Raw genomic sequence first — 57,671 nt, 5'->3', positions numbered from 1 at the left:
GTAAAGCTGTGCCGCCAGTGTTTTATTATGGGCAAGTACCAGAGTTGGCTTGTTTAACTGGGCAATGACATTCGCCATGGTGAAGGTCTTACCGGAGCCGGTGACACCAAGCAAAGTCTCAAACTGGTTGCCTTCTTTAAATCCCCTGACCAGTTTCTCGATTGCCTGAGGCTGGTCGCCGGTGGGTTGGTATTCGGAGTGTAATTTGAAATGATCCATGTGATTTCTCCTGTTTTAATCAAATTTCATTTATCCAAAATTAAGGTAGTTTTCTTTTAGTATGGTTATATTTTCAGTATATCATCCTATATAAAAAAAGTACAGGGTAAACCGAATGTTTGTTCTGCGCTTTCATATTTTTTTGAGAGTTGCTGTGCATACTATGAGTTTCTCATTTCACAAACAATCCATGCGCTTTATTTACACTCCCTATGTGATATAGTACAATAGATTTCATGGAATCTTAAGAATTTACCCCTTTCGTCTTAATTTCCGGCTGCTATTCTAAGAACATCAGGGAGGTACAAAAAAGTGGCTAACATACTTGTTTGCGATGATGACAAAGACATCGTGGAGGCAATTGAAATCTATCTTACACAGGAGGGATATCACATTCTGAAAGCTTATGACGGGCAGGAAGCCCTGGATATCCTCCATACAGAAAAAGTGGATCTTCTTATCATTGATGTAATGATGCCCCGTCTTGACGGGATCCGGGCAACCGTGAAGATCCGGGAAAGCAATCCGCTGCCTATTATTATCCTGTCCGCAAAATCTGAGGACACGGACAAAATCCTCGGACTTAACATCGGTGCGGATGACTACATCACCAAACCTTTCAATCCGCTGGAACTGATCGCAAGAGTGAAATCTCAGATGCGTCGATACACACAGCTTGGTTCAGCCGCATCTGCCACATCAGAACATATCTATACAACTGGCGGACTTACTGTAAATGACGATAAAAAAGAAGTTCTGATAGACGGCGAGCCTGTACGTATGACACCTATTGAATATAACATTCTCCTTCTTCTCATGAAAAATCCCGGACGTGTTTTTTCCACAACACAGATTTATGAAAGTATCTGGAATGAAGACGCTCTGGCAGCAGACAACACAGTAGCTGTCCACGTCCGCCATATCCGTGAAAAGATCGAGATCAATCCCAGAGAACCCCGTTATCTGAAAGTTGTCTGGGGACTGGGTTACAAAATCGAAAAACTGAGCCGGTAAACCATCCGGTACATGAAGTCTTCGCACTTCAGAAAGGGGTATTATGAATACAAACAAACCTGTAGGAAAAAGCAGATCGCTCATGGGAATTCCTGCTCTTGTCCTTGCTCTGATCCTGCCTCTGATCATGTTCTTTTCAGCGACACTGGTGATTCGGGCGGGTATCCAGATGGACTCTGTGGATGATCTGAAAACAAAAGATTATTTCCAGACTTCTGCTTTTGCTGACAACTTCTACTCAAAAGCTTCTGCGATCCTGACCGGAATCTCTGCCAGGGAAATCCTGGATAAAACAGCCGAAAGCGCATACATTGATCTCGGAGAACTTTATAACGGAGATTCTCTCTCCTTTAAAAACACTTCCGGACTTGCCTACTCCTTCAACGATCTTAAGGAATGGAGCTCGCAGAGTATCACTTCCAATGATGACTGGATCGTCCTGGGGCTCACCACCCCGGAAGGCGAAACAAAATATATGTACTATTCTGATTTCAAAAAAGCTCTGGAAAATGGAACCCTGCAGTTAAACGCCACTCCAGGTGCTCTGAAATCCGAAGGAATTTCCCACAATGACTGGACAAAACGGATTCTTTCTTCTTTGAAAGCTGAATATACAGACGAAGGAATTCAGTCACAGGAACCTCTGAAAAACATTACCGGCAAAAATGGAAATGTAGTTTACACCGATGTGGCAGATATGCTCACTCCAAGCCTTGAAATTCCCTGTGCACCGGAAGGATATGACAGTCTTCTGGATTATATGAATTCCACTTCATCAAAAAACAGAAGATTCAAAGGAACTCTGACCGATGCCTTTGAGCAGCTTGCTAATGCCCGGGAGCTTTTTTCCAACTGGACTGTGGCCTCTCAGGCACTGGATGAATACAACAGTGCGCAATCCAATATCCGTTATGCCTATACGGATAATATATCAAAAAAAATCTTCACAAACACAGATGCCAGCTATACTTCCGATCTGACTCATATTTCCGGTTTTTCAATCAAAAAGCCTTATGTGCTCCTTAATGTCAATGACACTGCCAGAGATGAAAAAGATACTCAGGGCGGTCTTACAAATCTGAACCTTTCCGCAGCTGCAAGCCCCTCTGTGGGGAACTGGATCGATTGCCTTCGAAACTCCACATATGATGAAAACTGCAGCTTCCTTGCCTGGATTGATGACACCAGCCTTCCTGCATATGATTCCATCCGGACTGCGAAACAGTATTTTCAGACTTACCGTACTTTATTTATTCCGGCTGCTGTAATCTCCGTGATCAGCTTTCTTCTCTTTATCGCAGATTTTATCTGGCTTACTGTCCATACAGGAAGAAGGAATTCCGATAACTCCAATACAGGCAATACGCAACCGGATCTGAACTTTTTTGACCGGATCTATACCGAAATAGCGACAGTACTTGTATGTATCCCGGCACTTGGCATATTAACCACAGGGCTAAATCTGCAGTATAACACCAGTAACCATATCGCTTCCATGATCATCATTGGAATAATCATCTTTCTGATTTCCTGCCTGTTCTGGACCGGTTACTTAAGCCTGATCCGCAGAGTCAAGGCACACACCCTCTGGAAAAACAGCCTGCTTCGCAAATGCCTGCATTTTCTCTTTCTGTGCCTTCAGAAAGCCGGTAAACTGATCGAATTTTTCTCCAGAAACACCATCAGCCGGATCCGTATGCTGCTAGCACTTGGCATATTTCTTTTTCTTGAATTTTTCCTCAGTATCCTGGTTTCTGCATCTGATGGCTGGTTTGTGATATTTCTGCTTCTCTTTCTTCTGGATCTTGGTGCACTTTTCTTCGTCTACAAAACAGCCCTTGGCCGGGAACTTCTCCTTGATGGTCTGAAGCGGATCACGGATGGAGAACTCTCTTACAAGATCCCGAAAGAAAAGCTTCATGGAGATCAGAAAACAATGGCCCAGTATATCAACCGTATCGGTGACGGCCTGGATGCTGCCGTAGAAAAAAGTCTGAAAGATGAGCGCTTAAAAACAGAACTTATTACCAATGTTTCTCATGATCTGAAAACACCACTGACTTCCATCATCAATTACGTGGATCTTCTGAAACGAAAAAATTTTACAGATCCGGAAGTCCTGAAATATCTGGAAGTCCTGGACGCAAAAGCTCACCGACTGAAAAGTCTTACAGAAGATGTGGTGGAAGCTTCCAAAGCAAGCACCGGAAATCTGACTCTGGAGATGACTGATATCAATTTTGTGGAAATGCTCTATCAGGTGATGGGAGAATTTGAAGAACGTCTGGCAGACCGGCATCTGACGTTAATGACGCATTTCCCGGATACTCCGGCCATGATCTCTGCCGACGGCAGACGTATGTGGCGTATTCTTGAAAATCTTTTCGGCAATATCCTGAAATATGCCATGGAAAATACAAGAGTCTATGCCGAAGTACTTCTGAAACATGATCAGGTTATCTTTACTCTGAAAAATATTTCTGCACAGCCTCTGAATATCCCTGCCGAAGAACTGACCGAACGTTTTATCCGCGGCGATGTTGCCAGAAATACAGAGGGCAGCGGACTTGGATTGTCCATTGCCCAGAGCCTGACTCAGCTTCAGGGTGGAACTTTTGAGCTTTATCTGGACGGTGATCTCTTTAAAGTATGCCTGAAGTTTCCGCAGAAAATATCTCCCGCAGATTTATCCGGGTCAGATGATCCGCTCTTCTAAATACACATAAAAACAGCAGCTGAAACCCTGATGATATATACATCCGGTGTCCAGCTGCTATTTTTTTCTTATTTCTGTTATTTTTTACACCTTGATCGTAATCTCCCGATCTGTCCGGTTATATTTATAATACCGTACGCCTGCCGCATCCAGCATTTTTTTTGATGCGATCACTGAAGGTGTATCTGCGTATTTGTCGCAGTCATACACGATTGTTTTGATTCCTGCCTGGATAATGGCTTTGGCACATTCATTACACGGGAACAGTGATACATAAAGCTTTGCTCCCTCCAGGCTTCCGCCTCTGTAATTCAAGATGGCATTCAGCTCACTGTGAGTCACATAAAGATATTTGGTATCCAGTGGCTCCCCTTCTCTTCCCCACGGGAATTCATCATCGGAACATCCCTTGGGAAAGCCATTATATCCCATTGACAGGATCTTATTGTCTTCACTTACAATACAGGCACCAACCTGTGAATGAGGATCTTTGGAGCGCATGCCGGAAAGCATGGCAACACCCATAAAATATTCATCCCAGGAAAGATATCCCTGCCGTTTCTGTCCTTTGTTATCCATAAGCTTAGTCCTCGATCATATTGATCCTTCTGATATGACGCTCATCGCCGGAAAACGGGGTATCCAGAAATGTATCCACAATCTTCAGAGCAAGTCCAGGACCTACCACGCGTCCTCCCATAGCAAGGATATTGGCATCATTATGAAGTCTGGTAGCCTCGGCTGTAAAGCAGTCCGTACAAAGTGCTGCACGGATTCCCTTAAACTTGTTTGCCGTGATGGAAATTCCGATTCCTGTACCACAGATCAGAATACCATTCTCACATTCACCGTTTACAATAGCCTCGGCAACTTTTTTTCCGTAAACCGGATAATCTACAGATTCAGGGCCATTACATCCGAAATCTTTATACTCCAGTCCTCTCTCTTCCAGATGTTTTTTGACCTCCTGCATCAGCTCGTATCCGCCGTGATCACATCCCAGTGCTATCATTTTGTTTCCTCCTCAACATTAATAATTTTATGACCAGCCGCCTTCAGTAAGCGGTTCATGATCGCCTGTCCCATTTTGGGTGTAAAAAATGCCTCAGAATAAATGGCACTTACATTACAGCTGTCAAAATCACGCAACACCTCATAAAGATGATGTGCGATGGTTTCTTCCTGTTCTCTGCTTCCAATACTTTTTATGATTCCATGGGAATATCTGTCTTTTGTTTCATCGGTTGCGATAATTCCCACTGTATCTCCATTTTTCTCCGCTTCCAGCGCTCTCTTTTCAATCTCTGCGATCACTCTCTCGTCCGGGCCTTCCACGATCGCAAGATCTGCTTTTGGGGCATAATGACGGTATTTCATTCCCGGAGCCTTCGGATGTACCTTACTGTCCGGCTTGATCAGACCCTTATCCATCCGGACATCTCCCAGCGTTTCACGCAGCATTTCGAGCGAAATATATCCCGGACGCAGGACAACCGGCACTTCCTCTGTAAAATCCACGATCGTAGATTCCAGTCCGATATTTACCTGTCCACCATCAATGATCATATCAATGGCATTTCCCAGGTCCTCCACTACATGTCCTGCTGTGGTGGGACTTGGTCTTCCGGAAGTATTGGCGCTTGGCGCTGCCACATATCCTCCTGCCGCCAGAATCAGTTCCTGTGCGATACGGTCACTTGGAAAACGTACCGCTACACTGTCGAGCCCGCCTGTCGTTTCTTTTGGTACGATATCTGCTTTCGGCAGAATCATAGTCAGCGGACCGGGCCAGTATTTCTCTGCAAGGATCCTTGCTTTTTCGGGAACCTCTGTAACAATCCTATCCAGATCATGAATATCCGCAATATGTACGATCAGAGGATTATCAGAAGGCCTACCCTTTGCCGCATATATTTTCATGGATGCCTTCGGGTCCAACGCATTTCCTCCAAGGCCGTATACCGTCTCTGTCGGAAATGCCACGAGACCTCCTTTTTTCAGGATCTCGCCACCTCTGGCTATCGCATCCCTGTCTATATTTTCCGCTGTCATAACTGCTATTTCTGCTTTCATCTTACACTCCATTACTGTCTGATATAAATCCCCTGTTCTTCAATAAAATCCTCCAGATCCTGCAGCGCGTCCTGTGCCCAGGTCTCTGATTTCTGAAAAGCTTCCGGGAAAAACATCTCTTTTACAATTTTTTTACCGGTTTCTGTCTTAAATATCTTTTCTGCACTTTTTTTAATGTGCTCTTTATCAAGTCCGTTCTCAAAGTAATTTACAAGAAAATCCGCTTCTACAAGGATCTGATAATCCAGCCCGTCAATGTCTTTATAGGTGTGATGATGTCCCACCAGATATTCCACTCTACGGATCACCTGCTCCTTAAATCCAAGGTGTGTAAGCATCTCCCTGGCTGCTGCCGGTCCCTCTGCTTCCTGCGTCTTTCCGTCAGACCGTCCATATTTCTCCATTCCAACCTTGATTCCAATATCATGAACAAGGGCTGCAGCTTCCAGTATATACATTGTATCTTCGTCCAGTCCCTCTCCCTGTCCGATCAGCCTTGAAAAGCTGTGAACCTTTACAAAGTGCTGAATATGCTTCGGGTCACCCTGATAGTAACGTATCATTTCCATATAAAGCCTGTCAATTCTGTTCATAATATCCTCCTCTCGCTGCCATACATATAGTTACTTTATTATAGCGTTGTTATGGAAAAATTGTCAATCCTGCTCCACTTTCACAATATAAGTTCCTGATGTATCATCTTCAAAGACAATACTGCCAAGACTCTGGAGGAGACTGTCATTCAGCTCTGTGCCATATTTTTCTTTTTCCTGTCCGCCTACAAAGATATACGAAATATCATATCGCTGTATCAGTTCCTTCACCTTTTCTTCATCTGTGGAAGTATAAATTGTCTGAATATCAGCACTCTTCTCATTAAGATCCGGCACATTATTTCTCCAAAGCCATTCGTGAACATACCAGCCAAGCACTGTCGGAAGTCCTGTGGTGGCCGAAACTCTCTCATATCCTGTGTAACTGTCTCCATTAGCTTCCAGCACCACAGGCGATCCCTCAATGTTATCTTTCAGCCAGCGGATTGCCGCCGCATCCTGCGGAAAATCTGTTTCCAGAAATGTAGTAGCATTCAATCCCTGATAATTTGAAGGATTCCATACCTCCCCGAACCAGGAGTGCACAGCATTTCCAAAATATCCTACCGTCCAGATCAGCACAAAAAGGCCAATACCGGAAAAGATCCGGATGATTTTCTGCTTCGATACTACAAGCATCCGGTAAATCCCATATCCCATAGTCATCCCAAACAGAATATATGCCTGATAGGTAAGTTTGAACATGGTGTTGGCTCGCGCATTACCATTCTCATAAATATCCCTTACATAAACAATTTCCGGAATAAGGATCAATCCAATCGCACAAAGTCCCATGATCACAGCAAACAGATCCGGAACCGAAACTGCCTCCAGAAGTCTGTACAGGCTCTTGTGCTTCATTCCTTTCATTTTTTCTGTAAGAACAGAGATGATCAGAAGCACAGTAAGAAACACTGGAAGTCCCCAGAGGATCAGAAGCTGGTACCACAGAGAATGATGCTGTGCAAGAGCCACTCCCTGAACCATGGTTTCAAATTTCAGAGTAAACGGTAAGATCACAAGATAGGAAACCGCAATGATCTCCACTGCCTGAGCAATTGTTACTGCCAGAATCCTGGTTACTTTCCCCTCAAATCGAATAATATTTGCGATCAGAACGACACCGCCTGTCACAACAAAATAAATCACAAAATCCCAGTAGTTTGTCCACTGGAACATTCCCAGAAGAACTGTGGCCAGAAGGATATGCGGCATCAGAAGCTGCTTCAGCCAGAAATCCCTGACATCCTGTTTTTCCGGTTCCGGACCTGCACTTCGGATTTTTTTCATCCATGCATAAAGCATCCCTACAAGAAAGGTAACAAACATTACATTGACCACATGAGCGTGAAGATCCCCCAGTACAAAGGAATAACATGGAAATTCATGAATGGTCTTGTCACTTTCATTCACCGGATTATAACCGATATATCGAGTTGCATCCGGGAACCAGTAGCTGGCAGTTTCTGCCACTCCCTGAATTTTATGGATCAGAGGCAGCACGCAGCGATATACAATGTAATGCACATTTCCTGCAATGGAAACCGCAATTCCACCTGTCACTCCAGCCAGTGACGGAAGATATTTTTTTATCCCAGACATGCGTCCGTACAATCTGTCCTTTGCCATCTGTCTTACCAGGGAAAACGGATATACAAATGCAAAAGCGGCTACAAAAGTACGCATCAGATTGTAGGTTACTTCTACTCTGCTTCCTGTAAGCTTCGTGAGAAATACCGCAAAATACTGCCCTCCGTAATAATAATTAATGGTTCCCTGAGAATACCACAGATCACGGGCAGGAAGTGTTTTGCTGCGCATCATCGCCTCCATAAATCCATAATCCATAAATTTCTCTGTTCCATATGCCTGTGGACGGAATCCCGCCAGATAAGTCCAGAGAAGAAAAATTCCGAAGAAAAGAAGTTCTTCACGAACAATCAGCTGGATTTTTCCGGATGGGTAACATTCTATCCCCTTTTTCAGCTGTACATGAAAAAGAATGGCGCAGAAGATCCCGCAGATCACAGATACTCCTATGCAGGTTGCAGCTGTAAACGGAAGAAGTTTTACTGCCACCAGAAACCAGGTTAAAAATCCGGTTACTGCAATCGCCAGTGCTTTTGAAAACAGCCATCCTTTATCTTCAAATCCCTCAAAAAGTCTTCCCGTCACTGGCATGGCAACCATTCCCATAAACAGTGCAAGGAGCCACCAGGTCCAGAATGTCCACACATCTCCTCCGAGGAGATATGCGGAAAGTGCGATCAGAATTACCGCCGCAATGGATTCCGGAAGTATTTTTCTGATTTGTATTTTCATCGTTCTTCCTCCTGTATCAGATTCTGTGGCGAAGGCGGATAAAATCTCCAAATGCCTGTCTGCCGATCTTTATGATGCGTTTCATATTAATAGAATTTTTACCTGCCTGACGCGGACGGAATGTAATCGGTATATACTCCACATGCAGATGATGCTTCTCATAAATTACCGTCATCAGAACATTGGAAAGAAAAAATCCGTCCGGGATCTTTTTCAGCACTTTCGACAACTGTTTCGCATTCATCAGACGATACGGTGTATTCGCATCTTTTACCCATGTCCCAAAGGTCAGAAACAGTACCAGTCTCAGCACTCTTGTCACAAAAAGCCTGGAAAAACCATCTTCCCTTTTTTTTCTGTAACCGATCAGTAACCCGCATGTTTTACGCTTTTTCCAGAACTGCCAGAATTCATCAGGAAGTGTCTGGCCATCGGAATCGGTCTGAAATATATAATCCGCTCCGGCATCCACTGCATAATGATATCCTCGGAGGATAGTTCCCCCGTGTCCTTCATTTGGTTTGTCGATCCCGATAAGACGCTCGTATTTTTTCTGATATTTCCGAATCATTTCATAAGTGCCATCTCCTGCTTCCATCATTAAGGATCACCAGGCGGCTTTCTCCTCCGATCCTCTCCACGACCGGATACCACTGTTCGATCACTGTCCCGATATTTTTTTCTTCATTGTATGCCGGCATAATGATATATAAGCTGTCATGTTTCATAGATTCTTATTCTCCCATCTTCCGAGGTATACACCAGCGGATATGTCTCCCTGATGACATCCTCTCGACACTCCTGCTGCTCAAATTCCATGTTGTCCTCAAACAGAATATACGTGATCTTCTCCTGTTTCACAGTCGCTTTCAGTATCTCCGGATCATCTGTCGTATAGATGAGCACAGCCTGTCCGGCGCGGTAATTGGTATCATATCCTGCCGACCAGGCGTAATACGGCCATCCGCAGTACATCATCACACCAGACATTGTAACCTCGTTCATCGTATATTCCGGGATCAGAAGAAGATCATTTTTCCTAAGATTTTCAGAAAGCCAGTCTGTAAGACTGCTTTCCATGTTTACTGTCATTCTGTGTCCGGAATCATTATCCCTCAAAATGATCACATAATCGTAAACTCCGGTTGCAGTCAGACAGATGCTCATAATAATACAGACGGCCGCGCCTGCCCATTTTATTCTTTTCTTTCTGAACTCGAAAAATATGCTTCGGAGTATCCCTCCCCACAGCACTGCCGCAAATGCATAGGAGATCATGATATATTTGTGGTTCACATTGATATCCGGAGTCAGAGACACCACAAACGCAAATACTGCCGGAAGCAAAAAGCCCCCCAGTACCACTCTCTCATTTCTTTTAAAAAATACAGATGCCACGACCAGTCCTACAAAGAAAAATCCACTGATCTCCACCAGATACCAGAGTACCCCTGAAATGCTCTTGTTCTCTGCCAGAAATCCCCAGTAAAAGGAAGGGGACATCACACTTCCTGACACAAAAATCTTCGACTGCAGTTCCGAAAAGAATACCGCCAGCGCCGCACACACCGCATAATCCAGCTTTCCATCAGAAAATACAGCAAAACCAGCCAGGATCAAAAGTCCCCCGATCAGTGCAGCTCCATTCCAGAAAGCGGTCAGACCCAGGAACAGTCCCAGCAAAATTGCAATTTCCACATTCCGGAATGCCCATGCTTCTTTTGAGAAAATACGTTTTCTGATCCACAGCCAGCCATGCTCTTTGTGTCCGCAGCCAGCCTCTACCCAGTCCATGAAGATCCATACAGCCACTGCAACGATCAGAAGCCCGAATGCCAGATGTCTCTGATTGAGATATACGTTAAAATTCCATAATCCCCAGTTTTCATTTGTGGTATAACCAATGAACTCTGTGTTCTCTTTCAGTGCCTGGATAAGATTCCCTGCTTTCGCATTTTCCCACAGATACTGCCAGAACGCAGTTCCGCTGCGAAAGAAAAAGAAAACCATAGCAGCAGCACCGGCCCAGAAACTCCGGAACATCCGATAACTGATTCCATAAAGGACCATAAGAAAACCGGAAAGAGACATGATACTTACCAGATTATATCCCAGATCCAGCCGAAGCCCCAGATATTCCAGATTTCCTACCAGAAACTGAAACATAAAATGATACTTTACGTCCTGCCCTCCATAATGCGGATACTGCGTAGGAAAATTATTTCCTCTGGAAAAAGATCTCATCATTGCGGTATGAGGTGCATAATCACCATACACGGAAAATCCCGAATACAGAAGACCGTCTTTCATATGGAAGACATAAAACATCATTACTGTTACAAACGCCGTCAGAACCACAAAAAGTAAAATTTCTTTTCGCAGGATCCATTTTCTACTGATCATCTTCTCCGATACCGGAAACATTTTTTCTGTTCTTTTTCGCTTCCGGATGAAAATTCCAAGAAGACACAGCACAGTCACCGACATCACAATAATATTTCCATAAAAAAGAGGATGTTCTGCTCCCGCACATACACTGAACATCCAGGAAACCACATATACTGCCCAAGTCAGCATCAGAACTCCCGTTCCAAAAGCCGCCGGAAGGATCACCCATATCCGATTTCCTTTTTCAGTTATCTGCTGCGGAAACAGACACCCCGCCATTTCCATTCCTGTTAACACGCATAATATAAGATAAAAGATTCCAAACATAAGATTCTCCTCAATTCACGTAAAGTATAGCAGAATAGCCTTCCTGTGAAAAGGCTATTCACATTTTTTTCAATTTTTTTCGTGTTCTTCCTGGCTGGCAAGATATGTATCAATACCGTCTGCCACAGACATGGCAATCTTCGTCTGATACTCTTCTTTTTTTAACAGCTGTGCTTCTTCCGGATTTGTCAGAAATCCACACTCTACAATATTGATCACACTGGGGCTTCTTTTCAGCAGATAATAGGTCCTGTTTCCTTTCGCTTCACGTGGACGTGCAACTGAAAGCTGTCGATTCAGTTCTTCCTGGATTGCCAGAGCCAGATTTCTTCCGTTTTCAGAATCCGCATAATAAAATACCTGTGGTCCCTTTACCTGGGGATCACTGTAGCTGTTCTGATGGATGCTCACAGAAAGCACCGGTGCATATTCCTTTATCATTGCAATCCGATTTTGCAGATCCTGCGCTTTCATATTTTGTGTATTATCTTTATAAAGGCCTTTATCTTCCTCCCGGGTCATCATAACCGTAAAGCCCCTTTTCTCAAGAACTGCTTTCAGTTTTATTGCTATTTCCAGATTGATTCCCTTCTCTTTAAGTCCCTCTATTCCTACCATCCCGGAGTCAATTCCTCCATGCCCGGCATCTACCAGAATCATCTGTCCGGCCTGTATATTCCCTGATACATCTTTCAGTTTCTCCGTTGCCTCTGCTGCCTCCCTTGACAGAATATAAAAGCAGACCAGCATGAGAACTGCCATTCCGATTTCTATCCCTCGCTTTTTCAACGCAAAACACCCCCGGCGTATTTAGTTTAATATATGTCGCCAGGAGTGCTTTCATTGCATAAAATATATTGTTTTCTTTTGTCAGGACAGATTTTCTGTAATGACGCTCCAGATTCCACTGTTCTCAAATCCCAGTTTCCATTCCGCCACGCCTGCCAGTTTATATTTGGGGATAAGTTTTACTTTTTCCGCAATCGACTTGGAATCCTCAAGCCAGATCTGGTATGTAGTGCCGTCTCCTTCATAGGTTCCGTAATTCTGGCTGGTTGTCTTATCCCAGTAAGTCTCCGCTCCATTATCACTGATTGCCTGCTGTGCCTGATCCATTCCGATTGCTTCACTGGTCAGAGCTCCTCCATCTGTTGTTTTCCAGAGTCTTGTATAAAACGGAATTGCAAGAATAGTTCTCTTGGCCGGGACTTCCGCAAGTGTATCCTTGACTCCCTGTTCCACCCATGGAAGAGAAGCCACGGATCCTGCATCGGATCCTACATAATGCTCATCATATCCCATAATAATCACATAATCCACAACTTTTCCCTGTTCCGCTCTGTCATAATGACTTGTAAAATCCTCCGGAACCGGATTATCTACAGAAAGTACCAGATTATTCTCATGACACTGAATGGAAAGTTCTCTCAGAAACTGTAGAAAATGGATTCCCACATCCTCACTCAGGGATTCAAAATCAACATTAATTCCATCCAGACCTGCCTTCAGTGCATATGTAACCAGCTGGTTCTCCAGATTCTGCCTTGCGGCTGTATTGGAAAGAACCGTTGTTGTGCTCATATTCTCACTGAAATTATCCACCAGGCCCCATACTTTCAGGCCTTTCTCATGTGCCTGCATCACATATTCCCCTGATGCAAGGCTGCTCACATTTCCATCATTATCCGAAACAGAGAACCAGGTCGGTGAGATCACATTCACCCCTGTCATATTCTGGGTAGTATCCGCGAAATAGTTGTTGGCGTCTGTACTCGTAACCTGATGCCATGCAAGATTTACAGGCTCATCCATCGTGAAATAAGAATAAGCTTCCGCTTTAAAACTCCGCTTATAGTCGGTTGTATCCGCTGCACTTACTTTCTTTTTCTGGATGTATCCAATATATCCGTCATCTGTGGCTACCTGATCCCAGTCTTCTCCTTCGTTCATCAGCCTGAGAACTGTATCTTTTGCTGTTTTTGTCAGGATCTTGGATTTAATCCCGCCCCGGTACCGGATCACGGTATCCTTCTTTACAGTTACCGTCTGCACATTGCTGAATTTATACTGAATTGCTATTCTCGCAGGGTCTTTATATATATATGAATCGATATCTGTATATTTCTTCACATAATCCAGTTTCAGATAAACAGTACTCTCCTTCAGCCATACGTTTCCGCCAGGCTGATCCGATGCTGCCTCCTCTGTAAGACTGGTTGGTGTCGCATACAGGATCTTTTTATTTGCACTGTCCCAATAATATCTCTGATTCAGATATCCATTTACCACATCCAGCGGAATATAAACCTCATCTCCTGAGATCAGAGCTTTCTGTTCGAGTTTCTGTGTTCCTGCTACCAGTGAAGCCTCTCCATCTGCATTCTGACCGTAATACTCTGTCAGATCCATCTGCTTACTGGTCGGAATCAGTTTGTTAATTCCATAAACGGCTCCTCCTATAAGAGAAACCAGAACGATCAGCAGACATACCACCAGGACCGGCATATGTTTTTTTATCATTGTTTTTTTCCTTTCGGTATAAATGTCATAATTTTTTTCATTATAACATATTTCTTCTGCGTTTCGTTACAAAAATCGACTTTTAATAAATTTTCACAGTTTCTTTATAATTTCGGTTCCCCACATGGTATGTATGAGTTCCGGGGAACTTCTGCGTCCGGGGAACCGCTTTCTCTTAAGTTGTATTACATTTTTCGAATTAAATCAAAGCTTACACAGGCAATATGGCCTTCTTCATCTTCCGTATAATCCCGCATGTAAACTCCATCTTCCGCAATCTGACAGGCTTTTGCGATTTTTTTCGGAGTACTGGGCTCACCGTTGAGATAAAGGGAAACTCCGTTTTCACGGTAAAGCTTTAGTTCCCTGCGAAGGGTTTTTGCGGATTTCTTTTTTACCTGTGATATATTTTCCGTATCCCGACCTCCTTTCCTGGTTTGATTTTCAGAAAACACCAGCAACGGTTCTTGAAAAGCTGTCCTGATCCAATTTATATTGCATAAACATAAATAAAAAGGGGGAAAAATTTATTCTGTGCTGCGGCAGAAACGCCGATGAAATCTGCACAGAGATCTTATCTTCAGAAAAAGTATGACTTTAAGCTATCTTTACTGTCTTCCTGTTTCTATGGATCGGACAGCTCTTCTGTTTTTATTATACCGTTTTTCTTTTCAGATGCAAGTCTTTTATCCGATTATAAAAAAAAATTTATTTTTATCCGGAAATTTTATTTTTTCATCAGATTCTGCATCTTTACATCTTGTATATAACTGTTATATAATACAGTATGTAAAAGATTAAATTTATTGACCATAGGATGTGATTATATGAAAATAGAAAAGATCAACGACAATCAGATCCGTTGCACACTGACGAAGGAAGATCTGGACAGTCACCAGATCCGTATCAGTGAACTTGCTTACGGAACAGAGAAGGCCAAACGTCTCTTCCGTGATATGATGCAGCAGGCTCAGATACAGTTTGGTTTTGAAGCTGATAACATTCCACTGATGATCGAAGCAATTCCCGTAAGTGCGGAAAGTATCATTCTTATCATCACCAAGGTGGAAGATCCTGAAGAACTGGATACCCGTTTTTCCAAATTTGCTCCATTTAAAGGAAATAAGCCTTCGGATACCGTTGAGATTGACGGAGCCGATAATATCATTGATATCTTCCAGAAACTCTGTGAATCCAAACTTAAGAATCTTCCCCAGAAGCCGGAAGAAAAGAAATCCGAACCCGCAGCATCACCGAATCCGGAAAATCCGGATGCTTCACAGGCTTCCGAGAATTCTGTACGGCTTATCCGTCTGTACTCTTTCCCAGGACTTGACGATGTTATCGCTGCTTCTCATGGTATGAACGGTTTCTTTACCGGAAACAATACCCTTTATCGCGAAGGCGAGGATGGAGTATACCAGCTTGTTCTCCATCAGTCTGACTGCACTCCGGAAGAGTTTAATAAAGTATGCAACATTCTTTCTGAGTACGGAGTTGGTCGTGCATTTACTCCTGCCGGGGAGGCTTATCTTCGTGAACATGGTACACTGATCGCAGATGATGCCCTTCAGAAACTTCTTAAACTTTAAATTTTCAAAAAATAAACCGCTGTCAGAAATACGATCATCCCTGATATGGCTGATCCATATTTCCAACAGCGGTCTTTTTTCAGTAAAACAGCAGATACTGCTTACTCTCCGAGAAAATCATTGATCTGTGCTACAAGAACATCTGCGTCCAGTCCATGAACCATAGCTGCCTCTTCCAGAGATTCCATCTGAGAAGACGGGCATCCAAGGCAATGCATTCCTGCCCGCATCAGGATTGGTGCAATATTAGGGTCTACTGTAAGAAGTTCTCCGATCAGCATACTCTTTGTAACCTTTGCCATGTGCGTACTCTCCTTTACTGATTTATCGAAATGTTTCCACTTCGTTCTGCTATTATAATACGAAATCCCAGGGGAATCAACGCCTTATCGCTTCCTTTATTTACCGGCGCTTCTCTGGTTCTCTGATTTTTATTTTGTATATAAATTTATACTTGTATTCTTTGTACATATATATTAGAATGGGAATAGAATCCCTGGTAGGGGATACATACAATACACCATTTTAAAGGAGGATATCAATTATGGCATATGTAATTTCTGACGAGTGCGTTAGCTGTGGAACATGCGAGGGTGAGTGCCCGAACGAAGCTATTTCTCAGGGAGATGAGCATTATGTAATCGACGCAGACGCTTGTGTTGACTGCGGAACATGCGCTGAGGCCTGTCCAGTTGGTGCTATCTCTGCTGAGTAATGCACCATTTGCTTGATAAGCTACCGTAACGAATGAGGCTGCCGGTTTACCGGCAGCCTTTTCTGTTTCTTTTATTCTTTTTTCCATCACAGGCAGCTGCCGCCTCTCTTCTTGCCTGCTGTTTCTTTCGGATGGCTTCATCCAAAGAACGACACCTGTATTCTCCTTCTTTTTTCCGTTGCATTTCCTCATGGATCAGCCGTTCCAGGATTTCCTGAAATTCGAGGATCTTTTTGTCATCCTCTCTATGCTCCTTTGATGTTTTCTGCTTCTCCATAAACATGTCTTCTGCTGCTTCTTCTGGTGTTCCTACCGGAATATCTTCAATCTCAACCGCTTCTCCCTCCAGGATTTCACTGCCGGTTTTTGCAAGGTCTGACGGATAAGTATTTCTTGCTTCCTGCGGAATCAGCGTTCGGATTGCTTTCAGCTGAAGACCTCTGTTTTTCAACTCGTTTATTTTAAGAAAAAGCTGGATATCAAAAGGTGTATAATAGCGGTGTCCCAGTTCATTGCGCCCAATCCGAAGATCCAGTTCTTCCTCCCAGTACCGCAGAACATAAGATTTCACGCCTGTCATTGTTACAGCCTGTCTCACCGTATATCTTTTTTCCATCGTGAACGCCCCCTTGTGTAGAGATTCACTGTTACTGTCTATAGTATAACCCCTGGATTCAGGAAATGGCAAGAAAAATCGGTTGACATAATTTTACCGGATGTGACTTATCAGCAGAGCCGTGCAGCCGGAAAAACAAAATGCTGTCAGGCTAAATACAAGTGTTCATCCTGACAGCATTTCATTTTTCCGTCTGCACGGCTCTACTTTTTCATATTTACAAACTGCGTATACCTTGGCAGCCATACCAGTTCTACGGTTCCAATGGGGCCGTTTCTCTGCTTGGCTATGATGATCTCTGCAATGTCTTTTTTCTCGGTATCTTTATGGTAATAATCGTCTCGATAGATGAACATGACCACATCCGCATCCTGCTCAATAGCTCCGGACTCTCGAAGATCCGAAAGCATCGGCCTGTGATCTGGTCTCTGTTCTACCGCACGGCTCAGCTGAGACAATGCGATCACCGGCACATCGATCTCTCTTGCCAGCGCTTTCAGAGATCTGGAAATATCGGAAATCTCCTGCTGTCTGGAATCGGATTTTCCGCTTCCGCTCATCAGCTGCAGGTAATCGATCATGATAATTCCAAGATTGTGCTCCAGCTTATATTTCCTGCATTTGGAACGAAGTTCCGCAATAGAAATTCCAGGAGTATCGTCAATAATAAGATTGGAGCCACCGATGATATCTGCACCTTCCACCAGCTTCGTCCAGTCTTCATCTTTCAGATTTCCGGTACGGAGATTCTGAGAATCCACATGGGATTCCATGGCAAGAAGACGGTTTACCAGCTGCTCCTTGGACATCTCCAGACTGAAGATCGCCACGGTCACATCTTTACGAAATGCCATATACTGGGCAATATTCAGCACAAAAGCAGTTTTTCCCATGGAAGGTCGCGCCGCAATCAGTACAAGGTCGGACGCATGCATACCGGAGGTCTTATAATCCAGATCTACAAATCCGGTAGGAATTCCGGTGACGGAGCCTTTCAGCTTGGAAGCCTTCTCAATGTTACTGACTGCATTTAATACAACCTGCTGGATCGGTACATAATCACTGCCGTTTGTTCTCTGCAGAATATTGAACAGTTTCTTTTCGGATTCCTCAAGAATGGTCTCCGTGCTGTCCTTTTCCAGATAGCAGGCATTGGCAACTTCTTCCGTAGTCCGGATCAGCCGGCGGAGAACTGCCTTTTCACTGACAATATTGGCATAATATTTCACATTGGCAGAGGTAGGAACTGCAGCGATCAGGTCACGGACATATTCCATACTGCTGATGTCCGGAGGGAGTTCTTTCTCCTTGAGACGGTTCTGCAGGGTGATCAGATCTACCGGCTGTCCCTCATTACAGAGTTCTACCATGGCATCAAAGATAATACCATACTGTTTCTGATAAAAATCATCACTGGTCAGAATCTCGGAAGCCACAAGAATCGCATCACGGTCCAGGATCATGGAACCGATCACTGACTGCTCTGCCTCAATACTGTGAGGAAGAATCCTCTTGATCAGTGCCTCTTCCATCGATTACGCCTCTTTTACCCAAACCTTGAGACTTCCGGTTACTTTCGGATGGAGACGTACCGGAACGTTGGTAACACCAAGGTTCCGGATTGGATTCTCCAGCTGAAGTTTTTTCTTATCGATATCCAGATTCAGCTGTTTTTTTGCTGCCTCTGAGATTTCCTTGGAGGATACAGAACCGAATGTTCTTCCACCCTCGCCCACTTTCAGGGTCAGGATGATCTCTTTTGTGGAAAGCTCCTCTGCAAATGCCTTGGCAGCGTCCAGGTTCTCCTGCGCAACCTTTTCCTCATTTGCCTTACGGAGTTTCAGGTCATTGAGGTTCTTGGATGTAGCCTCAACACCAAGTTTTTTCGGCAGGATCATATTTCTTGCATATCCGTCACTTACATTTACGATCTGTCCCTTTTTTCCCAGGGATTTTACATCTTCCAGAAGAATTACTTTCATTTCTATTTGTCCCCTTCCTGATATAACTGGTCTATAATTTCTTTCAGCATTCTCTCTGTCTCATCCATGGTGTCCTTCACCTGTGCGCCGGCAATATTCAGATGTCCACCGCCGCCCATCCGTTCCATCATAACCTGGACATTGACTTCATCAATGGCTCTGGCGCTGATGTAAACCTCGTTATTATAGCTGGTAAGAACAAAAGATGCCTTGACTCCGGCAATGTTAAGAAGCTCATTGGCCGCCTGTGCACCTACAACGGTAGGGCTTTCCAGACCTTCACTTGGGCATCTTGCAATGGCAAAATAATCCCGGTAGATCTCAGCAGTACGGACAGCCTCCGCTCTCGCCTTATAGGAATCAATATTGTCACGGAGCATCTTGCGTACACGTGTCACATCCGCCCCGCATCTTCGCAGAAATGCCGCAGCCTCAAAGGTACGTACACCTGCCCTTGTTGTAAAATTGTTGGTATCGATCATGATACCCGCATAAATACAGTCCGCCTCAATGCTGCGGAGCTTCAGTCCGTCTGCAAAATACTGCAGGATCTCCGCGATCATCTCGCAGCTTGAAGATGCATAAGGCTCCACATAGGAAAGAACTGCATTCTGTATTACCTCACTGCCACGGCGGTGATGATCCAGTACCACGATAGTCTTGGTCATATAGAGAAGATCCTGACACTCTGTATAACTTGGCTTGTTGGTATCTACTACAACCACTACCGTATTATTATCCACAAGCTCTTTGGCCTGATTACTGTCCACAAACATGGATGGTTCATAATCCGGGTTCTCCATAAAGCCACTCATCAGAGGCCGGATGGATGTGGTCGGATCATTAATTACAATGTGCACCGGCTTACCAAGAGTCTTGCCTGCACGGTAAATACCGATGCCTGCTCCCAGAGCATCCACGTCGGTGATCTTATGTCCCATGACAACCACACGGTCCTTGGTACTCATAAATTCCTTCAGCGCCTGGGCCTTCACGCGGGCCTTTACACGGGTGGATTTCTCCATCTGCTGAGCTTTACCGCCAATGTAGGTGATATTATTGCCATTTTTGATCACTACCTGGTCGCCGCCACGTCCCAGTGCCATCTCAATGGCAATTCTGGCATATTCATAATTCTGAATATAAGTGGAAGCATTCAGACCGATTCCAATACTTAAAGTCACTGCCATCTCGTTTCCGATGTTAACAGTCTTTACCTCATCCAGAATATGGAATCTCTGTTCCTTCAGAGTTTCCAGCGAGCTCTGGCGCATGATCAGGAGATATTTATCTTTCTCCAGCTTCTTTACAAGACCGTCAAAGTTGGAAAAGTACTTCGTGATCTTACGGTCGATCAGTGCGATCAGAAGAGATCTCCGCACATCCTCCACACTTTCAAGAGCTTCCTCATAATTATCCAGATAAGCCAGGGCTACTACAAGCTTATTATCTTCATTCTTCTGAATGTATTCCTTAAGCTCTGTCTCATCATAAAGATACATGGCGATCAGGCTAACGTTCTGGGACATATCCTCCAGAATATCTGCATGGCTTACCACTTCTCCCATGGTCACCCTCTGCATGGACACACGATAGATCCGATCCCCGAAATGCGTACTCATCTCGGAAATTTCCAGCTCATCGGCTACCGGAAGCTTGTCCGGAGTAATGTCCGGAAAAACTGTGCTGATATTTTTTTTATAAAACTGATCTCTGCCCGTGATCTCCGAAAAGATCCGGTTGGACCAGATCATACGGCCTTCCATATCCATAATGGCATAGGGAAGTGCCAGTTCTTCCAGCATCCTCTTTTCCACCACATCATACTGATTGGCAAATGCTATCATATCATTGATGATCAGCGGTTTGTGATATCGGAAAAGCTGTACTGCGATAAAAATATAAATAACAGTACCTACAGACACCAGAATTCCGGCCTTCACACTTACAATAAACACCAGCAGGTCCAGCAGCACCACCAGAACCGAAAGATACAGTGGCCAGCGCATGAAGTGTTTCATAGGCCCTTTAAATTTGACTTTGTTGTTCATTGCTTTTTCCTGTTCTCAACGTAATAAAAACCACAAGTTATCTATCATTATACCAGATTTCTTATTATAATTCCATAGTTATGATAAAATCTGTTACAGCCGGAAAACGCTGCCATACACTGCATGACTGGAAACGTCCGTTTTATAGCTTTATGTCGTCACAGAAAATAAAAAACAGGACCGCTGCCATCCAGATGACTGCTCATCTGTCTGGCAACGATCCTGTGGATGATCGGAATTAGTCCTGAACGTATGGCATCAGGGACATATGACGTGCTCTCTTAACAGCAACTGTCAGTGCTCTCTGATGTTTTGCACAGTTACCTGTAATTCTTCTCGGGAGAATCTTACCTCTCTCGGAAACATACTTTCTTAACTTTGCTACATCCTTGTAATCGATCTCGTTATTCTCTTTACCGCAGAATACACAAACTTTTTTTCTTCTGCGTCCGCCTCTTCTCTTCATCGGAGAATCTGGTCTCTCGCCTCTATTGTAAGCCATGATTGTTTCCTCCTATCTTATTCGTCTCATCTGTCTTGATCAGAATGTTCTAGTTGAACGGCAGCTCCTCATCAATTCCATCTGGAATATTCATGAAGCCGTCGGCGCTTGCTGCGCTCGGACTTGGCATAGACGGTGCAGGTGCTGCTTCTGTTCTCGGATGAGATGCTGCATAGCTGTCGCTTGACGCTTTGCTCTCAGCAAATTCCTGATCCTCAACAACAACCTCTGTCGTATAAACCTTCTGTCCCTCACGGTTCGTATAACTTCCTGTCTGAATACGTCCCGTAACTGCAATTTTCAGTCCCTGTCTGAAATACTTTTCCGCAAACTCTGCTGTCCGTCCGAAAGAAACACAGTTGATAAAATCAGCATTTGCTTCTCCATCACGACGGAATCTGCGGTCAACTGCCAGTGTATATCTGGCGATTGCCAGGGCATTTTCTCCTGCGGAATATCTTACCTCAGGATCTCTTGTCAAGCGTCCCATTAATATTACTTTGTTCATCGTTCTACCTCTCTTATGATCTCAGATTTCACTTAACTGAACAGGTTCTTAATGGTGTTTTCGAAAATCCGCTGCAAAAATTATGCCTCTTTCTTGACAACCAGGTATCTTAATACATTGTCCATGATGCGGACATGTCTCTCGATCTCCGCCGGGCACTGAGAATCTGCTTCAAACTGAATAAAATAGTAGAAGCCTTCATGCATTTTCTGAATCTCGTAAGCTAATTTCTTCTTACCCCATTCTTCAACTTCTGTGATCACGCCGTTGTAACGTGTAATATAGCTTTTTGCTTTCTCAACTACAGCGTCACGTGCTTCGTCCTCAAGCTTAGCGCTCACAACTAATGCTAACTCGTACTTGTTCATGCTTGTCTTAACCTCCTTATGGTCTTTTGGCCCTTTGCCTGTCAAAGAGCAAGGATATGAAATATATCACGATTGTTGATTCTAGCATATCTTTCCCGTGATGTAAAGCATAAATTTAATTTTTTTCGAATTTTTTCAAATCTCGTGTATTTTTCTCCACAAGCTTGCGCGCTACCATGATCTGGTGTCCACAGCCCATGCATTTCAGACGAAAATCCGCTCCTACACGAAGGATCTCCCATTCTTTGCTGCCACAGGGGTGCGCCTTCTTCAGTGTGACAATATCTCCTACTTCATAATTTAATCCCATTTGATACTCCTCATTTTTCTTTTTTCCGGATATTTTAGTCAAACGGATAAAAATATCCGCATTCACTACGTAGCCCTGCACCGGATAACTGCTATGCAGTTTATCAGATCCGTATCTGAGAGAACACCTTTCCGATCGGTTCTTTAATAAGAAGATCCGCATATTTGTCTCTCGGTGTCGGCGCCTTGTTGATCACCACCAGATGATTTCCCCTGAAATAATCGATCAGTCCTGCTGCCGGATACACAGCCAGGGAAGTTCCTCCGATGATCAGGACCTCCGCCTCTGAAATTGCTCTTACAGATTCCTGGATCGTATAGTCATCCAGACCTTCCTCATAGAGAACCACATCCGGTTTGATCATACCACCACAGGTACATTTCGGAACTCCTTCTGACTCCTTCATATACTTAAAATCATAGAATTTCCCACACTTCATACAATGATTGCGGTAAACACTTCCGTGAAGTTCCAGAACTTTTTTGCTTCCTGCCATCTGATGAAGATTGTCAATATTCTGAGTGATCACCGCTTTCAGCTTGCCTGCCTGCTCCATCTCTGCCAGTTTCAGATGTGCCGCATTGGGTTTTGCAGTATCACAAAGCATCTTATCTCTGTAAAATTTAAAAAATTCTTCAGGCCTGCGCATAAAAAATGTATGGCTTAAGATCGTCTCCGGCGGATAATCATACTTCTGGTTATACAGCCCGTCCTGGCTTCGAAAATCCGGGATCCCGCTTTCCGTGGAAACTCCTGCTCCGCCGAAAAATACGATATTATTGCTCTCATCAATGATCTTCTGTAATTTTCCTATTTCATTTTCCATATGAATCTTCCTCCCTTATTTTTCACATAAAAAATGGCTACTGTGGATCCACTGCGTTTACTCTTTTTCCCTGCACAACAAAACGTGTTGCCTGATTACCGGTGCATGTAGACAATGTAACGATCTTATCTTTCACATTCGCCTCACCCTCACCTGCTTCTGTTTTAATCTCGGAATTCTTGAACATTTTTTTCTCATATTCCAGAAATTCCTTACCAGGACCTTTAAACAGGGTATACGTATCACTGTTCACCGAAGTTGTGTATGCGGCAATGATCTCATAGCGGTAGTTCTTCTTCGGGGTAAGTATCCAGAAATATTTGCTGGTATTGTAAAGCGTTTCGTCTGCCCTGTATTTTTTCAGCATTCCAAACATGGAGCCATTCTTCATATTATGTCCGTACACCAGCGTGTTGCAGTCACTGAAATCCCTCTTATTCTCATAATCAATAAAGATCGTTCCTGCAAAATTATAATTTTTCTCATAAGTCTGGTGAAGATACATATTATTATCCTTGCCCTGTACCATCGGATAACTGATCTGAGGAAGTGCCTCCATATAAATCCAGCCGATCACATCATCATTAATACTTTTAAGAGATGCAAAATCAACATTTATAGGAGCCACCGGCTGTTGTTCCTCCGGCTGTCCCAGATCTTCCGATGCATCCGGATCACGCTCCGTCACTGCCATTTCTGAAATGCTGTTATACTCATCTGTGCCTTTTTTATACTCTGTATAAATATGATAAAGGTTAAAGGCAGCATAGCAGAACACCACAACTGCCACGATCAGCACCAGAGTCAGAACATAATCTCCTGCCGTTTTTTTCTTTTTCGCCTTGTCTTTCCTGCTCATAATCACACTCCTTTGATCTGTCAGGATTTTCTGGTTTCTGTATTTATTATAAATACCCCTCTGTTTTCTTGCAACTGTTTTGTTTTTATCACATTTTATATAGAAAGAAACCGCCTCGGAATGGGCGTCCGGGGCGGTTTGTAAGGTATGTTCTATTTCAGAGCTGCTGTTATTTTCAGTCCAGTTCTTTGCCTGTGAGCATTTTGTATGCCTGGAGATATTTCTCGATGGTCTTGTCCACGATCTCCTGCGGAAGTGTCCAGTCATTGTCCGGATTGGCTTTCAGCCAGTCACGTGCAAACTGTTTGTCAAAAGATGGCTGGCCATGTCCTGGTTCATAGCCTTCTGCCGGCCAGAAACGGGAGCTGTCCGGTGTCAGCATCTCATCACCGATGACCATGTTGCCGTCCTCATCAAGACCAAACTCGAATTTTGTATCTGCAATGATGATTCCCTTGCTGAGTGCATACTCTGCACATTTTTTGTAAAGAGCGATGGTGTTGTCACGAAGTTTTTCTGCGTACTCGCGTCCTTTTCCAGGGAAGTATTTCTCAAGATGATCGATACTCTGCTCAAAAGAAATATTCTCATCGTGATCACCGATCTCAGCCTTGGTAGATGGTGTGTAGATCGGCTCAGGCAGCTTGTCGGATTCTTTCAGACCTTCCGGAAGCTTGATGCCGCATACAGTACCGTTCTCCTTGTAGCTTGCCCAGCCGCTTCCTGTGATGTATCCACGTACGATACACTCGATCGGCAGCATGTTCAGCTTACGGCACATCATGGATTTTCCTTCAAATTTCTCCTGCTGGAAAAACTCCGGCATATCCTTGGTATCTACAGAAATCATGTGGTTTGGAAGAATGTCCTCAGTCATGTCAAACCAGAATTTGGACATCTGGGTCAGTACAGCACCTTTCTTTGTAACTTCATTATTCAGAATTACGTCAAAGCAGCTGATACGGTCTGTTGCAACCATGATCAGACTGTCGCCATTGTCATAGATCTCACGTACTTTACCTTCTTTGATTGGTTTTAATTCCTGCATGTTCTCACACCTCATCATTCGGTTATTTGGTTTTTGTTTTCGACACCGTTACCGTATCACCACTCAAGCCCTCCTGTCAAGATGCCAGGCCCTTTTCAGTCATAAGTATTCGTTAAGGGATTATTCATATTTTTAATAGCGACTCACATTCCTCCTGAAGTTTTTTCTCCTGTTTCCGGTAAAGAAGCTTCTCACTGCAGGCAAAATAAGGGTCACATCCATACTCCCGGATAAAAGCAGCTGCATGACTGTTCCTGGTCAGTCCGGTGACAAAAAGCACCGTTTCCTGTCCGTCTCCGAAACATGCTTTCATAAAGGCAAATGCCCGTTTCAGCTCTCTGCTGATCTTTTTAGCACAGTCTTTTCTCTTCTCTACCATTTCCGTAAACAGCTGCCGGATCCGTTCAAAACCAGTCTCTGTATCTGTGATATGTTCCTTTCGGATAGTAAGGCTGAATTCCTCCAGAGTACGGATCACAAACTCTTCCGTGGTCTGCTGTTCCAGGTTAAGAAGCTCCGCCTCCAGACGGACAGCCAGACTTTTCTTCTTCACATCTGTAAATTCATCCAGCGCCGTCATGTCCTTTTTATCATGAAGAAAAGCTTTCAGATGCAGGAGTTCCTGATAAACAGCGCCTGTCTCTTTATCCAGCTTTTCATAATCCAGAAAACTTCCGTTGAGTCCGCTAAGCAGAAGGCCAGTTACCAGAAAACGTTCCTCAAACGAAGCACCTTCCGCCATTTTTACTTTTTTCTGCTGTTCTTCCTCCGCCATTTCTCCGGAAAGCAGGCGTTTCAGCCCATAGTCCTCTCCGTACTTCCGATACAGCTGATAACTGGCAAAAAAGCTCCTTGCGATCTCATCCCGACAAAGATACTCCCCGATCAGATTCTCCGTGATCTCAACGCCTAGTTCCTCATAAGCTTTCAGAATTTCGGACAGATCTTCCCATCCTCTTGCCGTCACAAAGAACTTCCCGTCCACTGTATTCTCCACGGAATAAAAATGATCTTTTTTCATGCCAAGATAAGCAAGGATCGATCCGTGGATCTCCTTTTTCCAGGCATACTCCATCCACACCCCAAGATCTGCCTCGATATCCATCCTACGCACACGGTCCAGGGTTACGATATCAAATTCCCGGACCGACTTATTATATTCCGGAGGATTTCCCGCTGCAGCGATCAGCCATCCCTCCGGTACGCTGTGGCTTCCGAACGTCTTGTTCTGAAGAAATTGCAACATGGTCGGCGCAAGTGTCTCGGAAACGCAGTTGATCTCATCGATAAACAGGATCCCCTCTTTTTTTCCGGTACGTTCCATACAGTCATACACAGAGGCAATGATCTCACTTAAGGTATACTCTGTGATACTGACCTCTTTTCCGTTATAGCACCGGGTCACGATCCTGGGCAGTCCTACCGCACTCTGTCTTGTATGGTGGGTGATGGTATAGGCTACCAGCCCTACTCCGCATTCCTCTGCCACCTGCTCCATGACGGCGGTTTTTCCGATTCCCGGAGGGCCCATAAGCAGAATGGGACGCTGCCGGAGTCTGGGAAATGTATAACGTCCGGCTGCATCTTTCCGGTTGTAAGCCAGTAAGGTATGTTTAATCTCTTCTTTTGCCTCTTTTATATTCATATGTTATGACGCACTCCTTCCTGCTCTGCCACAAGCCGGATCGCCCAGGGCGGAACAAGCTCCATTTTTTCTGTTTTATGCAAAAATACAAAGGCCGTCTCGTAATCCGGCTTACTTCCCGGATAGATCCCGTCTCCGTCTGTAAAATAGATCAGGGCTTTAAGACGGCGGATTTCCTTCTTCTCCTGCTGCTCCTTCACATACCGGAACACCGGTCGGAAGTCTGTTCCTCCCCGCCCCTGTATGGTGATATCTTTGCTGTATTCTTTCCATTCTTCTTCCGAATGGATCACTTTTACATCCTGGATACAGCAGTCACACTGGATCAGATAGACTTTCATCTTATGGAAAAAATTCTCTTTTTCACTGAGAATGGAATAGGTTTCTTCCAGGAATCTCCGCACAGTCTCTCCATCACAGGAACCGGAAGTATCAATGGCGATCACCAACTCCTCAAGACGGTTCACTTCCTTATATTCCAGCGGCTCGATCAGCGGAAGATTTCCATAATGTTCCATTCCGTAATTATAAAAAATATAATCAAAACTCTCCGTATCCAGTTCCACTTCCTCCCGCAGTACGGAAAACTGGCGGAGAAATTTTTTGTAATCGTATCTTCCGGATCTTATGGGGCCTGCATCTTCCCTCTGGTCCCCTTTCTGGCTTCCCCGTCGTTTCCGGTGATCCTGGCGGTTTGCGGCAGTATAGGAAAGAAGTCTGTTCCATTTTTCTCTTGTCTTTTTCCCTTTTTCTCCTGTGCAATTATCCCAGAGTGTGTGATCATCAAAATGAAAAGTTTCTTCCAGCTCTTCCAGATGAAATGGAAAGGTCTGTTCTTTCAGTTTCCGACAGATCTTTTCTGCGGAATCCGCGCCGTTTCCAAGAATATGAAAGACTTTTTCCCGGATTTTTTTTGCATTTCCACCGGTCTCCAGAACCGGGATCTTTTCTCTGGAAATGATCTGTTCCACAGCAATATCACAGGCCAGGTTCCATAAACGTCTGTCCTCCTGATTTTCCAGGAAAAGGTGCAGATACAGGCAGTGCAGCAGCATATGTAAATACCCTCGTCGCACTGCCTCCGGCTTTTTCACATAAAGTTCCAGCAGATATTCCGGTGAAAAAAGGAAGAATTCTCCATCTGTTCCGATGGTTCTGGTCTCTTCCGAGCCTTTCCCGGAAATGCAGGCAAAAGCACCGTCCAGATATGGAAAATAGTAGTACAGTTCGTTCCTTACATTTTCCAGGATATGTGTCCCCAGTTCTTCCTGCTTCCGATTCACCGGATCTGCCCCCTTTCCTTCTGACCAAACCAGTTTTTATTCCTTTCCATCCCATGTTCCTGAATATCTCTTTATTGTCATTTACATTCTGTACGTCTGTACGTGCCAAAATACATCTGGTATTACATTTTTCACCAGGTTTGTTCACAGTTCAAATTTTTTCTCTTTAAATCCATACTTTTCTTTTTTTAAATGGAGAAGTCCCATCAATGCCGCAGGTCTCCTCCACTCTTCGGCCAGTTTCAGGAACACTTCCAGCTCCTGTTCCCCAAACCACTCATTCTCATAAAGCTTCCCGATCTTTTCCCAGTCATCTTCCAGGATCAGGCGTTCCACTGCCGGGCGGATCCGTTTCTTCAGGTACGCTCCGTAATCCGCACGCTCCGCTTCCTCCACACCTTCCTCCAGAAAATATCCCCGCAGTGCAACTGCCAGCCGCAGCGGTTCCTGTTTTGTACTTCCGAATTTCCGGTAAAGGTGGATAGCCTCCTCCCTGGCATCCTCGTTCTCTGCCCGCATTTCAAGGGCACTGGCAGCAACTTCCACATCTTTTTGAAAACGGCTTAATTCTGTCATAATGATCCCTCCTGTCCGATGTCTGTTTATAGTGTTTGAGGAAATATTTTTGTATGACATTATCATATCACGGACCGCTTTGTTTGAACATTATTTTTTGGTAAAAAAGAGGCCGTCACTGCCTTTTTCTGACAATGACGGCCCGGGAATATCTTCTCAGATTCCCTTCTTATAAAGAATAAATGAATAGATCATTGGAACAAACACTGCTGCCAGAATTATGATCAGGACAATTTCCGTTTTCAGAAGCAGCGAATTCATAAGAAAAAGCACTCCTGACAGGATCAGCACCCAGCCAGCCATACGGTTGGTACGGTTCCAGTTCTCCTCGCTGTTTAACGTCCAGGGAAGCTTCATTCCCACCGTGTAATTCTGTTTCACCTTGTGGATATAATTTCCGAGAATGATAAACATGATACCAACCATGATGTTCACGATCATTCCCATATCAATGTCCATTCCCAGAGCAAGGCCATAGATTGACATGCAGGTGATCACAGATACCACCGGAACCAGCCACAGGATCATGGTAAAAATGCGCTTGTTGATATTTTTTCTCTTTGGATCATTGGCTGTAAAAAAAACACAGAACAGATGAACCAGCAGAAGCAGAAACGGGATCCCAAAAACTGCCACAGGCTTGCTGCTCCAGCCGTTGGCCAGATTATGCTGGTCAAAATGTGTGGCGATCTTCTCCGGCAGACGGTTCCACAGAAGGATTCCTGCCAGTGACGGCGAGATCGTAAGGATACTTCCGGAGATCAGGGACATTTTATACTCTTTCAGAAATTCTTTCTTTTCTTCATCTTTCATCACTATTTCCTCCTTTCAGATCACTGAGCCACAAAAGCAGTTCCTCCACTACTGTGGTATTCAGTTCATAATACACGAAATTCTTCACCTTCGTCTCCCACACAAGATCTGCTTTCTTCAGAATTTTCAGATGATAGGATATGGTTGCACCTGTCATGTCAAAATGTCCTCCGATCTCTCCGGCTGACATTTTCCCGTTTTTCAGAAGCTGCAGGATTTCTCTCCGCACAGGGTCCGAAAGTGCCTTGAAGGTTTCCGCAAACGCCATCGTGTACCTCCTTTCGGATAGTATTTAGAAATATTTCTAAATAGAATATACCATTACTGTTTTCCCCAGTCAATAACTATTTAGATTTTTTTCTAAATAGTTACATTTGTCATATTTCCCTGTACAACAAAATTCATCTGTCAAACGGATATTCACAATCAAACCATGGGACTTCCCTGATTCGGTTAAAAATAAATAAAACGAGGATACCGACCATCGCCTCTGCGACTTTACGATATCCTCGTTCACCATTGATCAACCATTATTCACTTTTCCCCTCTTAAAACCTACCTCATGCAAAAATCAAGGCTGGACATAATCTCCGGCGCAATCTCCGGCACATATGCACAAAAATCCATTTCTCTGCCAAGGCCGATGGATGCAACTCCGAGAATAGATTTTCCATTGACAGTCCTGTGACCTCTCTTCAGATCCACTGCAAATGGAAAATGCTCTGTTACATTCAGAAAACGATTCACATCATCCATAGTTTCAAACTGTACTTTTCTTACTGTCATCTGTATTTCACCTCTTTTCTCTATCTATACTACTATTTTACTATGAAATATTTGTGTGTATAGAGTAAATTTTTTATAAAAAAGGTGGAATTTTTAGATGTTATCTTTTTCTATTTCTGTTACAATATAAAAAAACAACACCCAGGAGGTATCAAAATGTCAAAAAAGAACCTTATCGCAGGACAGTCCGGCGGACCGACCGCAGCGATCAACAGCAGTCTTTACGGTGTGGTATCTGAAGCACTTAAACATACAGAAGAGATCGACCACGTTTATGGCATGGTCAACGGTATTGAGGGATTTTTAAACGGAACAGTCCTTGATTTTCAGGAAGCACTTCCGGGCGAACAGCTTCGCGCTCTTACCTGGACACCTGGCGCCTATCTTGGCTCCTGCCGTTACAAACTTCCGGAATCTCTGGAAGATCCGGTTTATCCGAAGCTGTTCCGGAAATTCGAGGAGATGAACATCGGCTGGTTCTTTTATATCGGTGGAAACGATTCCATGGATACCGTCAGCAAGCTTTCCCGCTATGCCGAAAAGATCGGCAGCGACATCCGTATCCTCGGCGAGCCGAAGACCATTGATAACGATCTTGTAAATACGGACCATACCCCGGGCTTCGGAAGCGCTGCCCGTTACGTAGCTTCCACTGTCCGTGAGATCACCCTGGACGCCTGTGTTTATGAGAAAAAATCTGTCACCATTATCGAGATCATGGGACGTCACGCAGGCTGGCTCACCGGAGCCGCTGCCCTTGCCCGGAAATACACCGGAGACAACCCACTTCTCATTTATCTTCCGGAAACAGATTTCGATGTAGAAGAATTTCTCCAGAAAGTTAATGCTGCCTTTGAGAAAAACTGCAACGTTGTCGTCTGTGTATCCGAGGGCATCCATGATAAAGACGGCACTTTCATCTGCGAATACGACAGCGCTGCCGGTACCGACGCTTTCGGTCACAAGATGCTTGCAGGCTGTGGTAAATACCTTGAGAATCTTGTACGCAGCCGCCTTGGCGTCAAAGCCCGCTCTGTAGAGCTCAACGTAAGCCAGCGCTGCTCCGCATCCATGCTCTCCGAGACAGACCAGCAGGAAGGTATCCTTGCCGGTGAATTTGGTGTACAGGCTGCCCTGAACGGTGAAACCGGAAAGATGATCGCTTTTAAACGTCAGAGTGATTCCCCGTACTCCATGAAATGCACTTTGGAAGACGTCAACCTTATCTGCAACGAAGAAAAGACCGTCCCTGTGGAATGGATCACCAAAGACGGCTCCGATGTCACTGAAGACTTTATCCGCTACGCCCGCCCGCTGATCCAGGGAACTGTAAATGTTCCGGTTGGAGAAGACGGACTGCCGGCGTTTGTGTACCGGAAATAAGATTTGCAGTAAAATGGATAAGTACACCCACATTTGTAACGTAACTCTGTCCTGAATAATTTTTTATCAGGTATTTATCCCAAAAATGCACCGGGAATTTTTCAATAGTTCCCGATGCATTTTCTTAATTTCTCTATATTTTCTTTTTATTTCTTACTGCGGTACGCTTCTGCTTCCCAGTGTGTGATGAAATATGTGATCTCATCCGTCATCTGCAGCGGACCGCCAAAGCTTTCCGCATATACTGCAAGCTTGATCGCATCTTTTACCAGTAACTGTGCTTTTGCAGCCTTTCCTTTGTCATCTTCCATGATAAATGCACCAACGCCCTGTACCAGGATCAGTCTCGGTTCTTTATCATTTTCTGCCATAAATGCATCCAGCGCACTTTTCGCCTCATCGATATTTTCCACAAATAACGGATATGGTCCGCAATATACGATGTGATCCGGAGTGAACGGTTTCAGAAGCGGTGCTGCAGCAGTTTTATCCTTTACAAAATTATCAGCCTCCGCAGCCGGTACAACTTCCACCCTATGACCAAGCAGCCTGGAAAGTTTCTCTGCTGCCTGCTCTTTTTCCGGTGTAACTGCATTGCTTACATCCGCAGTTCTTTTTACCTGTTTTTCCAGCTTTTCAATAACACTATCAAATAAAACACCGATTTCTTCTACGGTATCTGCCGCAACAAAAATTCCGTGATTCTGAAGAAGAAGGACCTGAACGTCTTTTCCGGTTTCTTCTTTATAGGCATTCATCTTCTCAAAACAGATGCGGGCAAGTGTGTATCCCGGTTTGCAGATATCGATCCAGAGCACATCTTTTCCAAGAAGCTCTTCGCAAAGAGCCTTTGCGCCCTTTCCGCAGGTCAGTCCATTGATAAGTGTCGGATGAACATGCAGGACATACGTATAAGCAAACAGATTGTGGAGCAGTGCTTCCACGCTGGGACGTTTGGTTTTATCCTCATCGGTCACTGCCGCCATTACATCTGCAAGATATGCAGATTCACGCTTTACATCATCCGCCGGATATTCCGTTTTCATGATCTCATTCAGACGCGCCCGGTCCATTTTGACAAATTCCTCTGCCTTGATGGTGGCAAGCTGTGTGCCAGACCCCTTTACATACAGTGTTGTATCGTCTTTTACAGAAGTGTTGCCGCCTCCAGCCAGAACATAAGCGGGATTGCTTCCGTAAGTATTCGACATTTTAACCAAAATTGAAAGATCCATAAGTAAAATTCCTCCCTGTCGTACCATGATATCGTTTTTCTCTATGTTTATAGTACACGATGCAGGACAATTTATCTATATAAATATTTTTTCCAAAATTAGTACATTCGTATCTTTTTATTCCTTTTCCAAATGTAAGATCTACACATCTTTCCACTGAGTTTCTTCCGCGATCTGAGAAATCGTTTTTCCTTTGTATGTAAATAAAGACGGACCGGATGTAGAATATCCCTTTATCCTGTCTGAAATTGCTGATAGTGATGTAATTTCATCCTTATACTGCACTTTACGCTCATCAACTACAACAGCCACAACCGATGGATCTTCAGAAAATACCAGTTCCGCTCCAACTGAAATGTTGCACTTAAAAAAATTAACCGGAGGTCTCTTGGTCTTCTGTTTTTTAGCCGGTACTGTTTTTACTTTTTTCAATTTATCTTTTGTTCCGCTTATTGTGGCTATGGACTCCAGCAGCTCATATGCATCTTCCGGGGAAAGAATAAAAAATTCCCGGTTCTTCGATATTCTCAGATCCGGATTCAAATTATCGATCATCTTATGAAGTTTTTTATCTTCCAGTTTTCCGGAAGTTTCATATGTTGCATATATCTCATATTCGTATGGAAGAGCTGTCGTACTCAGCTGTTTACGCCTGCTTTCCACATCCGTTGCATATCCGATCTTGACCATATCTTTTAAGGCCGGGTTTGTCATGATATAAATATATCCTTTTGCCATAAATCTCCATTTCCCAACTCATCTGTAATCTTTCGATACATCCAGATAATCCCTTTTGCCGCTGATGTAATCTACATAGGCAACTTCCGGATCTTTTCCGTGTAATACGGTACATAATCCACACATGTCACAATCTGCGATGCATCGGAAAGTATTCTTAATGTATTGTCTTCGTTCCTCTTCTGTAGAATTCCCGATTTCCGGTGGTCTCATATCCTCACCTACTTTACAAGCCCTGTGTTGCTTCTGTATTCCTCATTGAGCTCACGCAGTTCCTTTTCACCGTTAATATAAGGCTCATAAAAAGCATCCACAGATCCTCCGCCCAGATTATCACATCCATTACAGAAATCACAGGCACCCCCGCACTGGTTCAGCCCCTCCTGGACAATGCGGATCCTGTCCTCTTTCGTTGTGTCTTTGATCAGTATGCTTTTTGTTTTCATAGATGTATTCCTTCTTTTCCTTTTTGAATCATTCAGACAATGTCTGACCAATTTGAATTGTTTCTCTTAATCACATGTAAACTGAATATTCACATTGCGCTTTGCGTTCAATTGATTATAGTATATCACAGATTTCCAACATATTGGGATACTTTTATACCACAAAGCAGAATTACAATTTTTCACGTCAGCAGCTCAAACGTATGATACAGATTCACCTTCCCATACCCCCACTCCGGGTTCGGGTACTGCATATTTTCTTCTCTTCTTGCGCCTCTCTGCAGATAATATTTCACGCCGCTTCCTGTAAAAAACGGCTGGTTATCCCGTATGATGGCCCATTCAAACAGAAGTGCCGCGATGCCGGCGGTCTGTGCGGCGGAAATGCTGGTTCCGGAGCGGGTTCCAAAGCCGCCTCGTACCAGGGGCACTTTTACATTGACTCCAGGGGCTGCCAGATGTGGGGTTATCATTCCATCTGGCGTATAGCCTCTGCCTGCGGCAATGTAGATACTTCCGTCACGGTGCTGGTAGGCGGTTGTCGTGATGCTGTTTCTGGCGTCCCCCGGAGCTGTCACGGTTGTATAGGGCGATGGTTCCAGAAAATAAGTATCCTGGGATATCAATCCTTCTACCGGAAGCCACATATGGAACTGTACGTTCTGTCTGTTCTTTCCCGGGTAAAAATCTTCCAGATTCCGGAGGCGGGATGAAAAAATCGGATATATACCAGCGAATATCCGGTCTGGCGCTCGATCAGGATATAATTCACATACACCTTCGTTTCTACAAAAACAAAGGACAGTTCCTGAGTTCTTGAACCAATAGAACTGCTGACTTCCAGTATCTCCCCAGTAGGTGACTGGATGGAAAGCCCGTAGATCTCCGGCGGCTCTCCCCAGAATTCCATGGTAAACCCCTGCTCTCTTTCCGCTACACGGAGTTCTGTCACGATCTGCTCCCTTCCCTGAGAAAAAATTCCCGTACTGTGGTTTCTTGTATTTCCTTCGTTTCCGGCAGCTGCTGACACAGATACCTGGGAAAAATTCGCCACATAATCCACATACTGGCTTAATGCATTGGTCCCCAGATGAGCGCCCTGGCTGCTTCCGATCCCCAGGCAGATAGAAAGTGGCATCTCCAGTTTTTTTGCCCAAGAAATCGCATAAGCAATGGCCATCATCACATCATTTTCCTGAAAAACTTCTGCATCCGGAGGATAGAGATAAAAATTCCGGAGATATTGTTTTGCCGGTTTTACCTTGATGATGATCAATGTCGCTTCCGGTGCCGCTCCGGTGAAATTTTCTCCAGGTACCATATTTCCTGCCGCAATACCGGAAAGTGCCGTTCCATGGCCATTAGTGTCCCTGGATGGCACAATAGAAAACGGATCCTCGGAAGCCAGTGCCAGATCGATATCTTTTTTACGGAATAACTTGCCATATGGAACTTCTGTATCTGCCATATCATCCCCATTTTCCAACAGATTACCTACATCTCCATTTTCAGATTCCAACTCCCGTCCAGACTCATTTTGCTCTTTGTCTTTGCCCATCCCCTCCTCATCTTCCAGCGACTGATCCCATAAATAAGCGATCCTGGAACCGCCTGCATTTCGAAACACTGCATTCTGATAATCAATTCCCGAATCGATTACTGCCACCGCCGTCCCTTTTCCCCGAAGTTTGAGATACGGATGATCATGCAGCCGGGTGATCCCAGATGCCCCTGTTGCTTCCATATCCATATAGGTATAACATTTCGGGATAGAATTATAAGATGTCCCTGTAACTTCAAGTTCTCCCATATTTTCCAGAGGAACATAGAGAACCCCGAAAATCTCATTGATCGCCTGAAAAGATGTCCCCGGAAAAAGTTCCATGGTATTCTGGACATTCTGCATATATTTCACGATAAAATCCCCGAAGCGCTGACTCTGTGCCGGGTTTTCCGGCTGCGCTCCGGGGATCTTATCCTCTGTTTCCATATTTGGTTCAAAATCTTCTTTTCTGAGCATGGCAGGCCTGCTTTCGCCTTTTTCATAGATTTATGCAGGGCAGGCCCGTCTTTATGCCACTACTGCCCGACACATTCTCCTGATACATATAACTGCCATATCACTACACCATTGCATATCGCTTTTCGCAACCCGCAGGAAAATTTCCTGATTCGGTTAAATTTACTCTTGCGGACTCCTTTTTTTCGCCACCAGTACCAGCAGCACAATCCCCGCAATCCCGGTAAAAATACTGATAAACTGGGAAGTTGACAAAATCCCCACACTTCCCCGGATAATATCTCCCCGGAAAAACTCGATCACAAAACGTCCGACGCTGTAAAAGATCAGATAGCAGGCAGTCACCTGGCCATCTGCTTTTTTGTTCCGCGCAATCAGCAACAGCAGAAGAAAATGCAGGAAATCCAGGCCGCTGGAATACAGCTGCGTCGGGATCAGCGCCACGTGATTGGGCGCATATTCCGAATTCTGAAATATCACAGAAAAAAAACTCTCCGTCTCTTTTCCATAACAGCACCCTGCCAGAAAACATCCGATCCGGCCAAATCCCTGGGCCAATGCCACGGACGGCAGGATCACATCCGCATATTTAAAAAATATAAGACCTTTGATCCTGCAGTACAAAAATCCTGTCAGTATCCCGCCGATAATTCCGCCGAACACCACAAAACCGGAACTTAAGGTTTCCATCATAAATCCCGGATCCTGAGCAATTGATTTCCACTCTGTGATCCAGAAAAGAAGCTTTGCACAGAGAAATCCACCGACCAGACACCACAGAATCATGGGAAAGATCTGTTCGCTGTCAAGTCCCTGTTTTCTGGCTCTGTATTCTGCTGTCAGACAACCTGCCACAATTCCAATGGCGATCATCAGGCCATAACCATATATCGTAAATGGTCCGATGGTAAGAAGTTCATTTTTCATCCGTTTCCTCCTGTTGTCCCGTTTTTGTTTTCCTCAATATCCTCACCCACATCTGTAGATGTAAAAAATTCCAGAAGCGCAGCATTGGCCATGTCATTCAAAGCACTGTTTCCAGGTTCTGTCACATCACATTCCCCGCAGATATCCACGCCCAGGATCCTCGAAATTCTCTCTGCACATTTCTCTTTGACAGCACCCAGACATTCCAGCATGGTACTTAACCGCATATCGCCCTGACTCCAGTTTGTATCTGCGTCCGTCTCACAGAGAACATCTTTGTCTATGGAAATATACAATGGATATTCTCCCACCTGATTCTTTACAAATGCAGACACTTCCGTTTCTTCCATTTCCAGAAGCCTCTCCCTGCTCAAAAACTCCACCTTTTCCTTAAACTCCGGTTCCACTCTGGAAAAAGCCTCCTCATCCGGGCCGATCAGGATCGCCTTTTTAAGCAGTGGCAGCTCCATAATGGAATCATAGATCCATCCTCCGCAGGAAAGCAGGCCGCCAAAAGCAGGCGGCTGCATATCTGTATGGTTATCAAACACCAGAAGCTCAAATGGCTCCGATATTTTTTCCAGCCAGATCCTTGTCATATAGTGATAGTTTCCGGAATCAATAAAATGGATCTCTCCGGAAGAATAAGGTGCAATACGGCTGCGTATGGCATTCATCGCATCCTCATCACAGTAGCAGTTGGTTCCGGGAATGTCCCTGGCCCCCACCCGGGATACTTCTTTTCCCCTCCAGAACTGCTGGTCCTCATATATTCCGGAAAAATCCATCATCAGTATCTTAATATTTTTATCTGTATTTTTCATGTGCACATCTTACCACGGAATGGCAGATGATGCAAGAGAATGGTCAGTCTTTCCACTCTTCCAGATCTTCATCCGAACCGTCCAGAAGATCTTTCAGACTGCCGGTTTCCACCTGGTCTTTACCCACATCCCAGAGTTTCATCTCCACATTCTCCGGTTCTTTTTCCCAGCGGGAATTCTCCTGTTTTGGTTTTTCTGCTGGTTCCGTGACTTCCTCTGTCACTTTTCTGTTTGTAGAACCTTCTGTATCCTGCGTTGGTTCCCCTGTGCTCTCTGTTGCATTTTCAGAACTAAAATCTGAAGCCGAACTGTCTTTCAATGCATTTTCCTGCTCATTCTGTTCTGTTATCGAATTACCGGTCCTCTCCTGAACTTTCTCTTTTTTTCGTAAGATCCCACGTCTGGATTTTTTCTCCGGTTCCGTTGTTGCCGTTTCGATAGCCATATTCTCTGTCGCAGTATTTGCTGAATATTTCGGCGCATTTCCGCTCTGCGGATCATTTCCATCCTGCGTCTTTGTATCACTCTGTGTATCCATATCTACCTTATCATCTACAGCCTCTGAACTGTCCGCACCAGCCTCTTCCTTCTCTGCCTCTGCCTTTTTGGCGATCTTTCGAAGTCCCAGCTTCATGATAATAAAGAATACGATATCCGCAGCTCCGTCACACACCAGCACCCAGCCGGAAAAGATCAGCAGAGTCATGATCTTCGGAAATCTTCCAAACAGCATCACAATTCCAAGTGCAATAAAAACAAGACTGCCGATCAGAAGCACGCTCCATGCACCGTGTCCGCCCTTTTTCAGAAGAAAAGCACCTTTAAATTTCCACAGACTGTCAACCAGTACAAATGCGCTGAGCATCCATGGAAGCAGTTTGATCACGATGGAAGGTGTCATAAAAAGGAACACGCCCAGCACGAAAACAACCACACCGCTTAAAAGATCCATGATCGTAGCGGTTGCTTTTCCACGTATGTAAATATAAATGTGATAAATGCCAACTCCGATGAGGATCAGTCCGAATACCACTTTACAGATCACATCCACCGTCTGTGTGGGGATCAGGATCAGGCAAAGTCCCAACAGTATGTAAAATACTGAAGAGATGATCTCACCCTTCAGAACGTTATTGATTTTTTCACCCATGTTCATTCCTCCTCTTTTATTCCAACAGTATAGCTCTTTTCCACTGGTCAGTCCACCCTGAACCGTCAAAAAAAATTCTTTTTTTCAGAAAAATTTTCTTATAATTCAATACAGCCTGAAGGATTTTTCCGGCGGCATTTCACCGCGTTCCTTCAGGCTGCATTTTACTTTTTATGTTTCTTCTTTTTTGTCATAAGACCACCGATCCGTCCGGTTTCTTTTGCAGAGAGGCTTTTCCACCCGTCTTTGATCACTTTATCCAGGACTCCCATCTCATCGGCAATCTCGTATTTCAGTTTTTCTGCCTGGGAAAGTTTCCCCTCCAGGTATGCCTTTACTTCTTTCTCCCTGTTCATCTTCCACACTCCTCATCTTTTTTATGGAGTATGGACGTTTTCCGGAGAAATTATGCATTCTGAAAAATATGTCCGTTCTTTACGGATGCTGTCAACTTTAATCCGGGATAATGATGGCCGCAATGATATACGCCAGGATTCCGGCTCCGCCCATCAGCGTGATGATCACCCATACCAGCCGTACAAGAGTCGGGTCAATATCAAAATACTCTGCGATCCCGCCGCAGACACCACACAACATACGGTTTACTGATGATTTGTAAAGTTTTTTGTTGCTCATAATGCTTCCTCCTTTAATCTTCTTCAAATTCCACCTGAACGTTTCCCATTCCACAATCCAGTTTTATATTTTTCGTGGCACCTTCATTTGTGATCTGTTTATTTCCGGAAGTGATGGATGTTTCCTGAGAATCATCCACCTCCAGATTTCCAAGGCCACATTTCAGCTCATAATTATAATCCTCTGCTTTTCCTGCAAGTGTAAGATCCATATTTCCCATGCCACAGCTGCCATTTAATTTCTCTGTCTGAATTTCACTGATGTCAGCAGTTCCCACGCCAACTGTAAAATTTGCCTCTTTTACATCCAGACTGCCGGAATTCTCAAGGGTTCCTGCCCCCACATTCACTTCCATCTGATCCGCTTTAAAATCGCCATCCAGTTCGATGGTTCCGGCTCCCATCTGAAGTTTTATCTTCTGAAGGCTTAAGTTTTCCGGGCAAAAAATTTCTACGGAACGGTTTCTTACCTTCTGGCTGCTGGCGATTGTCAGACTGCCGTTGTCATTGCTGATCTTAACACGATTGTGATTCTTCCCTGTAACTTTCACCTGGACTTTAGCCTCATTCCATGTTTTCAGAACCAGTTCTTCGTATTTCAGATCACAGGAAAGATCTGATACACCGGAAGCTTCATATGCTTTCGTATAAGCAGAACCGTCTGCATTGTCTGTCAGAACACCTTTTTCATTTACTGCCTTCTCTGCATCTGCCACAAGATCCTCATCCTGCCCATCCATAGCTGCTTCGGAATTCTCTTCATCCCAGCCGTCTTTATGATCCAGGATATGAAGTATCTGGGTGATTCCGTTATCCAGAGCACCTATATCTCCCATAGTCGCTCCCATGGCAGCTCCGCCTGCAGTAAGTCCCAAACCCGCCGCACCGAATACTGCCGCAAGGATCAGGATTACTTTCAGAAAACGTTTCATACTTTTTCCGCCTTTCTTCCATTCAGGAGATTACTGCAGAATCCTGTAAATTTCCGCAGGATCGCCGGCAGTATCTTACCTGTGAACCACACCGTCAGTGCCAGTAACAAAAGTCCAAGTGCCATCATCAGAAATCCGATACCGATAGTCAGGATCCCGGCCGACGGAAGAGATACCACCATGGCAATTCCAACAGCAATACACGCAACTGCACCGATTACAAGAATGATTGATCCCGCTCCCGCAAAAAATGTCAGCAGGAAGGGCAGTAACGCCAGTGTCACCAGAATTCCCAGTGCTCCGCCAAACAGTCCTTTAATCAGTGGAGCCGCAAAAACAAGAACGATCAGCGCAAGGATGATCCCTGCCTTATTCTGCTTCTTCTCTGCATGATAGCCACGCTGGGCCCGACTTTTCCTGCGGTCTTCGGCACTTCCTGTATCATGAGGATCTTCTTTCTGTCCATCTCCACGTACTGTTATTTCTGTGTACTGATCCGGCATCTCCCCGTTCTCTTTCACACGGGTGTCCTGATATCCGTTCTCTGTGTATTCCCCGTAATCTTCACTGTTCTCCTGAAGGTCTGCCTTGATGATCGCGGCAACCTTCCCCGGATTTCCAAGTTCCCGGATCACTTCTCCTTCATTCTCCGGACCTGCATCATCAAAATATCCTTCATAATATTCCAGTGCCTCCTGTCTCTCCGCCTCTGAAATATCGGAAAGCAGCCGTTCAAGCTGTTCCATAAACTGCTTTCTGTTCATAATTATACTCCCTCCTCAAACATCCTGGTAATCTTGGATGAATAGATCTCCCATTCACTTCTGTAAAGATTCAGCTGCGCTGCGCCCTTATCTGTCAGCTTGTAATATTTCCGGTTTCTGCCTGCATATTCCATATTGTAGGCTTCCAGGCATTCATCCTTCTGAAGCCTCCGAAGAACCGGATACAGCGTGGATTCTGAAACTTCCAGAACACTTCGCACATCCTGGGTGATCTTATACCCGTAGGTACCGTCCTTCTCTCTGGAAATAACAGCCAGGACAATCGCATCCAGGAGGGCTGCTCCTGTATTAAATACCATCTGCTCACCTCTCTATAATATGTCAGGCGGACATTCGCAATCCGCCTGACTACATGCTCATGGAATGCGACTGCTTTCTGCATTCACATGATAAGTCATGTAATATTGTTCTGTGAATAATACTATATATCGTATAATATAGTTTTGTCAATAGTATTTAGAAAAATCCTTTCATCCTTTATAATATTTTCAGCAGTTTGAGATTGATATTATGGAGGAAATTATGACAGATTCAGATAAAATACAGACATTACCGCTTCCTTTTCTGGAGCGTATGAAAGAAATGCTTGGAGATGATTATGACGCTTTCCTTGAAAGCTACGAAAATCCCCGCACCTACGGTCTCCGTGTAAACACCGCAAAGCTCTCCTGCCAGGACTTTCAGGAACTTTCCCCTTTCCCAATCCGGCCGATCCCGTGGATCAGCACCGGATACTTCTATGATGAGGAAAGCCGCCCCGCCCGATGTCCTTACTACCAGGCAGGACTTTATTATCTTCAGGAGCCAAGTGCCATGACACCGGCTTCCCGACTTGCCATCGAACCGGGAGACTTTGTCCTGGATCTCTGTGCGGCTCCCGGAGGAAAAGCAACGGCACTTGGAGCTGCCTTAAATGATACCGGATTCCTTCTTGCCAACGATATCAGTACTTCCAGGGCCAGAGCCCTTCTTCGGAACCTGGAACTTTTTGGCATGAAAAATATGCTCGTCACCGACGAAAAACCCGCCAAACTTGCCCAGCGTTTCCCGGCTTTCTTTAACAAGATACTTCTGGATGCCCCATGCTCCGGGGAAGGCATGTTCCGAAAAGAGGAGGCACTTGCCCGTGACTGGACACCGGAAAAATCCGCGGAACTTTCCGATATCCAGAAAGACCTGATCTTAAAAGCAGCCGATATGCTCCGTCCAGGCGGAATGATGCTTTACTCCACCTGCACCTTCTCCCCCTGCGAAGATGAAGAGGTTGTGGCTTATCTTCTCCGTGAGCGTCCGGATATGGAACTTATGGAAATGCAGGGATACGAAGGATTCTCTCAGGGCCGCCCGGAATATGCCGGTATAGCCGATGATTCCGATTCCGAAATCACATTAAGCTTAAATATATTTGATCCGGAAGAACTTCAAAAATGCGTTCGAATCTTTCCACACAAAATGGATGGCGAAGGTCATTTTCTCGCCCTGTTCCACAAAAAAGGCGATTCTCTTCCACCTGTTTTCCGTTTCTCCGCAAAAGGGCCGGACAAAAACACTCGGAAATGGCTGGAGGAATTTTTCTCGGAGATCGGCCTGAAAACCATTGGCGGCCAGGAATTTGACTGGAACCGTGTGGAAGTCCGCAAAGATAAAGTGTACTATCAGCTGCCTTTCCCGCTGGATCTCCGTGGGATCTCCTTCCTTCGAAACGGTCTCTATCTGGGTGATCTGAAGAAAAACCGATTTGAACCGTCTCAGCCACTGGCGCTGGCTCTTCATAAAGGAGATGTGGAAGCCGTTATCTCTCTGCCGGTTTCTGATGAGAGGCTTACCCGTTATCTGAAAGGCGAAACTCTTATGATCGAGCCGGAAGAGGCCGCTCACAAAAAAGGCTGGCATCTTCTCTGCGTGGACGGTTATCCTCTCGGCTTCGGAAAACTTGTAAACGGAATCCTTAAAAACAAATATCCTGCAGGCTGGAGAGTATAAGCGCTCCGCCGCAGGATATTTCCCCACATCAATATAATATCGCATTTGCCAGTCAGAGACCGAACCTTTCTACAAAGTAAGTATTCGGTCTCTGACTTTTATTTTTCACAACAATATTTCTTACAACAGAATTTCTTTTCCCAGAGTAAACGAATAAATATACCGTTCCCTCACCTTCCGGCCCGTCATCCTCTCCAGTGCCTGGGCATAATCTTCCAGCTGGACATGATAACGGTCGATCAGTTTCTGTTCTTCTCCACGTCTCACAAAGTCCGTTTTATAGTCCACCAGAACGATTTCTTCATCCTCAATAAAATATCCGTCAATGATTCCCTGCACCAGAACATCTTCCTCGCACTGCCACTCCGGTTCCAGCTCCGAAGCTTTTCTTGCGATCACAAACGGCTGCTCCCTAAACAGCAGCTTCTTCTCTGAAGCCGCTTTCATCCTCTGGCCGAGAGATGATTCCACAAAGTTCCAGATGTCTCTTACCCGGACAGACTCAGCCTCTTTTCTTTCCATCTTCTTATTATCAACCCATTCTCTCAGCTGACTGCGGATTTCCTCCTGGCTTCCGGCATGTCCGTAATCCAGGCACTCCATCACCCGATGATAAGCCGTTCCGCGAAGTGCTCCTGTATAACCTTCCTCTTTTTTCTCCTCGATAAACCGAGGAACTATCGGCTGAATTTCTTCTTCCGTCTCATAATCCACCGTCTCTTCAAGATCCTGTTCACTGTGGTAACTTCTCTTTTTCAGTTCTGATACACTGACTTTCACAGGAAGATCTTCCAGATATTGATATGGATATATGAAAGAAAACCGTCTCTCGATCTCTTCCCGGATCTCACTGTCAAAAACTCTGCCCGGATTCCAGTTTTCCAGAGTTTCTTTCTTCATTTCCCGCTCTGCCTGTTCCACAATCTCATTTTCTGTAAGATCCTGTGCTGTGATCTTCGTCACCACAAATTCCGAAGGATCCCCATACAGTGGATTCATCCGGTTCATAAATATTCCATATTCATGGAAAAGTGACGACATACACCTGTGCCTTGCAAGAGATGGAAGTACATAATCCCAGTAAGTTTTTCCACGCATACGCAGTCCCAGAGAAAGCAGCTCTTCTTTACTGTCCCTTAATACGGACAGTGATGTCAATTTTTGTTCCAGATCTCCCACTGTTCCACAGAGAATCAGTTTTTCTTTTGCTCTGGTAAGTGCTACATACAGCACACGGAGTTCCTCCCCCAGACTTTCTTTAAGAAGTTCCCGGCGGATGATCTGTTTGCACAGGGATGATGCGATGATCCTCTTTTCCGGCAGTATGGCATCCGCACCGATGCCAAGATCCGGATGGATCAGGATACTTGCATTCATATCCCGGAAATTAAACCGTTTCCCCATTCCTGCCGCAAACACGACAGGAAACTCCAGACCCTTGCTCTTATGAATGGTCATGATCTGCACAGCACTTTCTCCTGCTCCGGAAAGATTCACCTCTCCGTAATCCACCTGATACTGCTGCAGTTTCTGGATATACCGTACAAAATTAAACAGACCACGATAACTTGTCTTCTCGTATTCCATGGCTTTTTCCACCAGCATGTTCAGGTTTGCACTTCTCTGTGCGCCATCTGGCATAGCCTTTGCATGGTTTCCATATCCGGTACGTTCCAACACTTCCAGGATCAGCTGGTGGACCGGCGTATATGCAGCCATATCCCGGAGTCCGTTCATTGTGTCCCAAAAACGGGACAGTTTCTCTCCCAGAGTTTTTTTCTTCTCCTCAAAAATCCGGTGTTCCCGATAATCCTCCACAAATGCCCGCACACATTCACAGATCATTCCCTCCGGATATGCGATCCGAAGCTCTGCCAGCTCCTCTGTGGTGCATCCCACAATGGGAGAACGAAGCACACCGGTCAGAGGAATATCCTGAAGAGGATTATCCAGCACCCGGAGATAATTCAGAAGTGTAACAACCTCTGTTGTGGAAAAATATCCGGTTCGGGACGCCGTATAGGACGGAATCCCTCTTGCAGCCAGCACTTCCCCAAAAGTCTCTGCCCATCCGGTGGCAGAGCGGAGCAGGATCACAATATCTCCATACCGTACAGGACGGTACTCCCCGGTTTCCTTGTCAAGCACAAGGTCATGTCCCACCATGGAACGGATTTTTCCTGCAATGGCCAGAGCCTCCAGCTCCCTTTCATTTTCCGGTGCGTCCACATCGGAATCCTCCAGGATCTCCCCGTCTTTTTCCACAAGAAGAACCTCAGTCTTTACGAATTCGCTATCCTGTCCCTCCGGAAAAGAGGCTCCCGGATACAGAGCAGCCGCCTCATCATAATCAATTCCACCCAGATCCGCTCCCATGATCTGTCGGAAAATAAAGTTGACACTTTCCAGAACTTCCTGTCTGCTTCGGAAATTTTTGTGAAGATCGATCCTCTGCTCCAGGCTGTCTGTCAGAGAATAGCTTTTGTACTTCTCCATAAACAGCTCCGGACGAGCCAGTCGGAACCGGTAAATACTTTGCTTCACATCTCCTACCATAAAGATATTTTTACGGTCATTCACCCAGCCGGAAACATTCTGCATCAGGATTTCCTGAACCAGGTTGCTGTCCTGATATTCATCCAGAAGAACCTCATCGTATTTCTCGGAAAGTTCCCTTGCTGCCTGGCTTGGCGTACAGATATCTCCTTCTTTTTTCAGAAGGATCTCCAGGGCAAAATGTTCCATGTCTGAGAAATCCAGGACATTTTTTTCCCTCTTCTTGTCACTGAAACGTTGTGCAAAATCTTTGGTGAGTTTTACCAGCATCTTTAATGGTCCTGCAGATGCCAGCGTCAGCTCCGTCAGTTCCTCAAGACTGCACTGAAAATACCGGCTTCCCAGATCTTTCAGGATATCCTTTGCATCTTCCCGGATATCTTTTACCAGACTTTTCAGCTGGCCGGATACCCCTTCCATCTTTTTTGTGGAAAGCCTTGCAAATGAAAGATTCTGCAGAGTCTGTACCATCTGATCATAGTCCTGTTTATCGGACAGTTCCTGCAACTGCCGGATCAGCACAAGATCTTTCTGCAGGGCATCCAGATACAGTTCCGGTCCCTCACTTTCTCCACAGATCTCCATGGCACTCCGGTTCAGTTCTTCTGCTTCCTTCAGCGCACTGTCCACAATTTCCCACAGAGACTGGTACCACTTTGTTTCCACAATTCCTTTTTCCGGATCCAGGCAGTAATTCTCCACACAACCATCCAGCCACTCTTCGGGCCAGGGATTACTCATGGACGCATCATACAGATCCAGAACATGCTCTTTCAGGCTTTCATCAGATTTCCCTGCTGCATAGCATTCCACAAAAGTGGTAAAATCCGCATCGCCCTCTGCATAATAATCTTCAAAAAGCTCCTTGAGCACGTCTTCCTGCAAAAGCTTCAGTTCTCCTTCATCTGCTGTCCTGTAACCCGGGTCCAGTCCGATCAGATGAAAATAATTCCGGATCACATAGGAGCAGAATCCGTCAATGGTCGTGATCTGTGCAGTATGGATCAGTGTCATCTGTCTCTGTAGATGCTCATTATCCGGATCTTCGGCCAGTGCCTGATCCAGGGCACGTTCAATACGTTCTCTCATCTCTCCGGCTGCCGCCCTTGTAAATGTCATGATCAGAAGGCGGTCAATATCCACCGGTTTCACAGAATCCATGATCTTACTTAAGATCCTCTGTACCAGTACTGCGGTTTTACCGGAACCGGCTGCCGCACTGACCAGAATATTCCTGTCCCGGAGCGTGATGACTTTTTCCTGTTCTTCCGTCCATTTCACAGCCATTTATTCGTCCTCCTTCATGATTTTTTTCCACAGGTCACTTTCTGAGAACGATGGTAATCTGTGAAACTCATATCCCGGTATCTTTCTGTCAAATCCGCACACTGTAATATACGGACAATAGGTACAGGCGTTCTTTTTTCCAAGCTCATAAGGCGCCACTGCCGCGTTTCCGTCCAGAATAGACTCCCGGATGTCGCAGATCTTACGGCGCACATATTCCCCCAGTGCATTAAACTGCTGCCTGGATGCCACCGAAGACCGCCTGCTGAAACTTCCGTCCTTATTTCTGGACACCGGTATGGATGCAAGGGTTTCATCAATCTTTATGCTTACATCATCATCCGCCTGGACCAGACCGTTCATTTTCAGTTTTTTCATCACCTGTTCCTGAACCCGCTCTACATCCGCATGGATCTTCTCCTGGATCATGGGATCTTTCACATTATAATAAAAAATTCCTGCAGGAACGATCTCCCGTTCCGGATATTTTCTCTGTTCCACCTTCAGCGCACCATCCAGATAGATCATCAGCTGAAGCTGCAGTCCATGATACAGTGCAAGCATATCAAAGGAAGTATTTCCTGTCTTATAATCAATGACCTTTACATAGACCCGGTTCTTCTCCGGCTCCTCCATAATATCCACACGGTCGATCCGGCCACCCTCAAACTTCACCTCAAAGCCTTCCGGCCGGAATTCTCCATGTTTCAGCTGTTCCTGCAGTGCCCACACCGTACGCCTTAAGATCCGTCTGGTACGCTCGATCATATATTCATTCCTTGCACTGCTTTTGAGAACTGTATTTCCGTAATCTGCGGAAACCTGATCCAGACAGTCATCTATGATACGGTTTCTCTCTTCCTCTGTAAGATCCGCCCAGTCCAGTCCCTCTTTTCGGACTTCCGCCGCAAATTTTTCCAGTGCCATGTGCATCACATTTCCCATATCCATAGCACGGAATTCATATTCCGCCCGTTCTGTCACTTTCAGGCCATACTGCAGAAAATGTGCAAATGCACAGGCCGCAAACCGCTCCAGCCGGGTAGCACTGTATGGAGAAACTTCCCCGTAAAGAATCCCTGCCACAGTTTTTCCGATCATATCCGATGGACGTTCCGAAAAAGATACTTCTGTCAGCCGTTTCACAAGTGTCCTATATTCCGGACTCTGAAGGTACCAGCTGTACAATTCCTGGAACACTGCATCATCCCGATACTCTTCTCCCGCAAGACCTTTCAGCAGATAATCCAGACTGATTCCCGGAAGTTCCAGAAGCTCCATGGAGTCCTGCACTTCTCCACACTGCCGGATTTCCATTTCCGGAAACATTTCCCGGATATTATTAATAAGAAAGGCCGGGCTTAAAGCTTTTCCCTGACTGTCTGACTGACAGAAAGAAAGACAGAGCAGTTCTCTTGGCTTGGTCATGTTCAGATAGAGATAAAATCTCTGCGTATTCATCAGTTCTTTCGGACCAGGTGCCAGCTGTATCCCCTGATCCTGAAAAAACTCCCTGTCAAGCTCTGTTAAAATCCCCCCACCGGAAGTATTCTTGGGGATATTTCCCTCATTGACTCCAACAAAAAACAGCGCCCGGATATCTTTTAGCCTGGTTCTCTCCATATCTCCCACAAGTACCTGATCCATGCTTGGCGGGATCAACGCCACCTTGGCCTGGTTAAGACCGGTCTCCAGAAGCTGCCGGAAATCCTGGCGGCTCACTGTCTCCTCACCCAGGATCTCCACCATGTTGTCCAGAAGTTCCATAACGATCCCGTATATCTGAGCATACTCCTTCTCCATGGCCTTGTCGCCCTGTTCCTTAAATTTCAGTTCCTGATGTTTCAGTTTCTGCTGCACCTGGCTCTTCAGGGCAAACTCATAGAGAATGGTACAGTATTCCCGTACCGTCTTCTTCCCGCCTTTAAAACTTAACGCCAGCTCCCTGGTCTCATCCGCAAACCGCTCCCGGATCTCATTAAGCCTCTGAATATTTTCCGGAGGCATCCCCCGATAGATGCGCACCCATACTTCATCCCATTTCTTAAATCCCCGGATTCCAAGTGCCAGCACATAATTCTCCAGAAGATCTGCTTCTTCCCTGGTCACACAGGACATTCCACATCGGAGATAACGAAATACACTTTCATAGGAAAAATCCTGTACTGCCATCTCAAGAGCTGCCCGGAAATATTCCACAAAAGGATTCATCAGAACCGTATGTTTCTCATCAATGAAATACGGGATCCCGGCTGCTGTAAACACCTGCTTCGCAAGATTTCCGTACTCCTCCAGGTTACCGGTGATCACCGCGATCTCACCGTAGCGGCAGTCTTTTTCACGGACAAGTCTGGCAATCCGCCGGGCAGTTTCTTCCATCTCTTTCAGAGGACTCGTTGCGGAAAACATACAGATCTCATCCTGCTTCTTTTTATATACGTTTTTCCGGTAACGGAAGATATTTTTTTCCAGGAAATGAAGAGCCGGGGCCTGGGAAAACCTGGATTTTCTCACATCTTTCAAAAGAACCGGCTCCTCAATATCTCTGGTCAGTTCCGAAAGTCTGTGGATCATCTGACGGCTCATGTAAAAAAGCTGATAGGGCTTCCCTCTGGTACTTAAATTCTCAGCCGCATCCATGGTCACCGTTACCATCACTTTTTCACAGACAGCAAGCAATTCTCCCACCACCCGCATCTGGATGGGAGTAAAACCGGTGTATCCATCCAGAAGAAGAACGCTGTTTTTCATCTTTCTGGAAAAAGGAAGAGCTTTTTCCAGAGCGTCCATCACTTCTTCTCCCGTCATATAATGATCCTTCAGATACCCGGTAAATGCCTGGTAAAGAACAGATACATCTTTCAGTTTCATCTGAAGTAATGCCCTGTCACTGGAATCCTCGATCATCTCCTGAATTTCACTGTCCCGGATATCGTACTGCATAAATTCTGACAAAATGGACTTCACTTCATCCAGATATCCCGCCTTACGCATCTGGCCTCCCAGGTAGGAAAGCTCCTTTCCATGCTGCTGGACCATCTTCTGGAGCACCATGCTCTTACCGGTTTCTTCCAGAAGCGTACGGCTGTCTCCGCCAACTTCCTCCAGCACGCGGTATGCCAGACGCTCAAAACTTAAAATATCAATATTCAGGATTCCTTTTCCCGGACTCATCTCCACCAGTGTCTTCTGGGTCTGCATGGTAAACTGTTCCGGCACGATCACAAAGAAAAGCTTCTCCGGATGCAGTCCGGCCTGTTCTATGATATTCTGATATGCATAACAGGATTTTCCACTTCCGGAACTTCCTATAATAAACTGTAGTGACATTCTTTTCCTCCTGATTTTCCTGCAGATTTTCGGTCGCTCTGGCGCATTTTACACCTGAAGTATCTCTATCATACCACAAATCCTGTTCCCATAGAACGGGCGCTCTGGCATAATTTCTCCATCTCTTTAATAAACTATATAAAAAGCTTCGGGAGGCGTGCGCCATGAGTTCCAAAACCAGGATCATCGTCCTACATATGAAAGAGATCATCTACACAGCCGTCTTTCTGGCTCTGGCTGTTGTTCTGGCTGTTATCCTTTTCTTCATGTTCGGTCCCGGAAAAACTGCCAGCCATACAGCCGGCGAAAAATCCCGCTACAAACCGGGTGTATACACCTCTTCCATTACCCTGAATGATAATACCTTTGATGTGGAAGTCACCGTAAACGCTGACAAGATCAAAGCCATTCGTCTGGTAAACTTAAGCGAAACAACAAAAGCTTCCTACCCTCTCATGGAGCCGGTTCTGAATTCCCTGGCAAGCCAGATTTATTCCAGCCAGTCCCTGGAGGACATTCAGTATGCAGGAGACCGGAAATATACCTCCCAGGTACTCCTTTCGGCCATCACAGACGCAGTAAAAAAAGCGGAGAACACATAAGCTCTCCGCTTTTTTATCATGTCAGGTAAATCCGATCATAAATCGTACCTTTCCATTACACTCTGTGATCTATCTTCAGATTTCAATCTTCTCCAGCACATCCTGCCAGATCCTTGCACTTGCATCACTTGGCATTCTTAAATCTCCCCTTGGAGAAAGTGCCACACTACCTACCTTCGGTCCATCCGGCAGGCAGGAACGCTTGAACTGCTGGGCAAAAAATCTCCGGTAGAAGGTTTTCAGCCATTTCAGGATCGTCTCTTTATCATAAATTCCGTCAAAAGTCAGGCAGGCAAGCCGATAGATCTTATCCGGTGTAAATCCTGCACGCAGCATGTAATACAGATAGAAATCATGGAGTTCATAAGGTCCTACCAGATCTTCGGTCTTCTGGGCGATCTTGCCATCCTTCGGCGGCAGAAGCTCAGGGCTGACCGGCGTATCCAGAATATCCAGAAGAACTTCTTTCAACTCCTCATCCCCGCAGGTATCCGCATAATAACGTACCAGATGACGTACCAGTGTCTTCGGGACAGAAGCATTCACGCCATACATGGACATATGGTCACCATTGTAGGTTGCCCATCCAAGAGCCAGCTCGGAAAGATCTCCCGTTCCCACAAGAACTCCACCCTCCTTGTTTGCCGTATCCATCAGGATCTGGGTACGCTCACGTGCCTGACTGTTCTCATAAGTCACATCGTGGATGTCCGGATCATGTCCGATATCCCGGAAGTGTACATTTACCGCCTCTTTAATATTCACCTCAGTAAGTTTTGCACCAAGGCAGCGGCTTAACTTGCAGGCATTCTGATAGGTTCTGTCTGTGGTTCCAAAACACGGCATGGTCACACAGTGGATCTGATCTCTCGGCATTCCCATCCGGTCAAAAGCACGCGCCATTACAAGAAGCGCCAGTGTGGAATCCAGCCCGCCGGAAAGTCCTACCACCGCACTCCTGCTGTGGATATGTTCCATACGTTTCTTAAGTCCCATAGCCTGGATATTCAGGATCTCCTCACAGCGCTCATCACGTTCTTCCTTCACAGACGGAACGAACGGATACTGCGGATACTTTCTGGTAAGTCTGGTTTCTTCCTCTGCTACGGAAAAACCAACTCTTGTATGGCTACAGATGGAAACTGCCGGATATGTGGACATTCTTCTTCTCTCATCAGCCAGTCTCTGTACATCGATCTCACTGTAAATAATGCCGTTCTCAAAACGTCTGCTTTCCGCAAGCATGGAGCCATTTTCCGCGATCATATTCTGTCCGCCGAACACAAGATCCTGAGTGGACTCGCCCTCTCCTGCGCTTGCGTAAATATATCCGCAGATCAGCCGTGCGGACTGCCCGCTTACCAGAGTTCTCCGGTAGGAATCCTTCCCTACCATCTCATCGCTGGCAGAAAGATTGACGATAATATGGGCGCCGTTGATGGCATGACGGATACTTGGCGGTGCCGGAACCCAGAGATCCTCACAGAGCTCTGCCGCAACAGTGAATTCCGGGAATTCCTCACACTCAAAGATCAGGTCTGTTCCAAAAGGAATTTCATCCCAGAACTCATCTTCCTCATTTTTCACGCCTTTCAGGAAGTCCACAAATTCCACATCTTCTTCCTCTGCACCGGCGAACTGTCTCTGCTCATAAAACTCATTATAATTGGGAATATGAGTCTTCGGCACAAATCCCACGATACGGCCATGATTCAGGGCAGCTGCCACATTATAAAGTTTGCCTCTGTGACGCAGTGGAAGTCCCACAAAAATCAGGGCATCTGTCTCTTTTGTCTCATCTGCAATATGGAGAAGTTCATCCCACGCACTGTCCAGAAGGCATCTCTGAAGAAAAAGATCGTGACAGGTATATCCTGTGATACAGAATTCCGGAAATACCATCAGCTTGACATGCTCTTTTTCCATTTCATGAATGGCTTTCAGGATCTCCTCCCCGTTTGCCTTGCAGTCTGCAACGGTAACTCTCGGCGTTGCTGCTGCCACCTTGATAAAACCATGCTTCATTTTTTCTTCCTCCTGCGGCTTATCGCTTGCACTCTTTTATGATTCTCTTAAGATCTTCCACGCTGAATTTATAATTTTTATTGCAGAAATGGCAGTTCATCTCAATGTCCTTGCCTTCCTGGACCATCTCGTTGAGTTCTTTTCTTCCAATGCTGATCAGCGCTTTTTCCACACGTTCCCTGCTGCAGTTGCAGTAGAACTGTGTTGGCAGTGTATCATTGATCTCCACATCAAAACCTTCCAGTACTTTCTCAAGAAGACTTTCCGGTGTATGTCCCTGCTCCAGAAGACTGGTAACAGAATCTATTTTTGATACGTTTTCTTCAAGCTTTGCGATCACCTCTTCCTCTGCAAAAGGCATCAGCTGCACAATAAAACCGCCAGCCTGACGAACCGTATTATCCTTATTCATCAGCACGCCCAGTCCTACTGCAGACGGAACCTGCTCACTGGTTGCAAAATAATACGTAAGGTCTTCCGCGATCTCACTGGTCTGAAGTGCAACCTGACCAACATACGGTTCCTTCAGTCCCATATCCTTGATCACATCCATAAAACCTACACCAACAGCTCCCGCAACATCCAGTTTGCCTTTGCTGTTTGCCGGAATACACACATCCGGATTTCCTACATAACCTTTTACATTTCCGTGAGAGTCTGCCGTTACCGTGATTCCCTGCAGCGGTCCGCCCGCATGGATACGAAGTGTCAGGAGATCTTTTTCCCCTTTCATCATGGCTCCCATCATAGCTCCACCGGTAAGGAGACGTCCCAGTGCCGCAGTTGCTACCGGGCTGGTATTATGATCCTTTCTCGCTGTCTCCACCATATCTGTTGTCACAGCCGCAAATGCACGAATCTGGCTATTTGCCGCAGTTGCTCTTACAATATAATCGCTCATATAAAATTCCTCCTTAATTACTCTTCTGCCGTACTTCCCTTGCCATGTTCTCTTGCCACAAAGGTCAGTCTTCCGCTGTCCGGTTTCGGTGCATCCTTGGTGTATGCATCATAAACTGCCAGAGGGATAAGGCCTGCCTTTTCAAGCAATTCCCGGATTTTCTCCGGCTCATAGGCCTTCTGGTAATGGATTTCTTCATCTCTCTCATAAAGTCCGTCTTCTCTTGGAAGGAACAGAGTCAGATCATAAACGTTAATTCCTGTCTCTTCGTCAAATTCATTTTCCCAGATAAAACTGCCCTCTTCCCGATTCTCCGCAATAGTCGTATTTCCAAGTATTTCCCGGTATTTATACGGCGTATTCATATCAAATATAAAAATTCCATCCGGATCAAGATAATTATTCACCAGTTTAAATACAGTAAGAAGATCTTCTTCCTCTGTAATATAATTCATACAGTCACAGACGCTGACGATAGCCCGCACTGTTCCGTAAAGTTCAAACTCCCGCATATCCTGCTCCAGATAAAGGATCTCATGACCGGACTCTGCCCGTTTTTCCATGGCCTCGCCCAGCATTTCCTCGGAATTATCCACACCGATCATATCATAACCGGACTCTGCCAGAAGTTCCGTCATCACTCCGGTCCCGCAGCCAAGTTCCAGCACGATCCCGTCTTCAATTCCGTATTCCTTAAGGCTTCCGATCAGATATTCCGCCCATTTTTCATATTCCACATTGTCCATGAAGATATCATAAACTCTGGCAAAATCGCTGTATGCTTCCATAAAAACCTCCAAATATTTTCCGGGCTGTTCATCGCCCGCAGCGTTCACATTATATCATGTCTTCCTGCATAAGTATACGCCTCTGACATAATATAGCACAAAAAATCCGGGACCGCAGCCCCATAAGCTGTGATCCCGGAACTCTTATTTAACCCAATATCCTTCTGACTGATCCAGGCTTTACTGTACAGGCATATAGTATACATCTGCACCTTCACCATGCCAGTAGAAGCTTGTTCCATCCTCTTCATATACATCGCAGTCATTCTCAGAAGAGAAGGTGAAACGGTTTCCTTCGTTATCCATCCATTTACCATTTCCGTCCGGAACGATAACACGCGGCTTACCGTCGGAGTTTCTGTAGATGGTTCTTGTCTCATCTGTGTTGCCAAGCTGCTCATCTGTAAATCCGCCATTTACAATAGCACCGGAGGAGCTGCTGTCAGTGGATGCAGTTCCATCGGAAGAACCGTCAGATGTACTGCTTCCGTCTGTAGATGTTCCGTCAGATGCTGCACTTCCGTCTGTAGATGTGCTTCCGTCGGCAGCTGCAGTTCCATCTGCTGCTGTTCCGTTAGAAGAAGCTGCTGCATTACCATCTGCAGATGCACTTCCGTCAGAGGAAGCTGCTGCATTACCTTTACCGGCAGTCTTGGCTGCGGAACCATTTGCCGCACTCTTCAGAGTGGAATCACCAAGGATTGCAAAGCTGTCGACAGACTCCTGAACCTTTTTCAGAGCATCCTCTTTTTTAACAGATGCCACAAGGCTGTAATACTCGCTGTCATTTACAAAATATTTATTGATGGCATATACATAACCATCACTCTTGGTTGTATCCTTGTATTTTACAGTGTAGGAATAGATATTAACTCCGTCTTTCTGGTCTGACTTATAATCCTGGATCTCAAAGTCCGTTCCATTTACCATGTTCTCTGCCTGTGTCATGGAAACGGCCATATCCTGTGAATTCGGAATTACTGCAGACTCCAGATCCGCACCGGAACCGTGAAGGATCAGGATCTTACCCTGATCCGGAGACTCAAAACTTAACATATCCGTCTCATCGGATTTATTGGCCCAGGTTGCATCCGGAAGCTTGATCGCTACGGATTTATCTTTGGATGTATAAGTTGTATTCTGTGCATCTGCTGCAACAGTCGGTGTCACCTTCGCTTTCTTCGCCGGTGCAGGAGTAGGAGTAGCCTCCACAACCACGCTGTCATTTTTATCTCCTCCGAAGCCACATGCAGTCATGACACCAGAAAGAGCAACAGTCATAGCTAAAAGTGCGATAAATTTTTTATTCTTCATAGTATCCTCCTCATAATCATCATCAGTCACAAAGTGTGTCCGGAATATTCGCTCCTGAACACACTCTTTGCTATATTTTACGATTTTATTACAACTTTGTCAATTGATTTCTCCCTGTACTTTATGAATATCCTGTAAACAAATATCCCATTCCGTACAGAATTTTTCCTATATTATAATCTCCCCAGATGTGCCTATCTTATTCTATTCTGCTTCTGATCCTGTATTTCCGATTTTACACTGCCTCTGCGGAATTTCTGTTTTGTTTTAATCTGTCCCCTTTTTTTTTCGATAATTGTGTCTTTATTCGTATACACTCATGTTGTAAAGTATACCCAACCAAAAACATATGAAAAGAGGACATCCATATATTGATGTTTTCGGGAAAGGATTCATAACTATGGAAAAAGCAATTCAGACATCTCAGAAAACTGATCAGGAACTTTCATCTGTTCAGTTTCTCACCATCACAGCCGTATTTGTTGCGCTGACTTATATCTTCACCGCATTTATTAACGTCAAGCTTCCAATTGCAGCCAACGGCGGACTGATCCATCTTGGAAATGTACCGCTCTTCATCGGTGCCATTCTATTCGGAAAGAAAACCGGAGCCATCGCAGGTGGAATCGGAATGGGCTTATTCGACCTTCTCTCCGGCTGGACTCTTTGGGCACCATTTACCCTTATCATTGTAGGCATTATGGGATTCACCGTAGGTAAGATCACGGAAGACCATAAACATCAGAACATGAAATGGTATGTGATCGCCATCGCCGCAGCCTGCGTGATCAAGGTTGTCGGTTATTATATCGCAGAAGTTATCATCTACGGAAACCCTCTGGCACCGGTATCTTCCATTCCCGGAAACCTGGTACAGATCGGTGTCGCAGCAGTTATCGTTCTCGTAGTGATCACTCCGTTAAACCTTGCTGCAAGAAAAACAGGATTAAAAAAATAGCCTATAGCAGTTCCATAAATTAATGCATCAATTTCTGAAACTGCTATAAGAAAAACAAGAGGTGAGTTTATGTATAAGATCATGACACCGGGACCTACACAGGTCGCAGAAAACGTCCGCCTGGCAAGAAGTCTTGAATGCACCAACCCGGATCTGGACGAAGATTTTGTCGAATTTTATAAAGAAACCTGTGAGAAGAT

59 protein-coding genes (2 of these 59 cut by a window edge) are annotated in these 57,671 nt (G+C 45.1%); 9 read left to right on the top strand and 50 right to left on the bottom strand.

The window, feature by feature from the left end; genetic code table 11:
* Window positions 1–219: the 5' portion of an excinuclease ABC subunit UvrB gene (gene uvrB / locus AC04Q6_RS13295; RefSeq protein WP_021976681.1), read on the bottom strand. It extends 1,770 nt beyond the left edge of the window; only the first 219 of its 1,989 coding nucleotides appear in the window; its start codon is at window positions 217–219; its stop codon lies off the left edge, out of view.
* Between the two features lie 312 nt (window positions 220–531).
* Here uvrB and AC04Q6_RS13290 point away from each other — a divergent pair, with 312 nt between their 5' ends.
* Both AC04Q6_RS13290 and AC04Q6_RS13285 read left to right on the top strand, forming a co-directional pair.
* Window positions 532–1,233 (top strand): response regulator transcription factor, encoded by a 702-nt coding sequence (locus tag AC04Q6_RS13290; RefSeq protein WP_021976682.1) that lies wholly within the window; start codon window positions 532–534, stop codon window positions 1,231–1,233.
* A 43-nt stretch (window positions 1,234–1,276) separates the two neighbouring features.
* Entirely contained in the window at window positions 1,277–3,949 is a 2,673-nt protein-coding gene (locus AC04Q6_RS13285; protein ID WP_118071210.1) for a sensor histidine kinase, read from the top strand.
* Window positions 3,950–4,033: 84 nt separating this feature from the next.
* Here AC04Q6_RS13285 and AC04Q6_RS13280 read toward each other — a convergent pair whose 3' ends face one another.
* From AC04Q6_RS13280 to AC04Q6_RS13230, 11 genes are all read right to left on the bottom strand, one after another.
* Window positions 4,034–4,528, bottom strand: a complete 495-nt coding sequence (locus AC04Q6_RS13280; protein WP_021976684.1) for a deoxycytidylate deaminase — start codon at window positions 4,526–4,528, stop codon at window positions 4,034–4,036.
* Window positions 4,529–4,532: 4 nt separating this feature from the next.
* Complete coding sequence (gene rpiB / locus AC04Q6_RS13275; protein ID WP_021976685.1) at window positions 4,533–4,961, bottom strand: ribose 5-phosphate isomerase B; 429 nt, start codon at window positions 4,959–4,961, stop codon at window positions 4,533–4,535.
* The gene (locus tag AC04Q6_RS13270) at window positions 4,958–6,022 is read right to left on the bottom strand and encodes an L-threonylcarbamoyladenylate synthase (protein WP_118062824.1); all 1,065 of its coding nucleotides are present in this window, start codon (window positions 6,020–6,022) and stop codon (window positions 4,958–4,960) included. Before AC04Q6_RS13270 ends, rpiB begins: the two co-directional genes overlap by 4 nt.
* Window positions 6,023–6,033: 11 nt before the next feature.
* Entirely contained in the window at window positions 6,034–6,615 is a 582-nt protein-coding gene (locus tag AC04Q6_RS13265; RefSeq protein WP_021976687.1) for an HD domain-containing protein, read from the bottom strand.
* A gap of 63 nt (window positions 6,616–6,678) precedes the next feature.
* A complete protein-coding gene (locus AC04Q6_RS13260; RefSeq protein ID WP_118071211.1) occupies window positions 6,679–8,937 on the bottom strand; it encodes a DUF2298 domain-containing protein in 2,259 nt (752 codons plus the stop codon).
* Window positions 8,938–8,953: 16 nt separating this feature from the next.
* Window positions 8,954–9,538, bottom strand: coding sequence for a glycosyltransferase (locus AC04Q6_RS13255; RefSeq protein WP_476389721.1), 585 nt, complete (start codon window positions 9,536–9,538; stop codon window positions 8,954–8,956).
* Window positions 9,510–9,665: a hypothetical protein gene (locus tag AC04Q6_RS13250; RefSeq protein WP_476389720.1), complete on the bottom strand. Its 156-nt coding sequence runs from the start codon at window positions 9,663–9,665 to the stop codon at window positions 9,510–9,512. The genes AC04Q6_RS13255 and AC04Q6_RS13250 overlap by 29 nt, the downstream gene beginning before the upstream one ends.
* Window positions 9,655–11,652, bottom strand: coding sequence for a hypothetical protein (locus tag AC04Q6_RS13245; RefSeq protein ID WP_118071212.1), 1,998 nt, complete (start codon window positions 11,650–11,652; stop codon window positions 9,655–9,657). The genes AC04Q6_RS13250 and AC04Q6_RS13245 overlap by 11 nt, the downstream gene beginning before the upstream one ends.
* A 69-nt stretch (window positions 11,653–11,721) precedes the next feature.
* Complete coding sequence (locus AC04Q6_RS13240) at window positions 11,722–12,441, bottom strand: N-acetylmuramoyl-L-alanine amidase (protein WP_242996939.1); 720 nt, start codon at window positions 12,439–12,441, stop codon at window positions 11,722–11,724.
* Window positions 12,442–12,522: 81 nt separating this feature from the next.
* Entirely contained in the window at window positions 12,523–14,172 is a 1,650-nt protein-coding gene (locus AC04Q6_RS13235; protein ID WP_118071214.1) for a glycosyl hydrolase family 18 protein, read from the bottom strand.
* 185 nt (window positions 14,173–14,357) lie between these two features.
* Window positions 14,358–14,627, bottom strand: a complete 270-nt coding sequence (locus AC04Q6_RS13230; protein WP_242996938.1) for a hypothetical protein — start codon at window positions 14,625–14,627, stop codon at window positions 14,358–14,360.
* Between the two features lie 372 nt (window positions 14,628–14,999).
* Here AC04Q6_RS13230 and AC04Q6_RS13225 point away from each other — a divergent pair, with 372 nt between their 5' ends.
* On the top strand, window positions 15,000–15,764 hold the full coding sequence (locus AC04Q6_RS13225; protein ID WP_118062767.1) for an adaptor protein MecA: 765 nt from the start codon (window positions 15,000–15,002) through the stop codon (window positions 15,762–15,764).
* A 101-nt stretch (window positions 15,765–15,865) separates the two neighbouring features.
* Here AC04Q6_RS13225 and AC04Q6_RS13220 read toward each other — a convergent pair whose 3' ends face one another.
* Window positions 15,866–16,066 carry a DUF1858 domain-containing protein gene (locus tag AC04Q6_RS13220; protein WP_015527179.1) on the bottom strand — a complete coding sequence of 67 codons (201 nt, stop codon included), beginning with the start codon at window positions 16,064–16,066 and terminating at the stop codon, window positions 15,866–15,868.
* A gap of 242 nt (window positions 16,067–16,308) precedes the next feature.
* On the opposite strand from AC04Q6_RS13220, the gene AC04Q6_RS13215 reads away from it, so the two are divergent.
* Entirely contained in the window at window positions 16,309–16,479 is a 171-nt protein-coding gene (locus AC04Q6_RS13215) for a DUF362 domain-containing protein (protein WP_015527180.1), read from the top strand.
* A 46-nt stretch (window positions 16,480–16,525) separates the two neighbouring features.
* Here AC04Q6_RS13215 and AC04Q6_RS13210 read toward each other — a convergent pair whose 3' ends face one another.
* From AC04Q6_RS13210 to AC04Q6_RS13130, 17 genes are all read right to left on the bottom strand, one after another.
* Window positions 16,526–17,095: a MerR family transcriptional regulator gene (locus AC04Q6_RS13210; RefSeq protein ID WP_021977101.1), complete on the bottom strand. Its 570-nt coding sequence runs from the start codon at window positions 17,093–17,095 to the stop codon at window positions 16,526–16,528.
* 203 nt (window positions 17,096–17,298) lie between these two features.
* Window positions 17,299–18,627, bottom strand: a complete 1,329-nt coding sequence (gene dnaB, locus AC04Q6_RS13205) for a replicative DNA helicase (protein ID WP_015527183.1) — start codon at window positions 18,625–18,627, stop codon at window positions 17,299–17,301.
* A 3-nt stretch (window positions 18,628–18,630) separates the two neighbouring features.
* Window positions 18,631–19,077: a 50S ribosomal protein L9 gene (rplI, locus tag AC04Q6_RS13200; RefSeq protein ID WP_021977100.1), complete on the bottom strand. Its 447-nt coding sequence runs from the start codon at window positions 19,075–19,077 to the stop codon at window positions 18,631–18,633.
* 2 nt (window positions 19,078–19,079) lie between these two features.
* On the bottom strand, window positions 19,080–21,128 hold the full coding sequence (locus AC04Q6_RS13195) for a DHH family phosphoesterase (RefSeq protein WP_021977099.1): 2,049 nt from the start codon (window positions 21,126–21,128) through the stop codon (window positions 19,080–19,082).
* Between the two features lie 238 nt (window positions 21,129–21,366).
* The gene (gene rpsR, locus AC04Q6_RS13190) at window positions 21,367–21,630 is read right to left on the bottom strand and encodes a 30S ribosomal protein S18 (protein WP_021651398.1); all 264 of its coding nucleotides are present in this window, start codon (window positions 21,628–21,630) and stop codon (window positions 21,367–21,369) included.
* A 49-nt stretch (window positions 21,631–21,679) separates the two neighbouring features.
* Window positions 21,680–22,138, bottom strand: coding sequence for a single-stranded DNA-binding protein (locus AC04Q6_RS13185; protein ID WP_021977098.1), 459 nt, complete (start codon window positions 22,136–22,138; stop codon window positions 21,680–21,682).
* A gap of 80 nt (window positions 22,139–22,218) precedes the next feature.
* A complete protein-coding gene (gene rpsF / locus AC04Q6_RS13180) occupies window positions 22,219–22,506 on the bottom strand; it encodes a 30S ribosomal protein S6 (RefSeq protein ID WP_021977097.1) in 288 nt (95 codons plus the stop codon).
* 115 nt (window positions 22,507–22,621) lie between these two features.
* Complete coding sequence (locus AC04Q6_RS13175; RefSeq protein ID WP_021977096.1) at window positions 22,622–22,816, bottom strand: DUF951 domain-containing protein; 195 nt, start codon at window positions 22,814–22,816, stop codon at window positions 22,622–22,624.
* A 103-nt stretch (window positions 22,817–22,919) separates the two neighbouring features.
* Window positions 22,920–23,642 carry an NAD-dependent protein deacylase gene (locus AC04Q6_RS13170; RefSeq protein WP_021977095.1) on the bottom strand — a complete coding sequence of 241 codons (723 nt, stop codon included), beginning with the start codon at window positions 23,640–23,642 and terminating at the stop codon, window positions 22,920–22,922.
* A gap of 37 nt (window positions 23,643–23,679) precedes the next feature.
* Window positions 23,680–24,501 (bottom strand): class B sortase, encoded by an 822-nt coding sequence (gene srtB / locus AC04Q6_RS13165; protein ID WP_021977094.1) that lies wholly within the window; start codon window positions 24,499–24,501, stop codon window positions 23,680–23,682.
* A 175-nt stretch (window positions 24,502–24,676) separates the two neighbouring features.
* Entirely contained in the window at window positions 24,677–25,549 is an 873-nt protein-coding gene (locus tag AC04Q6_RS13160; protein ID WP_021977093.1) for a phosphoribosylaminoimidazolesuccinocarboxamide synthase, read from the bottom strand.
* Window positions 25,550–25,673: 124 nt separating this feature from the next.
* Window positions 25,674–27,194 carry an ATP-binding protein gene (locus AC04Q6_RS13155; protein WP_215706334.1) on the bottom strand — a complete coding sequence of 507 codons (1,521 nt, stop codon included), beginning with the start codon at window positions 27,192–27,194 and terminating at the stop codon, window positions 25,674–25,676.
* On the bottom strand, window positions 27,191–28,477 hold the full coding sequence (locus tag AC04Q6_RS13150) for a vWA domain-containing protein (RefSeq protein ID WP_242996937.1): 1,287 nt from the start codon (window positions 28,475–28,477) through the stop codon (window positions 27,191–27,193). The genes AC04Q6_RS13155 and AC04Q6_RS13150 overlap by 4 nt, the downstream gene beginning before the upstream one ends.
* Before the next feature lie 144 nt (window positions 28,478–28,621).
* Window positions 28,622–29,053 (bottom strand): hypothetical protein, encoded by a 432-nt coding sequence (locus tag AC04Q6_RS13145; protein WP_021977090.1) that lies wholly within the window; start codon window positions 29,051–29,053, stop codon window positions 28,622–28,624.
* A gap of 156 nt (window positions 29,054–29,209) precedes the next feature.
* Window positions 29,210–29,866 (bottom strand): SdpI family protein, encoded by a 657-nt coding sequence (locus AC04Q6_RS13140; RefSeq protein WP_021977089.1) that lies wholly within the window; start codon window positions 29,864–29,866, stop codon window positions 29,210–29,212.
* Window positions 29,856–30,134: an autorepressor SdpR family transcription factor gene (locus tag AC04Q6_RS13135; RefSeq protein ID WP_021977088.1), complete on the bottom strand. Its 279-nt coding sequence runs from the start codon at window positions 30,132–30,134 to the stop codon at window positions 29,856–29,858. The genes AC04Q6_RS13140 and AC04Q6_RS13135 overlap by 11 nt, the downstream gene beginning before the upstream one ends.
* Window positions 30,135–30,421: 287 nt before the next feature.
* Window positions 30,422–30,652 (bottom strand): HPr family phosphocarrier protein, encoded by a 231-nt coding sequence (locus tag AC04Q6_RS13130; protein WP_021977087.1) that lies wholly within the window; start codon window positions 30,650–30,652, stop codon window positions 30,422–30,424.
* A 156-nt stretch (window positions 30,653–30,808) separates the two neighbouring features.
* Here AC04Q6_RS13130 and AC04Q6_RS13125 point away from each other — a divergent pair, with 156 nt between their 5' ends.
* Complete coding sequence (locus tag AC04Q6_RS13125) at window positions 30,809–32,035, top strand: 6-phosphofructokinase (RefSeq protein WP_119247840.1); 1,227 nt, start codon at window positions 30,809–30,811, stop codon at window positions 32,033–32,035.
* Between the two features lie 146 nt (window positions 32,036–32,181).
* On the opposite strand, the gene AC04Q6_RS13120 is transcribed toward AC04Q6_RS13125, so the two are convergent.
* The 14 genes from AC04Q6_RS13120 to AC04Q6_RS13055 all read right to left on the bottom strand — a co-directional run bounded on the left by AC04Q6_RS13120 (window position 32,182) and on the right by AC04Q6_RS13055 (window position 42,026).
* Window positions 32,182–33,270 carry a class II aldolase/adducin family protein gene (locus AC04Q6_RS13120; RefSeq protein ID WP_119247839.1) on the bottom strand — a complete coding sequence of 363 codons (1,089 nt, stop codon included), beginning with the start codon at window positions 33,268–33,270 and terminating at the stop codon, window positions 32,182–32,184.
* A gap of 141 nt (window positions 33,271–33,411) precedes the next feature.
* Window positions 33,412–34,008 carry a GIY-YIG nuclease family protein gene (locus AC04Q6_RS13115; protein ID WP_119247838.1) on the bottom strand — a complete coding sequence of 199 codons (597 nt, stop codon included), beginning with the start codon at window positions 34,006–34,008 and terminating at the stop codon, window positions 33,412–33,414.
* Window positions 34,009–34,026: 18 nt separating this feature from the next.
* Window positions 34,027–34,221 (bottom strand): hypothetical protein, encoded by a 195-nt coding sequence (locus AC04Q6_RS13110; protein WP_119247837.1) that lies wholly within the window; start codon window positions 34,219–34,221, stop codon window positions 34,027–34,029.
* An 8-nt stretch (window positions 34,222–34,229) separates the two neighbouring features.
* A complete protein-coding gene (locus tag AC04Q6_RS13105; protein WP_021977082.1) occupies window positions 34,230–34,454 on the bottom strand; it encodes a hypothetical protein in 225 nt (74 codons plus the stop codon).
* 182 nt (window positions 34,455–34,636) lie between these two features.
* Entirely contained in the window at window positions 34,637–35,101 is a 465-nt protein-coding gene (locus AC04Q6_RS13100) for a S8 family serine peptidase (protein WP_476389719.1), read from the bottom strand.
* Window positions 35,086–36,474: a S8 family serine peptidase gene (locus AC04Q6_RS13095; RefSeq protein WP_476389718.1), complete on the bottom strand. Its 1,389-nt coding sequence runs from the start codon at window positions 36,472–36,474 to the stop codon at window positions 35,086–35,088. Before AC04Q6_RS13095 ends, AC04Q6_RS13100 begins: the two co-directional genes overlap by 16 nt.
* A 162-nt stretch (window positions 36,475–36,636) precedes the next feature.
* Window positions 36,637–37,401, bottom strand: coding sequence for a prolipoprotein diacylglyceryl transferase (locus tag AC04Q6_RS13090; RefSeq protein WP_021977080.1), 765 nt, complete (start codon window positions 37,399–37,401; stop codon window positions 36,637–36,639).
* On the bottom strand, window positions 37,398–38,225 hold the full coding sequence (locus AC04Q6_RS13085) for an arginase family protein (protein WP_119247835.1): 828 nt from the start codon (window positions 38,223–38,225) through the stop codon (window positions 37,398–37,400). The genes AC04Q6_RS13090 and AC04Q6_RS13085 overlap by 4 nt, the downstream gene beginning before the upstream one ends.
* A gap of 43 nt (window positions 38,226–38,268) precedes the next feature.
* Window positions 38,269–39,375, bottom strand: a complete 1,107-nt coding sequence (locus AC04Q6_RS13080) for a DUF308 domain-containing protein (RefSeq protein ID WP_215706332.1) — start codon at window positions 39,373–39,375, stop codon at window positions 38,269–38,271.
* A gap of 164 nt (window positions 39,376–39,539) precedes the next feature.
* Window positions 39,540–39,731 carry an alpha/beta-type small acid-soluble spore protein gene (locus tag AC04Q6_RS13075; protein WP_015527205.1) on the bottom strand — a complete coding sequence of 64 codons (192 nt, stop codon included), beginning with the start codon at window positions 39,729–39,731 and terminating at the stop codon, window positions 39,540–39,542.
* Window positions 39,732–39,828: 97 nt separating this feature from the next.
* Window positions 39,829–40,011 carry a PspC domain-containing protein gene (locus AC04Q6_RS13070; protein ID WP_021977077.1) on the bottom strand — a complete coding sequence of 61 codons (183 nt, stop codon included), beginning with the start codon at window positions 40,009–40,011 and terminating at the stop codon, window positions 39,829–39,831.
* A gap of 13 nt (window positions 40,012–40,024) precedes the next feature.
* Window positions 40,025–40,942, bottom strand: coding sequence for a GIN domain-containing protein (locus AC04Q6_RS13065; RefSeq protein WP_119247833.1), 918 nt, complete (start codon window positions 40,940–40,942; stop codon window positions 40,025–40,027).
* On the bottom strand, window positions 40,939–41,706 hold the full coding sequence (locus AC04Q6_RS13060; RefSeq protein ID WP_119247832.1) for a DUF1700 domain-containing protein: 768 nt from the start codon (window positions 41,704–41,706) through the stop codon (window positions 40,939–40,941). The genes AC04Q6_RS13065 and AC04Q6_RS13060 overlap by 4 nt, the downstream gene beginning before the upstream one ends.
* Before the next feature lie 2 nt (window positions 41,707–41,708).
* Window positions 41,709–42,026 carry a PadR family transcriptional regulator gene (locus AC04Q6_RS13055; RefSeq protein WP_015527209.1) on the bottom strand — a complete coding sequence of 106 codons (318 nt, stop codon included), beginning with the start codon at window positions 42,024–42,026 and terminating at the stop codon, window positions 41,709–41,711.
* 223 nt (window positions 42,027–42,249) lie between these two features.
* On the opposite strand from AC04Q6_RS13055, the gene AC04Q6_RS13050 reads away from it, so the two are divergent.
* Window positions 42,250–43,710: an RsmF rRNA methyltransferase first C-terminal domain-containing protein gene (locus AC04Q6_RS13050; RefSeq protein ID WP_021977074.1), complete on the top strand. Its 1,461-nt coding sequence runs from the start codon at window positions 42,250–42,252 to the stop codon at window positions 43,708–43,710.
* A gap of 120 nt (window positions 43,711–43,830) precedes the next feature.
* Here the strand turns inward: AC04Q6_RS13050 and addA are convergent, their stop codons facing one another.
* Both addA and addB read right to left on the bottom strand, forming a co-directional pair.
* On the bottom strand, window positions 43,831–47,553 hold the full coding sequence (gene addA, locus AC04Q6_RS13045) for a helicase-exonuclease AddAB subunit AddA (RefSeq protein WP_119247831.1): 3,723 nt from the start codon (window positions 47,551–47,553) through the stop codon (window positions 43,831–43,833).
* Window positions 47,554–50,883, bottom strand: a complete 3,330-nt coding sequence (addB, locus tag AC04Q6_RS13040; RefSeq protein WP_476389717.1) for a helicase-exonuclease AddAB subunit AddB — start codon at window positions 50,881–50,883, stop codon at window positions 47,554–47,556. It abuts the gene before it with no gap.
* A 164-nt stretch (window positions 50,884–51,047) separates the two neighbouring features.
* Here addB and AC04Q6_RS13035 point away from each other — a divergent pair, with 164 nt between their 5' ends.
* The gene (locus tag AC04Q6_RS13035; RefSeq protein WP_021977071.1) at window positions 51,048–51,485 is read left to right on the top strand and encodes an FMN-binding protein; all 438 of its coding nucleotides are present in this window, start codon (window positions 51,048–51,050) and stop codon (window positions 51,483–51,485) included.
* Window positions 51,486–51,560: 75 nt separating this feature from the next.
* On the opposite strand, the gene AC04Q6_RS13030 is transcribed toward AC04Q6_RS13035, so the two are convergent.
* The 4 genes from AC04Q6_RS13030 to AC04Q6_RS13015 form a co-directional block, all read right to left on the bottom strand.
* Entirely contained in the window at window positions 51,561–53,510 is a 1,950-nt protein-coding gene (locus AC04Q6_RS13030) for an NAD(+) synthase (protein ID WP_118169182.1), read from the bottom strand.
* A gap of 19 nt (window positions 53,511–53,529) precedes the next feature.
* Entirely contained in the window at window positions 53,530–54,411 is an 882-nt protein-coding gene (gene hslO / locus AC04Q6_RS13025; protein ID WP_118169181.1) for an Hsp33 family molecular chaperone HslO, read from the bottom strand.
* A gap of 17 nt (window positions 54,412–54,428) precedes the next feature.
* Window positions 54,429–55,199 (bottom strand): class I SAM-dependent DNA methyltransferase, encoded by a 771-nt coding sequence (locus AC04Q6_RS13020; RefSeq protein WP_118169233.1) that lies wholly within the window; start codon window positions 55,197–55,199, stop codon window positions 54,429–54,431.
* A gap of 180 nt (window positions 55,200–55,379) precedes the next feature.
* A complete protein-coding gene (locus AC04Q6_RS13015) occupies window positions 55,380–56,513 on the bottom strand; it encodes a hypothetical protein (protein ID WP_243006095.1) in 1,134 nt (377 codons plus the stop codon).
* Window positions 56,514–56,913: 400 nt separating this feature from the next.
* On the opposite strand from AC04Q6_RS13015, the gene AC04Q6_RS13010 reads away from it, so the two are divergent.
* Window positions 56,914–57,471, top strand: a complete 558-nt coding sequence (locus AC04Q6_RS13010; protein WP_118169179.1) for an ECF transporter S component — start codon at window positions 56,914–56,916, stop codon at window positions 57,469–57,471.
* 69 nt (window positions 57,472–57,540) lie between these two features.
* Window positions 57,541–57,671 carry the 5' portion of a pyridoxal-phosphate-dependent aminotransferase family protein gene (locus AC04Q6_RS13005; RefSeq protein ID WP_118062753.1) on the top strand. 1,000 nt of this gene lie beyond the right edge of the window, so only the first 131 of its 1,131 coding nucleotides appear in the window; its start codon is at window positions 57,541–57,543; its stop codon lies beyond the right edge, outside the window.

The sequence above is a fragment of the Blautia sp. HA9023 genome (assembly GCF_056504095.1).
The sequence above is the reverse complement of the archived record's forward strand: the minus strand, read 5'-3'. Positions and strand labels throughout refer to the sequence as shown.

Bases quoted from the DNA above. Each gene is read 5' to 3' on its own strand.
- AC04Q6_RS13285 (WP_118071210.1), top strand. From the start codon at position 1,277: ATGAATACAAACAAACCTGTAGGAAAAAGCAGATCGCTCATGGGAATT.
- AC04Q6_RS13280 (WP_021976684.1), bottom strand. From the start codon at position 4,528: ATGGATAACAAAGGACAGAAACGGCAGGGATATCTTTCCTGGGATGAA.
- rpiB (WP_021976685.1), bottom strand. From the start codon at position 4,961: ATGATAGCACTGGGATGTGATCACGGCGGATACGAGCTGATGCAGGAG.
- AC04Q6_RS13270 (WP_118062824.1), bottom strand. From the start codon at position 6,022: ATGAAAGCAGAAATAGCAGTTATGACAGCGGAAAATATAGACAGGGAT.
- AC04Q6_RS13265 (WP_021976687.1), bottom strand. From the start codon at position 6,615: ATGAACAGAATTGACAGGCTTTATATGGAAATGATACGTTACTATCAG.
- AC04Q6_RS13260 (WP_118071211.1), bottom strand. From the start codon at position 8,937: ATGAAAATACAAATCAGAAAAATACTTCCGGAATCCATTGCGGCGGTA.
- AC04Q6_RS13255 (WP_476389721.1), bottom strand. From the start codon at position 9,538: ATGATGGAAGCAGGAGATGGCACTTATGAAATGATTCGGAAATATCAG.
- AC04Q6_RS13250 (WP_476389720.1), bottom strand. From the start codon at position 9,665: ATGAAACATGACAGCTTATATATCATTATGCCGGCATACAATGAAGAA.
- AC04Q6_RS13245 (WP_118071212.1), bottom strand. From the start codon at position 11,652: ATGTTTGGAATCTTTTATCTTATATTATGCGTGTTAACAGGAATGGAA.
- AC04Q6_RS13235 (WP_118071214.1), bottom strand. From the start codon at position 14,172: ATGATAAAAAAACATATGCCGGTCCTGGTGGTATGTCTGCTGATCGTT.
- AC04Q6_RS13225 (WP_118062767.1), top strand. From the start codon at position 15,000: ATGAAAATAGAAAAGATCAACGACAATCAGATCCGTTGCACACTGACG.
- AC04Q6_RS13220 (WP_015527179.1), bottom strand. From the start codon at position 16,066: ATGGCAAAGGTTACAAAGAGTATGCTGATCGGAGAACTTCTTACAGTA.
- AC04Q6_RS13215 (WP_015527180.1), top strand. From the start codon at position 16,309: ATGGCATATGTAATTTCTGACGAGTGCGTTAGCTGTGGAACATGCGAG.
- AC04Q6_RS13210 (WP_021977101.1), bottom strand. From the start codon at position 17,095: ATGGAAAAAAGATATACGGTGAGACAGGCTGTAACAATGACAGGCGTG.
- dnaB (WP_015527183.1), bottom strand. From the start codon at position 18,627: ATGGAAGAGGCACTGATCAAGAGGATTCTTCCTCACAGTATTGAGGCA.
- rplI (WP_021977100.1), bottom strand. From the start codon at position 19,077: ATGAAAGTAATTCTTCTGGAAGATGTAAAATCCCTGGGAAAAAAGGGA.
- AC04Q6_RS13195 (WP_021977099.1), bottom strand. From the start codon at position 21,128: ATGAACAACAAAGTCAAATTTAAAGGGCCTATGAAACACTTCATGCGC.
- rpsR (WP_021651398.1), bottom strand. From the start codon at position 21,630: ATGGCTTACAATAGAGGCGAGAGACCAGATTCTCCGATGAAGAGAAGA.
- AC04Q6_RS13185 (WP_021977098.1), bottom strand. From the start codon at position 22,138: ATGAACAAAGTAATATTAATGGGACGCTTGACAAGAGATCCTGAGGTA.
- rpsF (WP_021977097.1), bottom strand. From the start codon at position 22,506: ATGAACAAGTACGAGTTAGCATTAGTTGTGAGCGCTAAGCTTGAGGAC.
- AC04Q6_RS13175 (WP_021977096.1), bottom strand. From the start codon at position 22,816: ATGGGATTAAATTATGAAGTAGGAGATATTGTCACACTGAAGAAGGCG.
- AC04Q6_RS13170 (WP_021977095.1), bottom strand. From the start codon at position 23,642: ATGGAAAATGAAATAGGAAAATTACAGAAGATCATTGATGAGAGCAAT.
- srtB (WP_021977094.1), bottom strand. From the start codon at position 24,501: ATGAGCAGGAAAGACAAGGCGAAAAAGAAAAAAACGGCAGGAGATTAT.
- AC04Q6_RS13160 (WP_021977093.1), bottom strand. From the start codon at position 25,549: ATGCAGGAATTAAAACCAATCAAAGAAGGTAAAGTACGTGAGATCTAT.
- AC04Q6_RS13155 (WP_215706334.1), bottom strand. From the start codon at position 27,194: ATGAATATAAAAGAGGCAAAAGAAGAGATTAAACATACCTTACTGGCT.
- AC04Q6_RS13145 (WP_021977090.1), bottom strand. From the start codon at position 29,053: ATGACAGAATTAAGCCGTTTTCAAAAAGATGTGGAAGTTGCTGCCAGT.
- AC04Q6_RS13140 (WP_021977089.1), bottom strand. From the start codon at position 29,866: ATGAAAGATGAAGAAAAGAAAGAATTTCTGAAAGAGTATAAAATGTCC.
- AC04Q6_RS13135 (WP_021977088.1), bottom strand. From the start codon at position 30,134: ATGGCGTTTGCGGAAACCTTCAAGGCACTTTCGGACCCTGTGCGGAGA.
- AC04Q6_RS13130 (WP_021977087.1), bottom strand. From the start codon at position 30,652: ATGACAGTAAGAAAAGTACAGTTTGAAACTATGGATGATGTGAATCGT.
- AC04Q6_RS13125 (WP_119247840.1), top strand. From the start codon at position 30,809: ATGTCAAAAAAGAACCTTATCGCAGGACAGTCCGGCGGACCGACCGCA.
- AC04Q6_RS13120 (WP_119247839.1), bottom strand. From the start codon at position 33,270: ATGGATCTTTCAATTTTGGTTAAAATGTCGAATACTTACGGAAGCAAT.
- AC04Q6_RS13115 (WP_119247838.1), bottom strand. From the start codon at position 34,008: ATGGCAAAAGGATATATTTATATCATGACAAACCCGGCCTTAAAAGAT.
- AC04Q6_RS13110 (WP_119247837.1), bottom strand. From the start codon at position 34,221: ATGAGACCACCGGAAATCGGGAATTCTACAGAAGAGGAACGAAGACAA.
- AC04Q6_RS13105 (WP_021977082.1), bottom strand. From the start codon at position 34,454: ATGAAAACAAAAAGCATACTGATCAAAGACACAACGAAAGAGGACAGG.
- AC04Q6_RS13100 (WP_476389719.1), bottom strand. From the start codon at position 35,101: ATGTGGCTTCCGGTAGAAGGATTGATATCCCAGGATACTTATTTTCTG.
- AC04Q6_RS13095 (WP_476389718.1), bottom strand. From the start codon at position 36,474: ATGCTCAGAAAAGAAGATTTTGAACCAAATATGGAAACAGAGGATAAG.
- AC04Q6_RS13090 (WP_021977080.1), bottom strand. From the start codon at position 37,401: ATGAAAAATGAACTTCTTACCATCGGACCATTTACGATATATGGTTAT.
- AC04Q6_RS13085 (WP_119247835.1), bottom strand. From the start codon at position 38,225: ATGAAAAATACAGATAAAAATATTAAGATACTGATGATGGATTTTTCC.
- AC04Q6_RS13080 (WP_215706332.1), bottom strand. From the start codon at position 39,375: ATGGGTGAAAAAATCAATAACGTTCTGAAGGGTGAGATCATCTCTTCA.
- AC04Q6_RS13075 (WP_015527205.1), bottom strand. From the start codon at position 39,731: ATGAACAGGGAGAAAGAAGTAAAGGCATACCTGGAGGGGAAACTTTCC.
- AC04Q6_RS13070 (WP_021977077.1), bottom strand. From the start codon at position 40,011: ATGAGCAACAAAAAACTTTACAAATCATCAGTAAACCGTATGTTGTGT.
- AC04Q6_RS13065 (WP_119247833.1), bottom strand. From the start codon at position 40,942: ATGAAACGTTTTCTGAAAGTAATCCTGATCCTTGCGGCAGTATTCGGT.
- AC04Q6_RS13060 (WP_119247832.1), bottom strand. From the start codon at position 41,706: ATGAACAGAAAGCAGTTTATGGAACAGCTTGAACGGCTGCTTTCCGAT.
- AC04Q6_RS13055 (WP_015527209.1), bottom strand. From the start codon at position 42,026: ATGGTATTTAATACAGGAGCAGCCCTCCTGGATGCGATTGTCCTGGCT.
- AC04Q6_RS13050 (WP_021977074.1), top strand. From the start codon at position 42,250: ATGACAGATTCAGATAAAATACAGACATTACCGCTTCCTTTTCTGGAG.
- addA (WP_119247831.1), bottom strand. From the start codon at position 47,553: ATGGCTGTGAAATGGACGGAAGAACAGGAAAAAGTCATCACGCTCCGG.
- addB (WP_476389717.1), bottom strand. From the start codon at position 50,883: ATGTCACTACAGTTTATTATAGGAAGTTCCGGAAGTGGAAAATCCTGT.
- AC04Q6_RS13035 (WP_021977071.1), top strand. From the start codon at position 51,048: ATGAGTTCCAAAACCAGGATCATCGTCCTACATATGAAAGAGATCATC.
- AC04Q6_RS13030 (WP_118169182.1), bottom strand. From the start codon at position 53,510: ATGAAGCATGGTTTTATCAAGGTGGCAGCAGCAACGCCGAGAGTTACC.
- hslO (WP_118169181.1), bottom strand. From the start codon at position 54,411: ATGAGCGATTATATTGTAAGAGCAACTGCGGCAAATAGCCAGATTCGT.
- AC04Q6_RS13020 (WP_118169233.1), bottom strand. From the start codon at position 55,199: ATGGAAGCATACAGCGATTTTGCCAGAGTTTATGATATCTTCATGGAC.
- AC04Q6_RS13015 (WP_243006095.1), bottom strand. From the start codon at position 56,513: ATGAAGAATAAAAAATTTATCGCACTTTTAGCTATGACTGTTGCTCTT.
- AC04Q6_RS13010 (WP_118169179.1), top strand. From the start codon at position 56,914: ATGGAAAAAGCAATTCAGACATCTCAGAAAACTGATCAGGAACTTTCA.